Raw genomic sequence first — 56431 nt, 5'->3', positions numbered from 1 at the left:
GTCGTCGTCGACAACGTGACGATGGCGAGCGGCGGCTTCGTGGTCATCCACGACAGCAGCCTGCTGGCCGGCGGTGAAAACGTCTTCACGAGTGTCATCGGGACGTCCGCGTATCTCGAGGCAGGAACGCACGAGAACGTTGAGGTGACACTCGACGAACCGCTCGCGGAAGACGAGACGCTGATCGCGATGCCACATCGCGACACGAACGCGAACGAGACATACGATTTCGTCGAAACCCAGGGTGCAGCCGACATTCCGTACCTGACGGCGACGGATGATCCGGTCACCGATCAGGCCGTCGTCACCGTTGGCGAACCGACAGCCGAGGAGCCGAACGAGACTGAAGAGCCGGTCGAGGTGCCGAACGAGACTGAAGAACCGGTCGAGGAACCGAACGAGACTGAAGAGCCGGTCGAGGTGCCGAACGAGACCGAGGAACCAGTCGAGGTGCCGAACGAGACTGAAGAGCCGGTCGAGGAAGAACCGGTGGAGGTGCCGAACGAAACCGAAGAACAGCCCGAGGAAATCGATGATGGCAGGATCAACGTTGTCATCGAAAACCTGACCGTTTTCGTGTTCACCGGCGACCACGCGGACACTCCTGCAACCGATGCGGGCGACTCCGGGTACGAAGGTAACGGTGTCCCCGTCGAGGACGGCACCGATACTGCTAACGAGACCGACTCCAATGTGTCCGGCGAGACCGACGCTGCCACCGAGACCACGCTCGAGATGGGTGAGCAGCAGATAGACGTCACGGTCGGGCAGGTCACGGTCGTTCCAGTCAGCCAGCACCACGCCGGAATGAGCGACTCGGTCCACGAGCAGGCAAACGAGACCGACTCGTCGGACGAGATGCAGTTCGGAATGACCGATGACGGCAACGCCGAGATCGTCATCGAAGAGGCGACCGTCTTCGTATTCATCGGTGACATCGGTGAACTCCCTCAGCAGCCGGTCGAGGAACCTAACGAGACCGAAGAACCGATCGAAGAACCCGAAGAACCAGTCGTCGAGGAGCCAAACGAGACTGAAGAACCGGTCATCGAAGAGCCGAACGAAACCGAAGAACCGGTCGTCGAAGAGCCGAACGAAACCGAAGAACCGGTCGTCGAAGAGCCGAACGAGACTGAAGAACCGGTCATCGAAGAGCCGAACGAAACCGAAGAACCGGTCGTCGAAGAGCCGAACGAAACCGAAGAACCGGTCGTCGAAGAGCCGAACGAGACCGAGGAGCCGGTCGAAGAGCAACCCGAGGCCGCTGACTCATTCACGGTAGAGAACCTCCAGGCGCCCGACACCGCCGAAGCCGGTGAGCCGCTCACCGTCACGGCAACAGTCACGAACCCGACAGATGCGGAACGAACCGAAGCGGTCCAGTTCCGTCTGGACGGTGACCTGATCGAAGCTCAGGGGGTAACGCTGGCAGCCGGCGAAACCACTGACGTCCAATTCGAGGTCGATACGAGCGACCTCGAGTCCGGGCAGTACGTCCACATGGTCCTCAGCGAATTCTCCGGCGAAGTCAGCGCGATCGAGATCACCGCGCCGACGAGCGGTGACGGCGACCTCGAGAACGATACGACCGTCGACGGAGACACCAACGTCACCGTCAACGAGAGCGCTAACACGACGACGAACACTACCGCCACGAACTGAGTCGAACGACGCGACGCAGGCGGGCGGACTTTTTTCGAGCGGACGGCGGGAGAAGTGACGACGGGTCCCCGCGGAAAGGCGAGACGATCAGCTGAGTAGGCGATACAGACTGCTCGCGGCGACGATCAGGAACACGAGGACGCTCGAGAGCACCGGATCGATGCTCGAGACGAGCGGGATACCGAGACCGGCGAACGCGATGATCGCGAGGCCGACGATACAGAAGGCCAGGTGGAGTTGCAGAACCGAGGCCTGCAGTTCGCCGTGGCCGTCGATGTACTGTAAGACGTCCTCGAAGTTCGGTCCCGGCGTGATCGTCTTCGAGTCGGAGTCGTACTCGATGACGGCGTCCTCCTGCAGCTGCGGGAGATGCGTCTGCTGGAGGGAGACGTAAACGCTCTTGTAGAGGTTGTTCGGAACGGGGGTCGTATCCGTCTCGCTGGCGGCGATCTCCGAGGCGATATCCGAGACGTCGACCTGTCCGGCCTCTTCGGCGAGCAACTGTACGATCGCCCGTCGTCTGTCGTTCCCGAGGATGTGAAAGACTTCACTTTCCTCGAGCGACTCAGTTCGGTTCGTCTGGACAGACATCGATCAGAAAGCGAACGCGTGCTCCACGAACAGTCCACCACCAGCTACCATGCACGCTTGCCTTTCGCAGACCACCGACTTTAACTTTTGCAGGCTAGGACGTCGCTGTTCGCCTTCGAGGACGCGCGGCGACGCGGGCTATCGAGTAAGGCGAGGGTACACTGGGACCGCGACGCCGCACTCGAGGGCACCTGCAGTTGCCTCGTGATACGACCACGTCTCCCTCGGAGACGGGCGGTTCGCACCACCGAGCGACCGGCGGAGGAATCGATCGAGTCCGGAACACGGGGCGTATCGTCCAGCGATGGGACTAGGGATCTCGAGTTACGCGTCGTCGCGAAAAACAGTCAACCGCAGTCAGAACGTCACAGTTGGAGCCCGGCGCGTTACTCACCGGGGAGGTGGCCGCCGGACTGCATTTCGCGGTACGTCGTACAGGCCGGACACCCGTGGACGATATCGCCGTTATCGCCGAAAACGCGTGCGAACTGCTGTGTGACGTGGGTGCCGCAGTTTCGACAGCGAGCGCCTGCCGTCGACGATTCCATGGGCTTCCAGTCTTGTTGGGTGGATTTCATGGTTGGGGGGGTGGTACGCGGACGAGCAGTGACGAACGGCGGCGGATCCGACCGCGAGACTATCGCACTCGTCCGAACGACATCCTACCGAGGGGGGTAGATATGAATAAAGGACGGAGACCGTTCACCTCACAAGCGGTTCCGAGAACCGCGAAATACGTAGTTTCCGACCCCGTAGCGTGCTGTACTGCCGTCGAAGGACTGCCTGGAGAGATTTCGTCCCAGTGATTGGGACAGTGAATTCAGATGGCTTTGCCCGCATTCGGCGTTCAAAGGTCGTATTGAGCGTCTCGAGCCGGCTCGAAATACGGTATTTCGAGCGAGAAACGTCGAGTTTCGGCGTCGAATACTGATGTTTCCAACCGATAAGGTACATCGTTATAAAATACCACTATCGCTTACCGATCGTCGTGCTGGAATGTAACGGTGGTATCCGCGACCGGGGCGGACCACGTCCAGTCGATCCGTATCGAGCCCTCTCCCGCGAGAGCGAACGAAGTCGATCTCCACGAACTCGGTGAATACGACGATGTCAATGCAAGCAAGCGATACACGAACGGAATCCACGCCCGACCCGTCCGCCCAGCTCGACGTGCTCGGTGACGAATGCGCACGAATGATTCTCGTCGCCACGAGCGACGGGCCGAAGACGGCAAAGGAGCTGACGAAGCGAACGGACAGTTCGTCGGCGACGGTGTATCGACGGATCAACAACCTCCTCGAGAGCGGACTCCTCTCCGAGTGCGTTCGTTTCGACGACGACGGCTCGCATACGACGGCCTACGAAGCGACGATCGAAACGCTCGAGGTAGAGATCTGTGCGGACGGGATCGACGTTTCGATGCCGTCCACTGACGAGTGAGCGCGGCCGACGAGATCGGTCTCATTGGGGGCTGCCCGACCGAGCGGATCAACAGGGACGCCGAGAGGCAAGTGAGCGACAGTTGTCGCCCGACGCGACAGGTACGGATCGTCTCTCTGGAGAGAGAATCGCCGGAACGTGCACTTTAGTTCCGCGGATATGTCTTGAAAGGAGTTCTAACATCCCTGTATGATACGGATAACAAATATCTACTCAGGGGAATGGTCACTGTGATTGAGCAATGCACGATCTGACCGGCTTCCAGCGGGACCTCCTGTACGTGATCGCAGGCGCAGATCAGCCGTCAGGACAGACCGTCAAGGACGAAGTCGAGAAGTATTACAGCTCCGAGATCAATCACGGGCGACTGTATCCGAACCTCGATACGCTCGTCAACAAGGAACTCGTCGAGAAGGGAGAGCTCGACAGACGGACGAACTACTACGCGATCACGGAGACGGGCCAGGAACGAATCCAGGAACGTCGTGAGTGGGAAGAACAGTACGTCGATTTCTAGCGGTATTCGGGAGCCGCAGGTGAAGCCGACTGGCGTCTGTCGGCGGTAGCCGGCGAAAACGTATCACGCACGAGACCGGTGTCGACGATCGATCCGACCGACGGCGCGGTAACCCGACCATAACAAAGCGATTCCCGGAAGAGAGACCGAAGCGAGAATGCTCTACGTGTCGTCTTCAGACGGATTACGCCCCCCCGATCAACTCCCGGTGGCTAACCGATGAGTCACGGAACGAGTCGCCTGACGGGAGTCGGTGTCATCCGCCAGTATCCGTTCGATCTCGCCGTCGTCTCGATCGCCGCAATACTGGCGTACGGAATCGCAACGGCTACCCCGGACGGGAACGTGGTGCGGTTGCTCGTCACCTTCCCGCTGGTGCTGTTCCTCCCGGGGTACGCGCTGGTCTCGATTCTGTTCCCGGCGGCCGATCGGAGCGGGCGAGAGGCGACATCGACGGCGATCGATCGACAGTCCCGCGGCATCGACGTCGTCGAGCGACTGGGGCTTGCGGTCGCGCTCTCGCTGGCGGTTGTTCCGATCGCCGGGATCGCCCTGCCGTTTACCCAGTGGGGCTTTACGACCATTTCGACGGCGGCGACGCTCTGTGTCGTCACCGTCGTGCTCGCACAGCTCGGCGTCATCAGGCGGTTCCGAACGCCGGCGTCGGAGCGGTTTACCGTCTCCCCGCTCGCGTCGCTCGCGCGACTCCGGGGCGACGAGAGCGCCGTTGCGACGGCCTCCTCGATACTGGTCGTGCTCGCGATTGGGGCGGCTGCGGGCGCGCTCCTGTTCGGTTTTCTCGTGCCGCCGTCGACCGGCGGCTACACCGAACTGGCGCTGTACAGCGACAACAGCGGCGAGGAGATGGTCGCCGGCAACATCACCGACGAGGTCGCGCCTGGCGAATCCGTCCCGGTGACCGTCTCGATCACGAATCAAGAAGGCGAGGCGACCGACTACACGGTCGTCGTCCAGGAGCAGGTGATCGAAGACGACAGTGTCGTCGAACGGACGCGGCTCGAGGACCTCGAGACCACCCTCGACGACGGGACGACGGGGACCGGCGAGCTGAGCGTCACGCCGACGGCATCGGAGGGCGAAACCGTCCGGATTAGCGTCCTCCTGTACGAGGGAGAGCCGCCGGAAGAGCCGACGAACGAGAACGCCGAGGAAGACACCTACTTCTGGGTAACCGTCGAGGAGTGACGCGTCTCCGACGCCGGAGACGCGACGATCGCGATTCGCCCGCCGGTCTCGAGCGCCGACGGCGACGGCCCCGCTGTGGCGGAGCGCTCGACGACCGCTCCGTTCCTTGGCCGCACCGCTCGGATCCCGTTTTGACCGGAGCGCGGCTGTTTCAGGAACGTCAGGGAAGCCGATCCGGACATCCGGAAAACGGACGGAATCCGCCAGCCGAGGCGAGGGGCGTCGTCGATCGACGGCGCGCGCTCGACGTCCCAGTCGTCGTTCGTCCAGTGAGTGCTGTCATCGTTCGTCCAGAGGGCGTTTCCGCGGGAGTCGAAGTCCACATTGAGAGACTGGCCAATGAGAAAAATGAGATTTTTTACATCGGCAGTTGGTAATACAGGATTAGTAGTCGGTGTCGTCCGTAACGAGAGCAAACAATTTTGGTAGCGGAGCCGGTTGCGCCGACGCAAGGCCGACGGTCCCGCGGGCCGCGCGAACGGCGAACCCGGAGGCCAGCGAACGAACTAGACGGGGAAGGGAGACGCGAGTCTCGGCGGGAACAAATGGCGCGCAGAACCGGTCGGGCGGCGTAGGGAACGGTCGCTAGCTCGTCAAGCCGAGGGGCAACTCGAGGTCGGGTCGCCGCGAGACGTGCTGGACCACTGCGAGGGCGAGAACGAGCAGGCAAAGCGTCAGTGCGACGACCGGGGCGGCGGCCGCCGTCAGGGGACCGATCGAGAGCCACGAGATTACGAGTCCGAGGACACCCAACGCCGTTACCGTCACGTACGGCCGGTGCCACTCCCGTTGATCCTCGAGTCGGTGATCGAGGTAGGGGTCGAAGACGTCCTCGTGGGGGAGGAGATCGATGGTGTGATCGTCGGGATCCCAGTCGACGATCCCGTGTTCTTCGAGCATCGGCAGGTGGGTTTGGTACAGGGAAATGTACACTCGCCGACGCTGCGTGCGCGTTACCTCGTCCGGGTCAACGTCGTTTTCCCAGGCAGCGACCTGTTCGACGAGCGGAGCGAGATCGCAGGCGCCGCCCTGCCGCTTGAGATACTGGACGGTCCGTCGCCGACGAGCGTTGCTGAAGACGTCGAACAGTTCGGCCTGTGTCAGTTCGTGTTCAGACATAGTCCTCGCGTTCCCAGACCGGTTTCTGAATCCGGTCTCCGGGGCTATTCGGATACCTCACGTCACTGAATGCCAGGGATTGGCACTTTACTATCACTCGGCTACCCGTACGAAAGGGATTTATACCAGTTTCCGGCCGTGACTGACGTCTAATCCGACATTTTTCGAGGAATAGTAGTTCGGATCGGCTAAATGCACTCGGAATCGCCTGTATCGCGGTAATTTCACCAGGTCGGCAGTCCTCACGTGTATAGTTCGTGACTACGGCAGCCTCAGGGCAGGGATAACAAAGCCGTGTTACCGGCTGTATCAGCACGATTGCCCACGCGGGTATCGAGTACTCATGTATCAGCCAACACGACAGTTTCGCACACCTGGCACGATCTCGAGGAACAGCTCCGGAGGTGAGATGCCGTGAGCGAGTTCGTCCACGGGGAGGATTGCACGGTCGACGACGATGCGACGGTTGGATACGGCGAGTTCGACGAACCAACGCGAGTCGGCGACGGCGCGACGATTAGGGCCGGCTCGATCGTCTACGGCGACGTGACGATCGGCGACGAGTTCACGACCGGCCACGACGTCCTGGTCCGGGAAGGGACGACGATGGGCGACGACGTCCTCGTCGGCACCAAGACGGTCATCGACGGCCAGACGACGATTGGCTCCCACGTCAGCCTCCAGACGAACGTCTACATTCCGACCGAGACGACGATCGGTGATAACGTCTTCATCGGGCCGAGCGCGGCCCTGACGAACGACGAGTACCCGATCAGGACGGACAACGGCCTCGAAGGGCCGACGATCGAGGACGGCGCATCGATCGGCGCGAACGCGACGCTGTTGCCCGGCGTCACCGTCGGCGAGAACGCCTTCGTCGCCGCCGGGTCGGTCGTCACCGAGGACGTCCCGCCGGACACGCTCGCCGTCGGCACGCCGGCGACGGTTCAGGCGTTGCCCGAACCGCTCGAGGGAGCAAACCAAATCGCATGACTGATCCCGATACCGACACCGACGCCGGACGCGAGCCAGGCACTGAGCCAGTAGCCGAGGCCGACGGCGGCGTCGCCGAGGCCGAGGCCGAAAGCGATGCGCCGGAGCCGAGCGACGAGGGAACCGAGACCAGCGACTCCGTCTCCATCGCGAACCCGACGCTCAGCGACGACGCGGTCGAGCGAGTCGAATCGATCCTCGAGAGCGGCATGCTCGCCGACGGGCCGGAAGTCAGAGCCTTCGAGGACGAGTACGCCGCCTACTGCGGCACCGACCGGGCCGTCGCGACCTCCAACGGGACGACCGCCCTACACGCGGCCCTCGAGGCGCTGGGCCTCGAGGAGGGCGACGCGGTGCTCACGTCGCCGTTTTCCTTCGTCGCGAGCGCGAACGCGATCAGACTCGCCGGCGCCCGGCCCGTCTTCGCCGACATCGATCCGGAAACGTACACGCTCGATCCGGACGCTGTCGAAGCGGTCCTCGAGGAGCGCGACGACGTCGTCGGCCTGCTGCCGGTCCACCTCTACGGGCTTGCGGCCGACATGAAGCGGCTCCGCGAGATCGCCGACGAGCGCGACCTGTTCGTCCTCGAGGACGCCTGCCAGGCCCACGGCGCGGCGATCGATCGCGAGCGAGTCGGTTCGCTCGGCGACGCGGCCTGCTTCTCGTTCTACCCGACGAAGAACATGACGACCGGTGAGGGCGGGATGATCACGACCGATCGCGACGACCTCGCCGACCGAGCCGCGAGCTTCGTCAACCACGGCCGGGACGTCGGCGAGGGCGGCAGCTACGAGCACGTCGACCTCGGCCACAACTACCGCATGACGAGCCTCGCCGCCGCCATCGGCCGCGAGCAACTCGAGCGGCTGCCCGATTTCAACCGGGCGCGCCGGGAAAACGCCGCCTACTACGACGAGCAGTTGGCCGAGCTGCCGGTCGAGACGCCGACGGAGCCAGACGGCTACCGACACGCCTACCACCAGTATACGATCCGGACCGACGAGCGCGACGAGCTGGCGGCGACCCTCGACGAGCGGGGCGTCGACACCGGCGTCTACTACGGGACGCCGATTCACCGCCAGCCGGCCTACGAGACGGTGAGCACGGCCGCTGCGTCGCTTCCCGAGGCCGAGCGGGCAGCCGAGACCGTGCTCTCGCTGCCGGTGCATCCGACCCTCTCGGAGCGCGATCGACGAACCGTCGTCGAAGCAGTGACCGACCACTTCCACTCCCAATGAACGAAACACCTTCACGACCGATTCGGGCCGGCGTCATCGGCGTCGGCTCCATGGGCGAGAACCACGCGCGCGTGTACAGCGAACTACAGGACGTCGAACTCGCCTGCGTGGCCGACCACGACGAGGAGGTCGCGCGGCGAGTCGCCGACGCGTACGCCACCGACGCCGTCGCGTTCGAGACCGTCCTCGAGCGCTGTGACGTCGTCACGGTCGCCGTCCCGACGCGGGCTCACTACGACGTCGTCTCGGACTGTCTGAACGCCGACGTCCACGTCCTGGTCGAAAAGCCGATCGCCGAGACGACCGAACAGGGCCGCGCTCTGGCTGAACTGGCCGAGGAACGTGGTCTCGTCCTGCAGGTCGGCCACATCGAGCGGTTCAACCCGGCCGTCCAGACGGTGACGGACCTGGTCGAGGATCTCGACGTCATCAGCGTCGAGGCCGAGCGACTCGGTCCGCCGCTCGATCGGACCGCACTGGGCAACGTCGTCTTCGACCTGATGGTCCACGATCTCGACATCGTCGCCTCGCTGCTCGAGGATCAGCCCGATTCGGTGACCGCGACGGGAACCGAGAGCGGCCAGTACGCGACGGCGACGCTCGAGTTCGACGACGTCGTCGCCTCCCTGACGGCCAGTCGCGTCACGCAGAAGAAAGTCCGGACGCTGACCGTCACCGCCCGCGAGTGTCTGGTCGAGGTCGACTATCTTGAGCAGTCAGTGCTGATCCACCGCGACTCCTATCCGGAGTATCTCACCGACGACGGAAAGCGTCGGTACCGCCACGAAAGCGTGGTCGAACGACCCCGCGTCGACAACGGCGAGCCGCTGCGCCACGAACTCGAGTCGTTCGTCGAGGCCGCCCGGAACGACTCCGAGCCGGTCGTCACCGCCGAAGACGGCATCCGGGCCCTCGAGATGGTCCAGACGATCGATTCGCTGGTCACCGAGGAGACCGAGAAACGAGAGGTGGAGGTCTGATGGTCGGCGACGAAACCGACGTCGGGCTCTACGACGCAGCCATCGAGCCGGACCGCCAACGCGACCTGCTCACTGACGGCGAGATCCCGGTCGCCGTCTACGGCCTCGGGAAGATGGGGCTGCCGCTGGCGGGCGTCTACGCCGAAACGACGGGCAACGTCACGGGCGTCGACATCGACCCCGACGTCGTCGACCGGATCAACGACGGCGAGAACCACGTCATCGGCGAACCGGGACTGGACGAGCTCGTCGCCGAGCAGGTCGACGCCGGTCGGCTCGAGGCGACGACCGAGGGCCCCGAAGCGGCCGCGAACGCGCGAATCCACGTGATCATCGTCCCGACGCTGCTGGACGACGACGACCAGCCGAACCTGGCGACGGTCGAATCCGTCGTCGACGATATCGCCGCCGGGCTGGCGCCGGGCGATCTGGTCATCGCCGAGTCGACGCTCCCGCCGGGAACCTGCCGGGACGTCATTCGGCCGCACCTCGAACAGGAGAGCGGCCTCGCAGCCGACGAGTTCGGGCTGGCGTTCTGTCCGGAGCGGACGTCAAGCGGCCGCGCGCTGGAGGACATCCGCGGCGCGTATCCGAAGGTCGTCGGCGGGATCGATTCGGAGAGCACCCGCGCCGCCGCGGTCGTCTACGACGAACTCTCGAGCAACGAGGTACACCCGGTCTCGGACGCGACGACCGCGGAGGCCGTCAAGGTGTTCGAGGGCGTCTACCGCGACGTCAACATCGGGCTGGCCAACGAACTGGGACGGCTGGCAGACGAGCTCGGCATCTCGGTCCGCGAGGCGATCGGGACGGCCAACGACCTGCCGATGTGCCAGCTTCACGATCCCGGCCCGGGCGTCGGGGGTCACTGTATCCCCTTCTACCCGCACTTCCTGCTCTCGCAGGCCGAGGAACCGATGGACCTGACGCGGACGGCCCGCCGGCTCAACGACGAGATGCCGGCGGTCACCGTCGGCAGACTCGAGCAGGAACTCGAGGCGACCGGCGACGCCCTCGCGGACACGTCCGTGGTCGTGCTGGGCATCACCTACCGGCCCGGCGTCGAGGAGACGCGCGCGTCGCCGGCGATCGGCGTGATCGACGCGCTACGGGACGCCGGCGCGGACGTCGCCGGGGTCGATCCGCTGGTCGATCCCGCCGACTACGGCGCTCGAGCGGTCGAGATCGACGACCTCGCGGACGAATCGTTCGACGCCGCGATCGTCGTGACGCCCCACGCCGAATTCGAGGCGATTCCGTGGGCCGACCTCGAGCCGATGATCGTCGTTGACGGCCGGGACGCGGTCGACCTCTCGGGAACGCCACACCGGCGGTACACCCTCGGCGGAACGGCGGACGGACGGCCGCCGCGAGGCGACGGCGGAGCGGACGCGATCGCGGCGGCCGAACGCTCGCTGACCACTGACGGCGGCACCGACGAACGACCAACGGAGACCGACGGTACCCTCGAGAACACCGAGGCAGACGATGTATAAAGGCAAACGAATCGGCGTCGTCGTCACGGCCTACGACGAGGAGTCGTTCGTCGGGACCGTCATCGAGACGGTTCCGGACTTCGTCGACCGGATCTACGCCATCGACGACGCCTCGCCGGACGACAGCTGGCGGGAGATCCGGCGCGTCGCCGCGCGGATCAACGAGGACGCCGAGCCCGAGCCGGCGCTCGCGCTGGCCGACGGCGGCGACTCCCGGCGGGTCGTGCCGATCCGCCACGAAGAGAACCGCGGCTACGGAGCGGCGGTCAAGACGGGGTACAAACACGCCGCCAACGACGAGATGGACGTCGTCGCCGTGATGAACGGGGACGGCCAGATGGACCCCGCGATCCTCGATCGGATCATCGATCCGGTCGTCGAGGGCGAGGCCGACTACGCGAAGGGCAACCGGCTGCTCCACCCCGAGGACCGCGAGGGAATGTCGACGTTCCGGTTCTTCGGCAACGCCCTGCTCACCGGCCTCTCGAAGTTCGCCTCGGGGTACTGGACCATCGGAGACCCGCAAAACGGCTACACCGCCATTTCGCGGGAGACGATCGAACGGCTCGACCTCGAGGTGATCACCAATCGGTACGGCTTCCTCAACCACGTGCTGACGCATCTCAATGTCAACGAGTGTCGCGTCGCGGACGTCTCGATGTCGGCCGTCTACGGCGAGGAAAACAGCAGCATCCGCTACGTTCCGTTCGTGCGGTTTGTCTCCTTGCTGTTGCTCCGGAGCTTCATCTGGCGGCTGAAGACCCGCTACGTGGTCGAGAAGTTCCATCCCGCCGTCATCCTCTACGGCGCCGGCGCCACGGGACTCCTCGGCGGCAGCGCCGGACTCGGCAACTCGATCGTCCGAGCCCTTCGCGGAAAGGACGGGTACACCGGTGCGATCGGCTCGTTCGTGGCCGTCCTGGTCGGCCTGATCGCACTCGGGTTCGCGATCTACCTCGACTTCGACGAAAACGAATCGCTCGAGACGACCAGATACGAGTACAGCGGCGCGAGGACCGAGGTCGAGACGCCCGATCAGTCGATCGAATAACGAACGATATCGTCGTCCTCACACGCCGGACACCTGACCGTGTCCGCCGAGACGGTCGTTCCGCAGGTGCGACACTCGTAGATGACCGTCGACGACGGCTCGCTCTCGCCACTGTGCTGTGTCGTCGCTGGTGACTCGGTGTTGGGCTCCGATCCGGTAAAGAGACCGGAGAGCAGGCGAGAGAGTGACATAGAACTCGGTTACCGGTGCTTCTTTCGATTCGGGTATAAGTGTTTCGCGATTGGTCGTCGAGTCAAACGCCAGGACCATCACCGAGAAGTGAAAATATCGATTGAATCTGAAATAGAAGACCATATTCCACCAAATCCGATCGATAGTTAGGTGGGAAAGTTTATGCTTGTATACTCGACATCATCCGGTATATGGAACGGCAGTACGCGACCCACGATGCGCAGACGGACGACGATCGATCGGTCGCCGTCGATCTCGCCGATCGAACGCCCGCGGCGGCGACGGCCGAATCGACGACCGCCACGATCGCCGCGACCACGCGGGACGCCGACTCGTCAGCGAACACGCTGACGATCATCGGACACGGCACCCCCTCGAGTTTCGAGATTACGGTCGACGGGACGATCGAACTGGTCGACGACGAGAGCGAATCGGCGACGATCCTCTCGGGATCGACCCTCGAGGGGACGATCGAGTCCGGGACGCTCCGGTTCCGGTTCACCGGCGACCTCGCGGACGTGACGCTCGTCGACCGCCGGATCACGGGCCTGTCCCCGGCCGCCGTCCCGAACGTCCACGTGGACTACGCCGCCCCCGAATCGCAGACGTAGCTCGGCGGTCTCAGCTCCCGAGCGCGACGGTACGATGCAACAGTGTCTTGTAGCCCGACTGCGTTTTTCCGGCCGACGCGACCGTATTCACGGGGAGAATCAGCATGACCGATCCGCACGCGAACGACGGTGATGAGGTACCGGACGAGAACGCCCCGGACGCGACCGACGGGGCCGAAGAAGCAGAAGGAGAAGCGGAATCGGAACCGGACGTCCCCGCCGAGTGGATGGACCCCGTCGACGACAAGATCCTCGAGTTGATGCGGGAGAGTTACATTTTCGATCCCGACCACATCGAAACGGAGGACGTCTGTCGCGCGCCCCACGCCGCGTACCGCTGTCGAGAGCTCAGCAAGCGCGGCCTGCTGGTGAAACAGGCCATCGGAATGTACGACATCACGGAGTTAGGGGAGCAGTACCTCGAAGGCGAGGTCGATCCGACAGAGCTCGAGCCCGAGGACGAGTAACTCGCGGCTGACGGCCGGCACGACGGCGCGGCGACGCTCGGGCGCCCTCGCAGAAGGCCGGACCTACGCCGCGTCGACGGCCTCGGGAACGTCGGCTTCGAGCATCGCAACGACGTCGTCGGCGCCGACGAACCCCTCGGCGCGACGGTCGATCTCCTCGCCGTCGGAAAACAGGATCAGCGTCGGCACCGAGCGGATCTCGAACCGCTCGACGAGTCCGATATCGTCCCCGGGGTTGATCAGCGCGACCGGGACGCCGGTCGCTCGGGCAACGTTGCCCAGAACCGGTTCCATCGCCTGACACATGGTACAGCCGCTGGTGTAGAACTCGACGAGGGCGACGTCGTGGCCCTCGAGGAAGGCGTCGAGCTCGTCGCCGGTCTCGAGGTGTGTCGGTTTGGTCGGGTCGTCCATACTATCCCTATCGGCTTCGCGCTGAAATCGGTACCGTCGGCGGACGCTGGTGGGGGTCACGTGAGCCGAACCGAAACGAGTCTCCCGTAGAGCAAGCGGAGCGGTCCGCGACGACGACCGGACTCGCCGTCGGCGGAGAGATCCCGTGCGATGAACGGACTCGCCGGCGGTCTACTCGGATGAATTCGTTTGAAGCGTTACCGGGGCGCGGCCTCGAGTCGATCGCCCCGACGACCGTCGGCGGCCCTCGCAACCGCTCCGCAGCCGCCGCCGACGCGGCCGGTTTTCGAACCGGGAGATCGCACCGTTTCGGACGAAATCGTTCGTATACGAACGACGACTCGCGTGGACGATCCGAACCGTAGCCGATGGCTTTACGCGCCGAACCCGTCGGTCCAGTCGATGACTCGGCCCGCAACTACCAACGAGAATCCGTCAGTACCCCGGAAATCGACCCTATTTTGCTGGGAGTGCGACCACGCGAACCCGATCGACGGCGACTGGGTTCGCCGGACGCGGGACCGATACGTCGAATACGACTGCCCCGTCTGCGAGACGACGCTGACGAAGCGACCGCTCCCCGACGACGCGACGACCGATCGATCGACCGCTCGGCCGACCGCGACGTGGCAGCGAACGATTCGAACCACGATCCAGGTCTGGCGAGCGACCATCGACGTCGGACTGGCTGGCGTCGCGGCCATATCGGTTCCCTCGAGCGACCGACTGCGGCGCTGACGGCGCCGGCCGAACCCGATCACTCTCGCCGCGAGTCGCGGTCGTCCCTGCTGGTCGCGTGCGGTCGCGACTGACGTCCCGATGGGTGACTGATGAGCGTCCCGATCAGTGTCAGTCTCTGCTCCGTTCGTAGCGGTCGATCAGTAACCGCTACACGACTATTCAGTTTTCCCCGACGTTTTTCAGTCGTTGTTAGTTGCAACCCCTCATACACCCTTTCCTAAACAACACACGTCCAAATCTGTTCCACTATAGGAGTATTCGCCAACAACAGTAGAGTTTTAGTAGTAGAATCCAATGGGTTACTCAGTCAGAAGATGACAAGCGGAAATCTCACGTCCGCGGAAGAGGAGGTACTGGACGAGATCGAAGAACAGGATATCGACTTCCTTCGACTGCAGTTTACCGACATTCTGGGGACGGTAAAGAACGTCTCCGTGCCGGCTCGCCAGGCCGAGAAGGCCTTCACCGAAGGTATCTACTTCGACGGCTCCTCGATCGAGGGCTTCGTCCGCATTCAGGAATCGGACATGCGTCTGGTTCCTGATCCGGACACGTTCGCCGTCCTCCCCTGGAGACAGCGCGAGGACGGGGCCTCCGCCCGGATGATCTGTGACGTCTACAACACCTCGACAGGCGAGCCCTTCGAGGGCGACCCGCGCAACGTCCTCAAAGGGGCCATCGAGCGCGCCAACGACATGGGGTACGAGGTTAACTTCGCGCCCGAGCCGGAGTTCTTCATGTTCGAGGAGGACGAAGAGGGCCGCGCGACGACCGATACCGCCGACTACGGCGGCTACTTCGACCTCGCGCCGAAAGACCTCGCCTCCGACGTCCGCCGAGACATCATCTACGGTCTCGAGGACATGGGCTTCGAGATCGAGGCCAGCCACCACGAGGTCGCTCGCGGCCAGTACGAGATCAACTTCGAGTACGACGACGCGCTCGCGACCGCGGACAACGTCGCCACGTTCCGCACCGTCGTTCGCGCCATCGCCGCCGAACACGACCTGCACGCGACGTTCATGCCCAAGCCGATCCCGAAGATCAACGGCTCGGGGATGCACACGCACATGTCGCTGATGACCGAGGGCGGCGAGAACGCGTTCCACGACGAGGACGACGAGTTCAACCTCTCCGACACCGCCCACTCCTACCTCGCGGGTATCTTGGAGCACGCGCCGGCGATCACGGCGGTCGCGAACCCGACGGTCAACAGCTACAAGCGCCTGGTTCCGGGCTACGAGGCGCCGGTCTACGTCGCCTGGTCGGATCGTAACCGCTCGGCCCTGGTCCGCAAGCCGGCCGCCCGCGTCCCTGCGGCCTCGCGCGTCGAACTGCGCTCGCCGGACCCCTCGTGTAATCCATACCTCGCCTTCGCCGTCATGATCCACGCGGGTCTCGACGGCATCGAGCAAGACCTCGAGTGTCCCGACCCGGTTCGGGAGAACATCTACGAGTTCGACGAACAGAAACGCGAGGAGTACGGCATCGAGACGCTCCCGTCGAACCTCGGCGAGGCCGTCGAGGCCCTCGAGGAGGACGAAGTCATCTATAACGCGCTCGGCGAGCACGTCGCGCCGAAGTTCATCGAAGCCAAGAGTCAAGAGTTCGAGGAATACCTCGTCGATGTCTCTCAGTGGGAGATCGACCGCTACCTCGAGCAGTACTGACGATATCAGCAGTCGACCTCCGTTTCCGTTCCGCCTGTTCACTCGTTTTTGTCGGTGTTGCTAGAGCAGGATCAACACTGCCCATGCATCGACTGCGATCTTCACAGGACTAGAGATTGCATCGCCTCGAGTATCCCAGACTCACCCCAGTCTGTCCAGTCCAGTGTCTTCTCCTCAACCCCATCATTTTAGTGTCTTTGACAAAGAGGGGATATTCTCGAGATATCTAACCCAGATTAGTGAGAAAACCATCCGAGGGAGAGAGGGGGGGGTGATCGGAGTGAAAAGCTATCGGGGATGGAAGGACCTATAGAGTTAACTACAAATAAAGGACGTTCACAGCATCTCCTCTGTGTACTCACAATTCTAGTTAGCACGCCTTAGAAGGCTGATTAGTATATGCAAGAGCATCAATTATATCCGTAACAGTAAAATTTATCTATGGGAAATAGCAGACCGCTTGTTTTCAAGAAAGACATGATCAGAGACTACAGTACAGACTATAAACGAGCGTACACAGCGGAGAAAACCGCTCTAATTGGAGAATCGTCCTTGAGTGCCTCTCACTCCGTCTTTTGAGGGATTTACACTCCGATCCCCCCTCTCCCTCTCTCCCCACGAGGTTAGCCAGTTCTCCGAATCGATCGGTTTTCACTCCGACCACCCCCCTGGTCACTCCGATCACTCTGTTCACTCTGTTCACTATTTCAGGCCTTATTTATAGGAGGAGTGTCAAGACAATCACATCCATGGAGTCGTTCGGAGAAGGGCAGGCGATCTACGAAAACATCGACGTACTGGATCCAGAACCGGATCTGTATCGACCAAATAAACTTCCCGAACGGGAAACGGAACTCTCGACGATTCATTCGGCGCTCCGACCGATTACCCTCGGTGGCTCACCACGGAATATCTTAGTATACGGGCCAACTGGTCAAGGGAAAACCGTTGCTGTAAATCTCAAGACGCAGCAATTGGTCAACTGGGCCGACGGTACCGCTGATACCGATCTTACCGTATTGAGAATCAGTTGCAAGGGCGCACGAAAGTCGTGGAACGTTCTCTCCAACCTCGTAAAAGCAGCCGAAGAGACGCGACTCGATCGGAGCGTAGATAAACCGAGAGGAAACACCAAAACGGAGTTATTCGATCGTCTGAAGGAAATTCTGGAGGAGATTGGTGGAATTGTAGTGATCGTGCTCGACGAAATTGACGGGATCGAAGAAGACAATTACGTTCTCTACGAGTTACCTCGGGCGACAGTCGAAGGTGTTTCGCTTGGCGTAATCGGTATTACCAATGATTATCAATTTCACGAAAATCTCGATTCTGATGTCCGATCCTCGCTTGGTAGTCGCGAAGTAGTTTTCAGTCCGTACGATGCAAATCAGTTGCGAGATATTCTCGCTCGACGCTCAGTTCGAGGGCTTCAGAACACATATTTCGAAGATGGGAAAGAAGAGTACGCTTACTTGGAGAGCGACGTTCTCGCATCGGACGTAATTCCGCTCTGCGCTGCAATTTCAGGGCGAGATACGGGCGACGCGAGGCAGGCAATTAGGCTTTTGTCGACAGCCTGTGACCTCGCGCTTGACGAAGGGGTAACGACCGTCGAGGAGAAGCACGTCCGAAAAGCACAGAAGGAGATCCAAGAAGAAACCGTAGGGAAGGCGATCAGTGGAGAAACGACACAGCGGAAGGTTGCACTCTTAACTGTTCTAGAAGCCGAGTTAGCAGACGCATCGCCAGAATCGACGACAGACCTGTACAAACGATACAAGCGACTCGGAAGACACGCTGGTATCGAGGTGTATCAGCGGGGAACGTTCCGAGAGAAACTCAATGATTTAGCTCATGGGAACATCATCGATGGATCTCGAACAGGGCGCGGTCGTGGTCGCGGAATGACAAATAAATATCAACTAGCTGTTGATATCGATATCGTGATCGAGAAACTGAGTGGAGACTCGAGACTAGACTCGACGGTCGAAGCCGTCATAGAAAATCGCCAGTAGTCACGGTGTGGTGATTGTAACGACAGATCCCAACGTCCTGCTCATCCCGCTCAGTTCGGGACGACGTACTCCTCGCCGCGCCGTTCGATCAGGTTCTCGCTCGAGAGTTCGTTCAGAAGACTCAGAATCGAGAGTTTCTTCATCGCCAGCAGGTCTCCCAGATCGTCGACCGTGGCACCGCCCGTCGCCTCGAGACAGAGGAAGACGAGTTTCGCCTGCGCGGAGTCGAGTTCCTCGGGAATCGGTTCGATCTGGGGCTCCGGTCGCTGCTTCTGTGAACTCATTGTCACCAGTGGAGTCCCCGTTCGTGTATATAAATCCACACGTGGATTGTGTATATATCGGATAAAGGAGTACAGTACAGGGTTCGATACACTTTCGTCGGGCGGAAAATATGGTTGGTGATAGCAGCCATGACGGCTGACGACCGCGGCGCTCCCGGAGTAGTGCAGCGGCGTCCGATCGACCGGGCAACGGGTCGGAACCGACGGGAGTTTTACGGGCGTCGACCCACCTTCGAGACGACCCGATGACGAACGATCGCGACCGCCCGACGCCGCCATCAGATCTCGACCGCGACGCCGGGGAGGCGCTGGCCCGACTCGAGGATCGAGACGCCGACGACCTCCGCGCTATCGCCGCCTACCTCGAGGACCTCGCAGCGTGGACGGAATCGGCCACGGATGAGTCGGACGAACGAGCGGCGACGGGTTCGACTCCGAGCAACCCCGACGGCGACGTCGGTGAGGATATCGACGACGGCCACGAGTACCCCGAGGGCGTCCCGGACCGAGCGACGGTCACGGTCAAGGAGATCGCCGGCACGGCCTACTACTACTACCAGTGGCGCGACGGGGACCGCATCGAGTCGAAGACGGTCCAACGAGAGAACAGCAGTTGGTGAGAGGACGATACTCCGCCCCGCGAAACGGCGTCCGGTTTCGTCGTCTGAACGTGTTAGTCGGGAAACAATTATGTGCGCCCGGAGAGAACGTCCGAATATGCTCACCGCGTTCTTCGGCTTCCTCGCGCTCGTCCTCACGGTCGGCGGCGTCTTCTGCGTCGCCGAGGCGCGCTCGTACACCGACGAGCAGCGGGCTCGAGCGCCGCGGCTCTGGCGAGCGTACGCCGCCAGCGGCGCGGTCTGCTGTCTCGTTGGCGTCGGAAGCGTCGCGTGGCTCGCAAGCGGTGGAACGCTCTGGCCAGTAAGCGGGGTCGCGAGTCTCGCCGCCGCGCTCCCGTGTTTCGTTCAGGCGTGGTTCCACCGGACGGCGACAATCGACCGCAGTCCGCTGGCCGAGCGACTGGCCGAGGTCGTCGCCCAAAATCTCAATTTCCCCGAGGCCACTCGGCAGGCCTGAGACGACGGTCGATCGCGGCCGCGACCCCCTCAGTTCAGGTCCCACTCCTCGTCGTCGACCCTGACTCGTGTCAGTTCGTCGCGATCGCCAAGCAGGCGGAACTCGAAGCCACCGTCGTCGCGCTCGTACTGCAGGTCGAGCGTCGTCACGTCGGCCGTGACCTCCTCCGTGTAGGACGGCTCTTCGTCCCGTGAGGCCGGCGGCTCGAGGTTGTGGTCCGCGTAGACGACTCGAGTCGACTCCTCGATCACGTCGTCAGCGCCGTAGACGTCGGCGTCGATTCCGTTGGTCTCGACCTCCCGCACCTCGAGCCGGTAGGTTTCCATGGTCATACGTCCCGTTCACTCGGTCCCGTGTTGGCGGTTCGGCTTACATGCGCTGGCGCTCGGGTCGGTACCGGTGAACGATGGACGGGCGCTGCGAGCGGTCAAACCGCGTCGTACGGCCCGAGCCGCGTCCCGTCTAACAGATAGGCCTCGCCGTCGGCCAGCCCCGCGGGCAGGAACGGTGAGAGAAACGACTGGTTCGCCAGGTTCACCCACGTGCCGCCGACGAGGTCGTTGAACGCCGGCACGACCACGATCCGTGGCGGCCGGGGCGGCGTCTCGCCGTCCCGCTCGAGCCACGAGACGTGCTCGTACTCGGAACGCTCGCGGAACGGCGCCGGATCGAGACGGCCGCGGAGCCACGCCCGTTCGACGCGGCTGCCGCCGACCTCGTCCTCGAGGCGGACGCAGGGGTGTTCGTGGCCCAGACAGACGACGTCGCACTCGAGCACCTCGGGGGCAGGCCACGTGTGGCCGTGGCAGACGCCGACGGCACCACCACCGAGCGCGACGCCGGCGCCGGGCGTAACCGTCACGGCTTCGGGATCGAACTCGAGGGCGGCGACCTCGCGCTCGCTTTCGGGGGTGAGCCAGTCCTCGATTCCGCCGTCGTGGTTGCCCTTCACGACCGTCACCGAGAGCGAGGTCGGGAACGCCTCGAAGAGCACCTCGAGTTCGCCGCGCTCGGCGCCGCCCGGGTCGCCGATCGAGTGCATCAGATCGCCGAGCACGACGAGGCGGTCGGGGTTGGTGCGCTCGATCAAACGCAGCAGTCGCTCCCGTCGGTCGGGGGCGCGACTCGGGACGTCGACGCCGCGTTCGTAGCGCAGTCCGGCCTCGTAGCCGGCGTGATAGTCGGCGACGAGCAGGACGCGCTCGGTCCCGACGGTCGCGGTCGCGGCCGGTTCGCCGGGGACGGGCTCGACGCGGGGTGGTGCCGAACCGCGAGGCGCGTCGGACATCAGTCGTCGATCAGATCGCCTTCAGCGTCTCGTCGTCGGGCTCGTAACACTGGCCGCCCATCAGGGCATCCTGGATCGCGTCCTCGACCTCGCCCTCGGCGGCGCCGGTCTCGTCGGCGACTCGCTCGACGAGTTCGGTCCGGTCGGCGCCATCGCCGTCGTCGAGGTCCTCCATCGTTTCGACGACGTAGTCCTCAAGGTCGACGTCCGCCGCAGACTCCTCCTCGGAGTCGTCGGTCGCGCCCTCGTCGGGCTCCGTCGCGGCGGATTCAGCGGTCGCGTCGTCTTCGTCGGGTTCCGCTTCCGCGTCGGCCTCGAGTCCCGACGACGGCGGCGCGCCGAGGTCGTCGGCCGACTCGGTTTCGGCTTCGTCGGACGCGTCGAGTTCGTCGCTCGTCGTGGCGTCAGCAGCCGCCTCACTTTCGGTCTCGAACTCGTCGACGGGTTCGTCGTCGGGTTCGGGCACGTCGATGTCGGCCTCGCCGGGTTCCTTGACCTCCGCGCCGGTCGTGAACTCGGCGCCGAACTCCTCTTCGAGCTGTTCGCGCTCCTCTTCGTCCATCTCGTACATCCCGCCGTCACCGACGTCGTCGGCGTCGAAGTCGCCAAGATCCTCGTCGGTCTCGGCACCAGTCTCGAGGTCGGCACCCGTCTCAGTGTCGCTCTCGAGGTTGACGTCAGCCTCGGTGGCTTCGTCCGTCGTCTCGGACTCGTCGAGGTCCGTCTCGTCGAGTCCGGTGTCTGCTTTGGCCGGCTCAGAGTCGGTGGCGCTCGGATCGTCGGTGGCGGCGACGTCGGCCGTCGCGTCGGCCTCGGCGTCGGTCACGCCCGTTCCGGTGGGCGTCGCCTCGGTCGTCTCGGCGGCCGGGTCGGCGCTTTCGGGGGTCGATTCCGTCGGCGGCTCCGTCTCGGATTCCGACTCGACGGCGTCCGCCTCTTCGGATTCGACCTCGACGTCGGTCGTCGAAGCCTCGCGGTCGGTGCTCGTCGCCGTCCCCGCGGCGGAACCGGTACCGGCCGTCGCCGCGGCCGGCTCCGGTTCGGGCTCAGGCTCGGAGTCGGAGTCGGACCCAGTTTCGACCGCCGGTGCCGTCTCGAGACCCTCGAGATCGAGGTCGACGAGGTCGGCCAGCGACGCGAACGAGGCGTCGGCGTCGGGACTCGAGTCCTCGGGCGAAAGCGAAAACGCCTCGACCTGGTCGCGCTCGCCCGCGACGACCTCGACGGCCTCGAGGGCGCAGTCGCGCAGGGCCGCGAGGTAGTCCGGCGTCGTCCCGTAGTGGTCCTGTGCGAGCGGGATTCCCGCCGCGAGGCCTTTGTCGACGCCGGCCTCGAGGAGCGCGTCGGTCAGCGCCTCGCCGCTGGTGCCGCTTTCCACGGCCGCGGCATAGGTGCCGACGCGCTCGACGGTCTGCTCAGCCGCGCTGACGACCCAGCGATCGCGGGTGTCGGCGTCGACCGTCGCAATGCTCTCCGGGCGGAGCGAGGTGTAGACCTGATCCGAGTCGTCGGGCTGGAAGGTGCGGGCCTTCCCGGTCACCGCGACGAATTCGGGCGGCTCGAGTTGCTCGAGCGTCGCGAGTTCGTCGGGCTGGTACTGGCCGGCATAGACGACGAAGGCGCCGGTCGGATCGACGACGCGGGCCCGGACCATCTCGTCGTTGACCGCGGTGATCTCGGTGAGGGTCCCGACGGTGAAGACGCGGTTGAGCCGTGCGCCGGTCGGCGAGATGACGTAGTTTGGTGCCCGTTCCTCGTCGCTTTCGGCGTAGGAGAACGACGCGTCGTCGTACTCCGCGGCGAACAGTCGGTAGGCGACTTCGCGTCCCGGAATCTCCTCGTCGTCCTCGCCGTTGCCGTTCGCGCTCATGCTCTCACCTCCTCGAGGAAGGCGGCGGCACGCGCCTCAGGATCGTCGGCGCTCTCCTCGAAGCTCTCGGCGTCTACGTTCGCGCCGTACTCGTCGACCGAGAGGTGGCCGCGAACGCGGTACTCCTTCCCGACGATATGCTCGCGGATCGTGTCGGCGACGACCTCCTGGTCCATCGCCTCGCGGGCCTGTTCTAAGGCATCCTCGAGCGTACCGCCGTAGACGTCCTCGGTAAGTTCGTCGTCCAGGACGACGGTGACGGCGCCGGTGCCGTCGTCGAGGATCGCCTTCACCCGGAGGTCGTCGATCCCGTCGACGTCGCCGTGGGTGCGACACTGGCCCTTCTGAATGACGCGGTAACACTCGGGGCAGCGCTGGATCAGTCCGGATCCGTCGCGAACCGCGATGGCGTTGCCGACGAGTTCGACGTCGTAGATGCCGCCGGTTCGGACGGCCTCGCCGACGTCCATCGTCGTCGAATCAGCCCCAACCTCGATCTCGCGGTCGAGGGCGGTGACCGTCGAGAACTCCGAGACGTTCACTTCCGGAACGCCCCGGAACTCCTGTACGTAGGCGTTCTCGATCCGGACGGCACCGCCGTCCTCGATTTCGGGGGCGGGATCCCAGTTCGTGAAGGGCAGGCGGCCGCTCTCGTCGCCGAAGACGCCGCTCAAGATTTCGGTCTCGCCGTCGCGGCCGTCGATCGTCCGTCGTTCGCACTCGACGACGGCCACCTCGATGTTCACCGCGCGGTCGCCGGTCTGGAGATCGGCTAACTGGGCGTCGCCGCCGATCTCGTCGGCGTAGGCCGCGGGAATGTCGAGCGAGTCGTCCTCGAAGGACAGCGAGGTGCTCTCGCCCAAGTTGAGCTCGGGTTCGCCGTCCCACTCGCGGACGCCCGCGTTGCCCGCGGTGATCGTGTCGCCGGCCGAGAGCCCGAAGTCCTCCCAGGCGGTGTAATCGATCGCGCCGGTCTCGTCGGCCAGTCGGCCTTCGACGATAACGTGGTCCGAGCCCTGGTAGCGGATCGAGCGCTTGCCGGACGTCAGGACCACACCAGTCACGGTGACGTTGCCGTCCTCGGGCGTAATCTCGGCGATGTCCTTGCTCGAGGGGACGCCGCCGCCGCTCGAGCCGCCGCCGTACTTCCGTCGTAGGCTCTGTTTGGCCTCGTCGACGGGAACGCTGTACTCCACCAAGTTCTGCAGGTCGGATTTGACCTCCTCTTTGTCGACACCGAGGTCGGAGGCGAGATCCTCGGCATGATCGTCGAGTTCCATCACTTGCCCTTCGTGCGGGGGCTTCAAAAGCGTTCCCGCAACAGGGTGAAAGTAAAAAGTTCGAATGGATTTTGGCAGGCGGTCACAGTTGCTCAACCGGACCGCGAGTACGGCCGAGTAAGCAGTGGAGGTGGGTGTGCAGTGGAGTCGATAGACTCCCGGACAGCAGTCACTCCGAAGTCGGTCCGTCCGGCAGTATTAGTCCACGTAGCCAAGCGCCGAGAGGCGGTCTTCGACAGCGCTCTCGTCGGATTCGGCCGATTCGTCGGCTGCAGCAGGCTCCTCGATCGTCTCCGCGGGAGCGGCGCCCGATCGCACGATCCGTTTTCGCTCCGAATAGGGCGGAACGAACCACGGGACGGTGTTCAGTTCCGGCATACGGATGTTCGTCGGGTGGAAGTAAACCGGGACCGGGAACGGCGTCGCCCACTCGCCGAGCGCGTTTCCGTGATCGGCCGTGATCACCGTCTTCCCCGGGAGATCCTCGGCGAGCGGAACGGCCTCCTCGAGCACCCGAATCAGGTTATCGCGATAGGCTTCCCAGAAGACGCCCTCTTCGATCGCGCCGTTTTGCAACTCCTCCCAGACGAATCCGGGCGCGTCGTCCATCGAACCTTCGAGCATCATATCCCGAAGTCCGTTCGTGATTTCGCTGTCGACATCGAGTTGCGTTTCGCCGATGAACGGGACGTGAGGCTGCATGAAGTGGACGATCAGCCGCTTGTTCGGATAAGCGTCGTGAGCGGCCCGAGCGTGTTCGGAAAGAACCCCCGGGAGGACGGTCCCGTCTTCGTCGTCCCAGTCGTCGATCCAGGCGCGGTCCGTATCGTAAAACACGTCGTCAAGAACGCGTTTCTCGTGAGGGTTTGCGGTAACGTAGACGGTGTCGTTGTAGGACCGCCCCTCGAAGTTCTCGGAGAGGAACTCCGGCGACGAACTACCTCGGGACTGAAACCGGGAGAGTTCTCCGTCTAACGAATGCTTGGCATAGATCTGCGTGAACAGGTCGTATCGACAGCCGTCGAGGATAATCAGGTTATCCCAGTCCGCATCCATGACGTACTCGCCGTCGTTTCCCCGGATCCGCTTCTGGATCGGACCGAGAACAGAGGACAGCAGGAGTTGACGTCGCATAAAGGGGGTGGTAAGTGTCCCCTTCGCCATATTCAGTTTTTCCTGTAGGGCCATGAATGACTATTCATTCATAATGACCATAATATTATCGGATGATAACTCGGGAAATAATAAACGCGATGGCGATTGTTACCACGATGTCCAACGTGAATCGAGGTTCAAGTTCACCGCGCCCGCGATCGGTTCGCCGCTCGTCGCGGCCAAATCGTCCGGTCGTGGCCGTCACCGACGGCGGCGAAACACCGGATCTTCTTGGGGATCCCCTCCGAAGAGACGGTATACACGTCGTCGTCAACGCCGCCGCGAGCGCGGACGATAAACTCTCCTCGGCGCCGCGAGCAGATCGCGATCAGCGGCGAAGCGGACTTCGAGCGCGTCGACCTCCTGGGGGCATCCGCAGCGCTCGAGTCGGCAGACTCGTCGTCATCCGAATCCTGACGCGAGCCCTGTACGCCGCCGGCCTGTTCGGCGAAACCGTCGCCACGTTCGCCTTCGCCCTGCTGATCGGTTACCTCGTCTACCGGATCCTGCCCGATTCGAGCGACGATCCCCGTCGTCCCGAGTGATCGAGCGCCGATAGTCGAGCGAACGACGTCGAATTTCATCGATCGTGAACGTTTTCCCAGAGTACCTGCGATAGTGAGACACTCGTGAGCACGCTCGGAGAAGTCGTGATGATCGCAGCGTTGGCCGGCGCAGCGACCGGGCTCGGCGCACTGCCGGTGTACGTGACCGAGCGGATCAGCCACCGCTTCTACGACGCCGCGCTCGGCCTCGCGGCCGGGATCATGTTCGGCGCGGCCGTCTTCGCGCTGGTCGTCCCCGGCCTCGAGTTCGGCTCGCTGTGGGAGGTCGTCGCCGGCGTTCTTCTCGGCAGCGTCTTCCTGTTGGCCGCGAACCGGCTCATCCCACACATTCACCTGCTCATCACGGGCGAGACGGACGGGACCTATCCGCCGATTTCGGGATCGGAGGTGGAACTCGAGGCCGCGCCGCCATCGTCGTCGCCGTCCGGCGAAGGGACCGACGCCGACGCGCGCGGCGAGGACGTCGTTCCCGCGCCGGACGACGACCTCCGGCAGGCGATTCTCGTTGGCAGCGCGATCACCATCCACAACGTCCCGGAGGGGCTGGCGATCGGCATCGCCTTCGCCGGCGGCCTCGAGAGCGTCGGGATCGCACTGGCGGTCGCGATCGCCGTCCAGAACGTTCCTGACGGCTTCGCGATGGCGATCCCGGCGAGTCAAACCGGCCTCTCGAAGCCGAAGACGATCCTCTACACGACGCTCTCCGGCGCGGTCCCCGAACCGATCGCGGCCGCGATCGGCTTCGCCCTCGTCGCGGTCGTCACCGGGCTCTTCCCGGTGGCGGCCGGCTTCGCCGCCGGAACGATGCTCGCGGTCATTTTCCGGGAGATGATCCCCGCGAGCCACGGCCACGGCTACGCCGACGAGGCCACGCTGACGTTCGTCGTCGGCTTCGTCGTGATGGTCGTCGTCGACGTCGGACTCGCCGTCTGAGCGCGGCAGGTACCGGCCGGCAACGGATCGCGAGTTCGAAGGGCCGATAGCGAAATCAGTCGCCATTAAGGTTCTTGCCACCGATTTATGCGATTTGACCACCCATGGTAAGAGGTATCATGACAAGAGGGAGCCAGACGTCTCGGCGGACGGTGCTTCGACTCGGCGGTGGCGCGGCCATCGCGGCCGCGCTCGCCGGGTGCGGCGGTGGTGGGGGACCGGACGGTAACGGAAACGGGAACGAGACCGGGAACGAGACTGGCAACGAGACTGCTAACGAAACCGGCAACGAAACCAGCAACGAGACTGCTAACGAAACCGGCAACGAAACCGGCAATGAGACTGCTAACGAGACGGAAGGAGGCAGTGGCGGTGGCAGCGCGATCGAACCCGGCACAGAGATCATGCTCGGCGGCGAGACTCAGGGCTGGCAGGGCCAAGAACCCCAACAGATCGCCGACCAAACGAACCCGACGCTGGTCCTGCAAGAGGGCGAATCCTACGATATCACGTGGGAGAACCTGGACGGCGCCGGCCACAACATCCAGATTCTCGACGACAACGACGAGGTCGTCGACGACTACGAGACCGAAATCATGACGGAGCAAGGGGAGACCCAGACCCTCTCGATCGATGAGGTCACCGGCGAGATGTCCCAGTACATCTGCGAGCCCCATCAGGCGACGATGAACGGCGACATCGAAGTCCAGTAACCGATCGCCGGCGACGGTCGCGAGCAGCGGCGAGAATCGTGACCGATAGCATCGACGGTCGAGCCGAGCGGTTACGGCGGTCAGTTCACGGTGTTTCTTTACGGACGGCCACGGAGGAGACCCATGCACGTCGTCGTCAACGCCGCCGCGAGCGCAGACGGTAAACTCTCCTCGCGGCGTCGCGAGCAGATCGCGATCAGCGGCGAAGCAGACTTCGAGCGCGTCGACCGACTCCGAGCCAACAGCGACGCCGTCGTCGTCGGCGTCGGAACCGTCCTCGCCGACGATCCGCACCTGACAGTGAAGGACGAATCGCTGTGCAACGAGCGCCTCGAGCGGGGCGAACCGAAACAGCCGGCTCGCGTCGTCGTCGATTCGAAGGGGCGCACCCCGACCGACGCCGCGGTGCTGGACGACGCGGCGGCGACCTACGTCTGTCTCAGCGAGGCCGCCCCAGTCGATACGCGGCTGGAGCTGGCCGACCGCGCGGAGCTCGTGACCGCCGGCGACGAGCGCGTCGACCTCCTGCGGGCGTTCGCGGCGCTCGAGTCGGCGGGCCTCAAGCAGATCATGGTCGAGGGCGGCGGCGAACTCATCTTCTCGCTGTTCGAGGCCGGGTTGGTCGACGAGTTACGGACGTTCGTCGGCCCGAAAGTCATCGGCGGCCGCGACGCCCCGACGCTGGCCGACGGCGAGGGGTTCGTCGAGGCGTTTCCGCAGTTGCGCCTTGAGCGCCTCGAGCGACTGGACGAGGGAGCATTGCTGTGCTGGACGGTGGAGCACTGAGAGACACCGCTTGGTAGGGGAGGGCGAGTAAATGCTACAAATGGACGCTCCTATTCGAACTCGGGCTCTCGATCCTCCACGAACGCCGCCATCCCCTCGCGCTGATCCGGCGTCCCGAACAGGCTGGCGAACGCCCGCTTCTCGTACTCAAGGCCGCTGGTCTGCGACCCCTCGTGGCGCTGGTTGAGTGCCTGTTTCGCGGCGCGCATCGCGACGGCTGGCTTCGCGGCAATCCGCGAGGCCAACTCGTCGACGGTCTCCTCGAGAGCGTCGTCGGCCACCACTTCGCCGAACAGGCCTGCCTCCGCCGCGGATTCAGCGTCCAGTCGCTCGCCGAGGAAGATCATGCGGCGGGCAGTCTCGTCGCCGACGAGTTCCGGCAGGCGCTGGGTCGCGCCCCAGCCCGGGATGATTCCGAGGTCGATCTCCGTGTTGCCGATGACAGCCGACTCGCCGGCGACGCGGAGGTCGCAGGCGATGGCCATCTCGCAGCCGCCGCCGAACGCGTAGCCGTTGACCGCGGCGATCGTCGGTGCGGGGAACGCCGCGAGCGTGTCGGCGACGTCGTGCCCGAGGGCGCCCCACTCCTGGGCTTCAGCGGTCGAGAGATCCTGCATGTAGCCGATGTCCGCGCCGGCGATGAACGCGTCGTCGCCGGCGCCGGTCAGGACGAGGGCGCGGGCGTCCTCGTCGGCCGCCTCAGAGATGGCCTCGCCCATCGCCTCGAGAGTCTCGACGTTCAAGGCGTTGAGCGCCTCGGGTCGATCGACCGTTATCGTTGCCACGTCTCCGTCCCACTCGAGTTCGACGGTCTCCCAGGACATACGCCGGGGTTCAATGGCCGCCGTGAAATCCCTTGGCACCGCGGTAGTCTTGGTCCATGAGCGCGGACGAAAGCGACCGTCGAGTCTGGACCCGTCACATCTTTCCTCGAGCGCGCCCTACTCGAGTCCATGGAACGAGCCACGTTCGGCGGCGGATGTTTCTGGTGTGTCGAAGCGGCGTTCAAGGAACTCGAGGGGGTCCAGTCGGTCACCTCCGGCTACGCCGGCGGCCATACCGAAGACCCGACGTACAAGGCGGTCTGTTCCGGAAAGACGGGCCACGCGGAAGTGGTTCAGATCGAGTACGATCCCGACGCGATCGCCTACGCGGACCTGCTCGAGGTCTTCTTCACGATCCACGACCCGACCACGAAGGACCGCGAGGGTCCGGACGTCGGCAGCCAGTACCGGTCGGCGATCTACGCCCACGACGACGACCAGCTCGAGACCGCCGCGGCGTTCGCCGCGGAACTCGAGAACGAGGGCCTCTACGACAGGATCGTCACCGAGATCGAGCCGTTCGAGACGTTCTACGAGGCCGAGGAGCACCACCAGGACTACTTCGAGAAGAACCCCAACGACGCCTACTGTTCGATGCACGCGGCCCCGAAAGTCGAGAAAGTTCGGGAGAAGTTCGTCGAAGAGACTCCCGCCGACGCCTGACGTTTCGGCACCGCTTTCATTGCATTCGTTCCGGTTCGTATTCAGTCCTGATCCATTTCATGCCCGTTACCGAGACACCGGTTACTGGGTTTTGCGTGCTGTCGCGGCGGCTCCGAGACAGATCGCGACGAGCGCACCGTACGCGCCGAATCCGGGCGTCCCACTGGCGGAACCAGACTGATCAGACTCGGAACCGGGGTCGGTCACGGTCACCGTGATCGGTTCAATCGACTGTTTCCGGTCGTTCGACGAGTTGTCGTAGTAGTAGATCGACTCCGCGCCGATCGAGTAGTCGCCGGGTTCGTTGAACCGCATTCGGACCCGGAGCGACTGCTGTTCGCCACCGGAGACGGTAACAAAATTCGTCGAACTCCGGCTCTCGACGCTCCCGCCTTCGACGCCGGCGATCGAGACACCGGTCGAGGGTAGATCTAGCTGGAGGCGGGCATCGACCGATCGGTCCGGGACATTGTTCGTAATACTGAACGTGACGATCGACGTCTCGCCCGCTTCGATCGTTCCGAGATTCGACGTGAGCTCGACCGACGCGTCGGGGTCGACCGAGACCACGCGTGATGTTTGATTTGCAACACCGTCTTGGCTAGTCGCGGTTACCGTTACCGTATGATCGCCGGCGTCGTCGAACGTGTGTGTGACGGACGCACCCGTGTAGTCCATGTTCCCGTCGCCGTCGACGTCCCACTCATACTCATCAGTATCGTCATTGGAACGCGCCTCGAGTCTGACGGACGATCCCGCGATGGGATCCTCTGGATCGACCGTGATAGCTGCCGACGGCTTCGGAAGAACAGTAACCACGCTCGACCGTTCGACCCGGTGTCCCGAATCGTCGGCGACGATCAGCGTTACCTCGTGGCGGCCGAGTTCCGAGAACGACCGATTGATCGACTCGCCGCGTTCGGTTTCGCCGTCGTCGAACTGCCAGATGTACTCCGAAATAGTTCCGTCCGGATCGGTCGATCGGCTCGCATCGAAGGTGATAGGACGATTCCGACCGACAACATTGGACGACGTATCCAGCGAAGGCACTGGTGGCATACTGACCGCTATCGTTGTGCTGTTCGTCGTGCTCGTGCCCCCGTTGTCAGTCACTTTCAGACGGACTGTGTAACTCCCATCGGAATTATAGGTGACGGTCGTCGTTTGGCCGTCGTTGGCGTCGTAACCGTCGCCGTAGTCACCGTCACCGTCGGTATCCCACTCATAGGATATGATTGTGCCATCGGGATCACTGGAATTGCTAGCATCGAGCGTAATTTCGTCGGTAGGTGTCGGCTTCGCTGGTGAGACAGTGAATCTAGCCGAGGGGGCAGGATTCTCGACGGTGACTTGCTGGGTCTGAGTGGCTGTTTTGCCACCATTATCTGTTACTCTGAGTCCGACCGTATAGGTGCCTCCAGTATCGAATTCGATAGTCGTTGTTTGACCGTCATTGACGTCGTAACCGTCGCCGTAGTCGCCGTCACCGTCGGTATCCCATTCATAGGACATGATCGTGCCATCGGGATCACTCGAGTTACTGGCGTCGAGGGTGATCGTGTCGTCGGGATTCGGCGTCTCAGGTGAATACTCGAACGAGGCCGAGGGGGCAGGGTTCTCGACGGTGACTTGCTGGGTCTGAGTAGCTGTTTTGCCACCATTATCTGTTACTCTGAGTCCGACCGTATAGGTGCCTCCAGTATCGAACTCGATAGTCGTTGTTTGACCGTCGCTGGCGTCGTAACCGTCGCCGTAGTCGCCGTCACCGTCGGTATCCCATTCATAGGACATGATCGTGCCATCGGGATCACTCGAGTTACTGGCGTCGAGGGTGATCGTGTCGTCGGGGTTCGGCGGTGACGGAGAGTAGGTAAATGATGCCTCGGGTGCTGGATTTTCGACGGTAATCTGTTTTCTGATCGTATCCGTATTTCCTTGATCATCGATGACTCTGAGTCCGACCGTGTAGGTGCCCCCAGTGTCGAACTCGATAGTCGTTGTTTGACCGTCGCTGGCGTCGTAACCGTCGCCGTAGTCGCCATCACCGTCGGTATCCCACTCGTAGGATGTAATCGAACCATTGTCGCTCGAGTTACTGGCGTCGAGGGTGATCGTGTCGTCAGGATTCGGCGTTTCGGGCGTATAGTCGAACGACGCGGTCGGCGACGAAGAGGTAATCGATTTGATATCGGCGTTTGATGCTCCCAGCGTCGCGCTTCCGCTGATCCCCGCGACGACCGGTATGAATAACAGAATATAAGCGATGAAAATAAACGTAGTCCGTATCATGGCAGCCGATATTCGTGATGATCCGTGCTAAAGAGCGTAGTCATTGTGTTCTCGAACGATCTGATGACATGTTGATAAATAATCATGAGTGGACCGTTATCGGTCGAATGAACGAGCGATCAGTACCGCCGCTGTTGACAACAGAACGCCAAGAATCGCCGGCGTCGTGAACCCGCCGGAGAGTGCGTTCGCGTCGTCGCTCTCGGCGTTAGACTCGTCGTTCGGCGTCGTCGGCTCTTCAACATCGAAGGTAAAGCTCAGGCCGTCAATCTCCCGCGAACGGTCCTCGTGGCCCTCGGGCCAGTACTGGATGTCCGCGGTGACGGTTCGTTCGCCGGTCTCGTCGCTGTACACTTCGGCAGCGATATCCTTGATATTCGCTCCGGGTGAAACGGTAAAGCGACTGGTGACCATTCCGGCCCCGCTGGAGGTGAAATCAGACCCTCCGGAAATCGTCACGCCGCTGGGAACGCTCATCGTGATGTGGACAACGACGGGGCAGTTCGCAGTCGGACTGACCTGAAATCCGCCCGAGATTCGTCCCGGACTACCCGTCTCAACGGTCGTATCGCTGGCGTGTAACCGCGCCTGTTCCATCTCCGGTTCGTTTGCACCGGGTTCGCAGACCGCGTCCGCTGGTTCAGACGACTCGTTGGCGGTCGTTTCGTTCCCTTGAACGGCGAGAGCGGGGGCAGTTGCCGAGACGAGAACCATTCCGACGATTGCCACAACGAGAAGTAACCGATAATTTATATCATTTAATTTGAATTTCTCCTGGTCCATTATGTTTTGTTAGAGGGACACTCAATTCTTAAACATTCCTATGTGAGAGATCCAACACTTCATATATGGCGTCTTTATAGATTACTTATCGTGAATGTAGATCTAATAGATGGCAAGAAAAGTTTGTACTCAGATAGGTCAAAATAACACACATTATGCAGAAGAGATGGAAGGCAGGGCAACTAGTTAGTTCGAAAGACACTTCCGTCACCGACGATCGTGATCAATCTTCACCGGGAGACCTACTCCTGAAAACGTCGTTGCGACCATCCCAGCCACGACCTCGAGTCCGATTTTGTGTCCGTGACGTGGCTCTCACACTCACTAACGACTGGGTTCTCCTGTCAGATCGGCTGAAACAGAATCGTCCCGAGAGCAGCCGCCCGGAGTCCAATTTGGAAAACAGCCACTGAAGAAGTCTTCTCGGACCCTGAATTCAATGTACCCCATTATATTCGAGTTTTCCAGATATTCGTGCCCTAATACCCACTATATCACAATTATTTCTCGGTCAAAAGGCTTTATTATTGTATGTATCATAACTTCTGTCAGAGTGGCGATAACATATACCGAGACGAACGATAACCGCGACGTATCCATCGTGGTCCTGTGACACTGTACCTCTGTGGATCCCACGACACGCCGGTACCCGACCCTGACACCATGCTACAATCCTCGGCTGTCACCATTTCTTCGGACGGGCGCTGTTCGCCAGTAGCTGCCGTACAACGGCTGTAGTCGCCGTATGGTGGTGTCTCCCTCGAGACCCGCCGCCACCACAGCGCGGCTGACTCGGTCTGTATTCACTCGAAGGGTCCAGATTGAATACCCTTCTCGGCGTCCGTTCCGACGGATCATGTCAATCGGAAAACTCGGCCCCGAAAACGTCGTCACGACCAGCCCCGACAGCGACCTCGAGGAGGCCACGCAGACGCTCGAGAACGAAAACGTCGGCGCGATCGTCGTCACCAAGGACGACGAACCGATCGGAATGCTCACCGACCGCGACGCCGCGCTCGCGATCCACGACCACGACGACGTCGGCTCGCTCTCGGTCGAGGAGATCATGACGGAGGATCCGACGACGATTCACGCGGACGACGATCCGCTCGCGATTTCGGAAGCGATCAAAGAGCACAACGTGCGCCGGTTCCCGATCGTCGATGACGACGGCGAACTGGCCGGGATCGCGACGCTGGACGACCTGATCGCGACAATTGGCGAGGAACTCGACAACGTCGCCGACACGATCGAAGCCCAGTCACCCGACTACAGTCCGTAGCGACCGTCGATTTTTCAGCCTCCGGACGTCTCGCGTCGCTCGTCCGCCGTCCGATTGTGAAAGGTACCTCCCGCTCGAGCACGTGGTCCGACTATGAACAGTCGATCGACCCATCCGGACGTCCTCGTCATCGGCGGCGGCGCGACCGGCACGGGACTCGCCAGGGACCTCGCGCTGCGGGGCGTAGACGTGACGCTGGCCGAACGCGACGGACTCTCGGCGGGCGCCTCCGGACGCTCGCACGGCCTGTTGCACAGCGGCGCCCGCTACGCTGAGAGCGATCCCGAGGGCGCCCGCGAGTGCCTCGAGGAGAACCGCATCCTCCGCGATATCGGCGGCGCGTGCGTCCGCGAGACCCGCGGGCTGTTCGTCCAGTTGGCCGAGGACGACCCGGACTACTTCGAGGCAAAGCGCGCGGCCTGCGAGGACGTCGGAATTCCGGTCGACGTGATCGACGGTGAGACGGCTCGAGACGCGGTTCCGGGACTCAGCGACGAGGTCGAACGCGCGATGTGGGTTCCCGACGGGGTCGTCGTCCCGTCGCGGTTGGTCGCGGCCAACGCGGCGGCCGCTCGGGACTGCGGCGCCGACATCCTGCCGCACGCGCCCGTCACCGAGATAACCGTCGACGACGGCCGCATCGCGTCGGTCTCGCTTGGCGGCGACGCCGGGAGGACCCTCGAGCCGACGTACGTCGTGAACGCGACGGGCGCCCACGCCGGCCGAATCGCGGCGATGGCCGGCGTCACCGTCCCGATGCGCCCGGCGCGGGGCGTCATGGTCTCGGTCGAGTACGACGGCCTCGAGCCCGTCCTCAACCGCTGTCGCGACCCGGCCGACGGCGACATCGTCGTCCCCCACGAGGACGAGGCCGTGCTGGGAACGACGAGCGTTCCGGTCGACGATCCGGACGACTACGAGCGGGCCGACTGGGAAATCGAGCGAACGATCGAGGAGTGCGCGACGATCCTCCCGGCCGTTACCGAGGCGGAACGGGTTCGAACGTGGTGGGGCGTGCGGCCGCTGTACGAACCCGAGGAGGCCGCTCGGGGCGGACGCGGAATTTCGCGGGGCTTTCACCTGCTCGATCACGCCGCCGACGGGAACGAGCGGACGTCCTCATCGGCGCTGGGTTCCGACGGCGTCGAGAACTTCGCCAGCATCGTCGGCGGGAAACTGACGACCTACCGCCGGATGGCCGAGGCGACCGCGGATCTCGTCTGCGATCGACTGGGCGTCGACGCCGAGTCGGCCACCGCGACGACCGAACTCCCGGGCGCGTCGGATCCGTCGACACTCGACGAGTACGTCCGCGAGTTCGACGGGCAGGGGCCGACTGACGCGGATCTCGTCGGTGCCGGTCGCTGACACGTCGGTATCGGCCGCGACCTATAGAATCGCGTCAGCGACCGCCGACGAGCCCGCGCGTGACCGTCCGCAACGACTGGGTCACTTCTGCTGGATGCGGGAGTCCGAGCCGGTAGCGAACCCGATCCTCCCGTTTGAGCGGGTCGAAGACGACGGGTTCCTCGAGATCCCAGATTCGCGCCGGCGACGCGCGGACGCCGCGGCGCTCGAGGACGGCGTTGGCCGCGCGGCGACCGGCCTCGTTGGCCGATTCCATGGAGGCCAGATCGGCGTTCGTTCGGATGTAGTCGCCGGCCAGCGCGAGGTTCGAAACGCCGACGTCGGCGGGCGGCCGATTCCGCAGCGAGCCGACAGTATTGATCAACAGCGGCGAGCGGTTCTCGACACCGGTGGCGACGGCGTCGCCGTCTTCCCGTTGCGTCTCCGACGCACCGCCGGTCTCGACGATCGCCGGGTCGAGGAACCAGTCGACGAGCATGTCGTCTCGCAGCCGCTCGTCGGGTCCGTTCAGGTGGGTTTTCAGCTGTTCCCAGACTTCCGCGGCGATCTCCTCGCGGCTGCACCGTCTGGCTGGCTTCTCGTACAGGATTCCCGGCGTCTCCCAGTCGGAGGCAATCACCGAGAGGACGCCCGCGACCTCGTCGTCGCGGTCCTCGAGGTCGTAGTCCGATCCCGACCAGAACTGGCGCTGGGAGATCGACGTCAGCGCCCACGGAGCGTCGGCGTAGACCTGGTGGCCCCGCGACAGCGCGACGTCTTCGGTCAGGTAGAACTGGATCCCGTTCATCCAGGCGGTGTCGAGGCGCTCGATCCGGCCGAGTGCGGGCGCGGTTCGGGTCAGTTCGGGAGTGAGCAGCCGGGGCGCGACGTCGACGGGGACGGCGAGGACGTAGTCGTCGGCCTCGATCCGCTCGGGAGACGGCCCGTCGGCGTCGCGCTCGGAGCCGACGAGGGCGCCGGTGACGCGGCGACCATTGAACTCGAGTCGCCGAATCGGCATGTTCGGCCAAAATTCGACGCCGAGGGACTCGAGGTGGCACACCCACGGATCGATCCAGGCCGCGCTGGTCGGCGCGTTCAGGATCCGTTCCGTGGGGCGGGTCGGATCGAGTTGGCCGAACAGCAACTGCAGGTAGATTGCGCCGATCGTCCTGGCGCTGCCGACCTGCGGGCGCAACGCGACCAGCGACTGCGTCGCGAAGGCGAGGCGGTCGCGAAGCGCCTGCGAGCGGTTCTCAGCGTCGATGAACTCCCACCACGAGATGTCGTCGAACTCCTCGATTCGACGCCGCTCGCAGGCGGACAGGAAGTACAGGAGCCGCTCGAGCAGGAACCGAACGTCGTCGGCGGGCAGGTCCTCGGCGAACGCCGGGCGCAGCGCCTCGAGCCAGCCCCTCACGGTGTCCGGCGTTCGGGTATCGGCGATCCGCCCCGGGCCGGTCTCGCTCGCGACGAGGGTCGCTTCGGTCTCGACGAGGTTGTCCGCGACGGTGCCGTCGCCGTCCGGGATGCGATCCATCGTGTCGATGACGTGGCGGTAGAACGCCGGAAAGAACCGGAAGCCGTGTTCGCCGTGTAACGGCGCCGGTCCGTCGTCGATCGGAATCGATCGCGCCTTGCCCCCGAAGCGATCGGTGGCCTCGAAGACCGTCACCTCGAGCCCCCGCTCGGCGAGTTCCTGGGCCGCGGTGAGACCGCCGATTCCGCCGCCGAGTACGGCAACGTCTGGCATCGGTCGAGACTGGGGTCGCCAGCGGAGTAAACGGCGTCCCTAACGACGGTGGGTCGACGACAGGCGCGGGTCTCGCGTCGTTTGTCGAGCCGTCGACGGCCCGTCAGACAGGATCGGATCGAGACTGGAGACCGGCGCGCTTACGCTCAAAACTCCTCGTGCACGTTCGACCAGATGCCGAGCGACTGGTCGTTCGAGCAGTCGATATCGACGCGGAACTCGTGGTTGTCGTCGAGGCCGATACCGATGTGATCGAACGTCGCTACGTACCGCGACGCGTGGTGGCGACCCCGTCGAACGCCGACGGTCTCGCTGGCGAGTCCGGCGTCGGTCAGCCGATCGAGTTTTCGATAGGTCGTCGAGAGGGGGAGATCGACCGCTTCGGCGATCTCGGGAACGGTCTTGGGCGCCTCGAGAATCGCGATGATCTCCCGGCAGTCAGCATCGTCCAGCGCGGCAACGACGCCCGCGAGATCGGCGGCGTCCTCGGACGATGAGAACTCGAGTGGCATGGACTGCGACCACGTTAGAAGCGAAGCCTAAAGACACGTTTGGTCCCGAAAGCACCGGATGTGTCGGCCGCGAGCCGCGACGGGTGGGTCAACTACATGTAGGATCGGCCCGACGGGCCGCGTATGAGCGACGAGACGCCCGACTCGACGGTCGAGAACACACCGGGACAGGGACGGACGCCCGAACCGGAACGGATCGAACCCGCGGCGCCCGAGGAGTTCGGCCTCGTACAGGTCTGGTGGGGCGACGGGAAGGGGAAGACGACGGCCACGCTCGGCATGGGAATGCGCGCCGCGGGTCACGGCTACCGCGTGCACATGCTCCAGTTCATGAAGGGCGGCGCCTCGAGCGTCGACGCCGTCCGCGGCGAGTACAACGCCATCGCAGCGCTGCCGGGGATCAGCTACGAGAACCTCGGCCACTACGGCTGGCACGGGATGGAAGACGGCAGCGACGAGGAAGATCACGCGGCCCAGGCCCAGGCGGGCCTCGAGCGCGCCCACGAGTTGCTCGAGGCGGCCGGGGAGACCGACCTCGGCGCGCCGATCAGTCTCGACGCGGAGCCGGAAGCGGGAATGCACATGCTGATTCTCGACGAGGTGCTCTACGCCGCGGATCGCGGCCTGCTCTCGGAGGACGACGTCCACGGCCTCATCGACGCGAAACCCGACGGCCTCGAGTTGGTGCTCTCTGGGAGCCACGCGGAGCCGACGTACCTCGAGGACCGCGCCGATCTTATCACGAACGTTCGAAAAGTGAAACACCCGATCGACGACGGCCAGCGGGCGCGGCGCGGAACTGAGTTCTGAGCGGCAACAGCGGCCGCTCGAGCGAAACCGTCGGTTTGGCGACCGTGTTACTATTCTCCTACCAACACAATTAATATCAATTCCTGAGAACGGATCGACGTTCAATGGGTGCAATTCGGGTAGACGGGCTGGGGAAGTCCTACGGAGCCGTCGAGGCGGTGGCCGACATGAGTTTCACCGTCGAGCGCGGGGAGTTGTACGGGTTTCTCGGCCCCAACGGCGCGGGCAAGACGACCACGATCAGAACGCTGACGGGCCAGATTCAGCCGGACGCGGGGACGGTTCGTGTTCTCGAGACCGATCCGGCGACCGAACCGATCGAAACCAGGGAGCGAGTCGGGATCCTGCCGGAGCAACAGTCGCCGCCGAGCTTCCTCACGCCGCGGGAGTACCTCGAGTTCGTCGGGGACGTTCGCGGCCTCGATTCCGACCGAGTCGCCGAGCGGACGGCCGACTGGGCCCGGCGGCTCGGCTTCGAGAACAAACTCGACACGCTTCACACGGACCTCTCGCGGGGCCAACAGCAGAAGGTGATGATCACGCAGGCGTTCCTCCACGAGCCCGACGTGGTCTTCATCGACGAGCCGCTGGCGAACCTCGATCCACTGGTCCAGGAGCAGGTCAAGCGCTTCCTCGTCTCCTACGCCGCCGGCGACAACGCCGTCTTCGTCTCGACGCACAACATCGACGTCGCCGAGGAGATCTGTACGCGGGTCGGCATCGTCGCCGACGGTCAAATCGTGACCGAGCGGTCGCTCACCGGAGACGGCGACGGTGTGGGTGGCGAGACCGGCAACGACGAATCGCTCCTCGAGGTGTTCCTCGAGCGCGTCGAGAGCGAGGACGCTCGAGACCTGCCCTCGCTCGAGCAGATCGACGCATGAGCGGGGCGACGACCGACCGATCGGGACCCTCGACGCGGCGGCTGCTGGGCGTGCTCTTCCGCGAGGAGTGGCGGCTGCACACCCAGCTGTTCGGCGGCTGGCGGTTCGCGCTCTTCCCGGGGGTCATCGCCGCCCTCGCGGTGGGGGCGACGGTCGCCCTACGGGAGACGGGGACCGCGGACGGGACGATTCTGACGGGGCTTCACGTCCTCGCGCTCGGCTTCGGTCTCTACAGCGGGACCGCCGGGTTTGCGGGTTCCGACATGCTCGAGAACGTGTTCGGCGAACTCTCGCTGATCCTCTCGTCGTCAACGACGCTTCCGCTGTCCCGGCGGCGCCTGCTGGGCGTTTTCCTGTTGAAGGACGCGCTGTTCTATGCGGTCGCGTTCGTCCTGCCGATGGCGCTTTCGAACGCCGTACTGGTCGACCGTCTCGCAGCGGCGCCGGCCGCGGTGGGGGCGCTGTGGCTCTCGCTGTCGCTGGCGTTCGCCGCCGGGATGGCTCTGACTGTCGCGCTGATCGCGGTCCGGACCCGCGACGTGCCGACGTGGGCTATCGCCGGCGCGATCGTCGTCGTCGCCGGCGCGGCGTGGCTGACGGGAACCGGCGGGGCCGTCTGGAACGCGTTCGTGCCGATCGAGGGGGGACCAGCCAGTGTGCTCAGACTGGCGGTCGGAACCGGAGTCGTCGGCGCGGCGTCGCTCGCCCTGTACGATCCGACCTACGGCCGGCCGTCGCGGACCGCCAGCGATCGGTTCGCCCGCCTCAGCGACGCGCTTCCCGTGGAGGCGATCGGCGCCGACAGCGCGCTCGTCTCGAAAACACTGCTCGATCTGGCCCGGTCGTCCGGCGGCGTCATGAAACCGTTCGTCTCCGCGGCCATCCTGCTGGCGCTGGTGGCCGCGCTCGTCGGCGTCGTCGACTCGATCACCGGGATCGCGCCGGCGCCGGGCATCTTCTTCGGCGGCGTGCTGGGACTGACCGCGTTTACGACGTACAACTGGCTGACCCAGTTCGACTCGCTCGAGGCCTACCTCGCCTACCCCGTCTCGATCGACGACGTCTTCCGGGCGAAACGGGTCGCGTTCGTCCTCGTCGGCGCACCGACGGTCGCGGTGCCGTACCTCGCGGCCGTGATCTGGTTCGAAGCGACGCTCGTCGACGCGGTCGTCGGCGCGATCCTGCTGGCGGGCTACGCGCTGTACTACTACGGGCTGACCGTCTACATCGCCGGCTTCGATCCCAACGAGTTCCTCTTCGACGCCGTGCGGTTCTCGCTGTTCACGCTCGGGGTGGGGGTCGCGCTCGTTCCAACGCTGGTGACCGGGTTCGTCGTGGTGCCGCCCACTGGGAGCGTTGCGGTGGCACTGGGGGTGGCCGGAATCGGGTTCGGTGTTGTTGGGATGGTGCTCTCGAGTCGTGCCGGACCGCGGTGGGAGCAGCGGTCTCGAAACGAATAGCGGAATTATTGGTTCGAACTCGTCGATAAGACACTCCACCGTTGCACGTGAAGACCGGCAGTTTAGACCATTAGAGCCGCCAAAATAGATATCAAACGCGAGGTGGGAAACGTTTGAATGGGTGGTGTGTGGTGAATCCTACTCCGACTATTTCGACGGTTACACGAGCCCCTGCTCCTCCGCGGTTTCCCAGAGTGAGTCGAGGTTCAGACTACCGCTCAAATGCAAATTGTCCAGTGTCGAAAGCGCACCATCGATCGAAACATCGACCTGATATTCGTAGTATATCCCACCACTCCTGCCTTCGTTACGCTTCGTTCGATCGAGAATCCCGAGCATCGAGAGTTCGGCTAAGTGATTGTGAAACGCCCTGCCGCCGAGAGGATCACGGTCGGTCGCGACCGCGAGATCGGTATACTGTTCGTAAAGTCGTTGCTTTTGAAATGGCACTTCAGACGGTTCCGCAATCGTCGATGCGACTACAGCCAAGAGTGTGAGATGTCCGTGAGAGGTCAACTCTTTCATGCTCTCTTCGATCCGCTGCTTTTCCAGCAACTGTTTCGCCTCGCGAACGTGATCTTCTGTAACGATAGAATCGTTTCGTCGACGGGCTAGATCACCCGCCTCGAGAAGGAGGTCAAGTCCTTGACGGGCACTTCCCTTATCTTGCGCGGCAAACGCTGCACACAACGGAACAACATCTTCCTCGAGAATGCCGTCTTTGAACGCTAACGTTGCACGTCGTTCGAGAATGTTCTGGAGTTCGTTCGCGTCATATGGCGGGAAGTGTAGTTCGCGTTCACACAGCGTGTCTTCGACGCGCGGATCGAGTTTCTCTCGATATTTGAAATCGTTGCTGATCCCGATAATCCCGATTCGAGCGCGTTCTATTTTCTCGTTACTGCGAGCACGCGGAAGTTGATAGAGGATCGAATCGTCGTCGCCAATGTAATCGACTTCGTCTAAAACGATCAAAATCGTCCCACCGATTCGGTCGAGTTCCGTCCACAGCTTTTCGTAGACCGCGTTCAACGGATACCCAGTTCGACTGATTTGATCAGACGGATCCCGTAAGGTATTGACGAGTGCAACGGCCACGCGATAGCTACTAGTCAGATCCTCGCAGTTGAGATAGACAGTGGTGACTGAGAGGTCATCGTACTGTTTTGCGTCCTCCTCGAGATGGTGAAGAAGATATTTCGTCGCCGCTGTCTTGCCGACACCAGTCTTCCCGTAGAGGAAAATATTTCGAGGCTGTGAACCGTTGATGACAGGCTGTAGGTACGCGGTGTATTGCTCGATTTCGTCGTCGCGTTCCTCGAGCGATTCGGGCTGATAATCGTCGTGCAAGACGTTTTCATCCTCGAAAATAGCTTCGGACCGCTCGAAGAGCGTCATTATATGTTAGCTATTTTACTGCCCAATAAAACAATTGGTTCGAACGTTGCAAACGGTTCATTCGTTACTGTCGATTGAGGACAGAGACACACCACCCATTCAATCGTTAGAGTGCGATAGAGCAGCCCCTCAAATAATATAGCATATAGTATAGAAAATATTTATGTAGTCTGGGGAAAATAGAATCCGTAGTGCTAGTTCTTTGAGAACGTTTGAATTGGTGGTATGTTATTCGACTAGGCTATCCATCGAGGAGAAAAGAGGGCAAAATGGCAGATAGTCACTCTGCTCTTCCGTATTACGTTTGAATTGGTGGTGGGTGGGGTTCGATGATTATGCCGGTTTTCGAGTGATAACGAATGAATGGGTGGTGTGTCTCCGTCCCCAATCAAAACCGAGAGCTCTCGGGACATCCGAGGATATGACTTCCGCACTCCTCACTCGGCTACCGAAAGAATCTGCCTGTGGGATCGAGCGTCACGCGGTCGGTCGCGGAACCGGGATACGTCGAATCGATAGGACGATAGGCCATCGAGCGTGAGTAGGGATCAACGCGAATGACCAGAACGCTGCTCGTCGCCGGGACCGCGAGCCACGTCGGCAAGTCGACGGTCGCCGCCGGACTCTGTCGACTGCTCGCCGATCGGGGCGTTTCGGTCGCCCCGTTCAAGGGACAGAACATGAGCAACAACGCTCGAGTGGTCGTTCGACCCGAAGCAGCGGCCGGCGACGACCGAAGCGACACCGACGAGAGCGACGAACCAGACGTCGACAAGTGGGGCGAGATCGGCGTCTCCCAGTTCGTCCAGGCTCGAGCGGCTCGAGTCACGCCCACGACCGACTGTAATCCCGTCCTGCTCAAACCCCGCGGCGACGGGGAGAGCCAACTGGTCCTGCAGGGACGGGCCCACGAACACGTCCCGGCCGGCCGGTACTACGAGGAGTTCTGGGACGAGGCCCGCGAGGCCGCCGAGGAGTCCTACCGGCGACTCGCGGCCGACCACGACGTGATCGTGGCGGAGGGCGCCGGCAGCATCGGCGAGATCAACCTCCACGATCGGGACCTCGCGAACGTCGAAACTGCGCAGTTCGCCGACGCCGACATCCTCCTGCTGGTCGACATCGAGCGCGGCGGGGCCTTCGCCAGCCTCTACGGCACCATCGAGCTCCTGCCGGACTCGCTACGCGAGCGGGTCGTCGGCGCGGTCATCACCAAGTTCCGCGGCGACCGGTCGCTGCTCGAGCCCGGTATCGAGGAGATCGAGTCAAAGACGGGCGTGCCGATCCTGGGCGTCCTCCCGTACGACGATCCCGGCCTGCCCGAGGAGGACAGCGTCGGCCTCCCGTCGAAAAGCGAGCGCGGCGTGCTGGGCGACGACGACGGTGTTCCCGACGAACGCCGACTCACGGTCGCCGTCCCCCGTCTCCCCCGAATTTCGAACGCGACGGACCTCGAGGCGCTGGCCGCGGCGCCGGGCGTCTCGGTCGCGTTCGTGCCGGTCGACGCGGAATTGGCGACTGAAGAGCGGGCGACAGCCAGTACTGATCCCCTCGCAGCCGTCGACGCCGACGCGATCGTCCTCCCGGGAACCAAGAACACGGTCGACGACCTGCTGGCGCTCCACGAGGCCGGCTTCGCCGACGCGCTCGCGGCGTTCGACGGGCCGATCGTCGGCGTCTGCGGCGGCTACCAGCTACTCGGGGAACGGATTACGAACGCGGATCTCGAGGGGACCGGCGACGACGCCGTCGTCGAGGGACTCGGGCTGTTGCCGGTCGAGACGCGGTTCGAGGGGACCAAGCGCGTCGAGCAGACGACGGTCCCCGTCGACGGGTCAGCGTCGCCGCTGCTTTCCGGCGCCGACGGCACCGCGTCGGGCTACGAGATCCACGCCGGACGGACGCGTGTGCTCGAGGAGAAAGCCCAAGAAATCGTCCGACCGCTCGGCGACTCGAGCGCGGCCCACGGACGGGTGCTCGGGACGTACCTCCACGGCCTGTTCGACAACGAGGCGGTCCGAACGGCGTTTCTCGAGGCTGTCGCGTCGGAGGCGGGAGTGGATCGCCCGCGTCGCAACGGTGAGACGGCCGGATCGACACCGTACGACCGCGCCGCGGAACTGGTCGGCGAACACGTCGATCTCGAGGCGCTCGGTCCGCCGTTCGATTCGTGAGTTCGAGTCGCGGGCGATCGAGCGAATCGCTACGGGCGACAGGACGGAGTCGGCACAACGACGGCTTCGCGTCGGGTTACGTCGGCTCCGAACGGTAGGTTCCGAGCAGTTCTTCGAGGATGATACACTCCTGATCGGTCGACTCGTAGTGGGTGTCGATGAACCGCTCGGCGGCCTCGTAGTCGCCTCGAAGCCCGTGTTTACGAACGGTGATCACGGCGTCGAGGAAGAAGGTTCCACCGTCGGCACCCAGCGCCTTCGCGTGATCCTCCTCGGAGATGTCGAGTTCGGTCTTGATCTCGTCGAAGTTGAACGTCTTCACCTCGTGATCGTTGTTGAGCAGCGTGAGGACGTACTCCGCGGAGAAGCGGTAGAACTCGGATTTGCTCTCGAACATACCGTCGTCGACCAGTTCGTCGATCGTCTCGACGACCTCGTCTGGGTACCTGACGGTATCTTTGGCCATACCGTTACGGTGTTCGCTGCGGGCTAATGATTGTTTCGAAGAATTGTACGTCCCGTTACAAGAATCGGCGACAGACTCGGCGTTCGTATCGAATCTCGAAACGGGACGAACGTTAAAGGACGCGGGACGGATCCCTCCACACGAACAGCTGTGATCGACGTGTCCCTCGGGTTCCTCCTCAGTTCCCTCCCTTGGTGGTTAGCGGCGCCGTTGATCCAGATCGCGGTGCTCGTCGTCGGCATGGCGTTAGACGAGACGTACGTCAACCGGACGACGATCCTGATGGGGGCGCTGGCGACGCACATCCACATCTTCGTCGCCGGCGAAGCCGGCCTGCTGGTCTCCATCTACGCCGACGCGGGACTGGCCGTCGGCGCCTACGGGCTGTATGCCTACGTCATCGACGGCTACGTCGCCACCTGGTTTCGACTGCTCGCCTACTACGTCTACTCGCCGCTATCGGTCTTTCTCGTCATCCTGACCGCCGGCCCCACCCTGATCGGCGTCGAACCGCTGGTCGTCCTCGCGCTGGCCGGGGCGGGGTACGCCAACTTCCAGTTCCGCGAGTACCTCCGGCCCGATCAGCCCTTCTACTTCGGTCCGCGAACCCAGGAGGAGTTCGACGCCATCCTCGAGACCGAAATCGGTGCGGGATCGCCGGCTGACGACAACGCTCCCGGTGCTGAAACCGCTGGTGGCGGCGTCGCCGATCCCGAGGCAGCCGCCGGCGGAGCGGAAACGGGAGCGGCCGCGGAAACCGCCTCGAGTCCCGCCGGACCGAACACCGCCGGGCAGTCGGCGTCCGGACAGAACGCAACCGGGCAGCAGACGGCCGGCCAAGGGGGAACGAGCGCCAACGTGTTCGACGATTCCGAGTCCGCCGAAGACGGGGCGGAGTTCGACCACCCGGGTGCCGAACCGGCCGCCGCGTCCGACTCGAGCGAGCGCGGGATCCTGCCGAAGTTCATGCGCCGACTCTAATCGGGTCGAGGGGGTTTTTGCTGAGTCGGGAAGACAGCGGATCTACGCAGCAGACGCGTTCTAAACGTGTAGTTCCGGGTTTACACCGTTTAGAATGTGTGCACTGTTTAGAATGTGTAGACGGTGTTCATGCCAGCGGTACTTCATTACGGGAGGACGGGTGAACGGTCCGAGGCGGCCCGTCGGCAGCGAACTATCGTCGAGCGACGGAGAGGAGAACAACTCCGTCTAGACACCAATCGCGGCGGCCATCGAACGCGGCGGTTGCTGTGCGGACGTCGTAACCGATCAGGATATCCAGTACCAGTACGCTTTTATTCCGCGCAAATCTTTTCCTGAAGTGACGCTTTCAGGCGGTCACGAAATCCGCGTTCCAACATCAAATGTCCCCCGAGATCCGTTCCGGTCCGATCGTACACATCTCGGCGTCTCACTCGGAGTCGCTCCAGGGACGGCTTTGCGAAGCATCTCCGGCCGGCGTTCGATCGATCACGCCAGCGGCCCTCGAGGACAATCTTGAGTCAGTCTTCGACGGGGAAAGCGAGTCCGACGCGGAGCCGTCGGTTCCCGCCGGGATCGTCCTCGAACTCGAGCGTCCCAAACGGGTGCGGACCGCCCTCGAACGGCTGTTCGAGGCGTGGCCGAACCCGCCGACGATCGTCGCCCCGCCGACCGGCGGTGAGACGCTCGCGGCGGCGGCGCTTCGGGGCGGCGCCGACGAGTACGCGCCCCTCGACGGCGACGGGGACCCGGTCCAGCGGATCGTCGATGCGATCCGTACGTTCGGCAGGGCAGTCAACGCCGGCGAGACCGCCGGCGAACCGACGTCCGCCACGGCGGCGAACGGTGCAGGCCCGGCGGTCGGCGTCTCCGCAGCCCCGGTCGAGAGTCAGCCGTCGACGGAATCGACCGGCGAGTACCACCGCATCCTGGCGAACGAGTTGCCCGACGAGGCCTTCGTCATCGCCGCCGACGGCACCTACCTCGAGGCGAAGATCCGGCCCGACGCCGCCGATCTCTACACGACGACGGCCGACGAACTGCCTGGGAAGAACCTCACGGAAGTGTTTCCCGACGACAGGGCCGCGGAGTTGCAGGCGTGTGTCGATCGAACGCTCCGGACCGGCGACGTCCAGTCGATCGAGTACGAGGCGAGAACGACCGACGGCTGCCGACGGTACGAGGGGCGGGTCGTCCCGATCGACGAACCGATCGACGGCCGGAACGCCGTCGTCTGGCTCGCCAGGGACATTACCGAGCGGATGCAGCGGGAGCGGGAGCTGCGATCGCGACGGGACGAACTCGAGACGCTCAACAGGATCAGCGCGGTCGTCGGGCGGGTGATCGATACGCTGGTCGAGGCACCCTCCCGGGAGGCCATCGAACGGGAGGTCTGCGACCAGCTCGTCGAGTCGGAGCTGTACTGCGGGGCCTGGATCACCGAGCGGACGGGCGAGGGGACCCTCGCCTTCCGAACCGGCGCCGGCGACGTGGACGCGTACCTCGACCGCGCGACGGAACTCGAGGAGGGCCACGCGTGTCTGGTCCAGCAGGCCGTCGAGACCGGCAGGATCCAAACGGAGACGAACATTCCGACGAGCGATTCGATACCCGAACCGCTTCGGGCTGCCGCCCGGGCGGACGGCGTCCGGTCCGCGATCGTCGCTCCGATCAGTCACAACGACTCGGTCTACGGCGTGCTGACAGTCCTCGCGGGCCGCGAAGACGCCTTCGGAGAGAGCGAGCGATCCGGATTCGGCCTGCTCGGCGAGACGATCGGCTTTACGATCATGGCCGTCAAGAACCGCCAGCTGCTGTTTTCCGACACGGTCGTCGAACTCGAGTTCCGAATCGACGGCGGCGATACCTTCTCGTTCGACCTCACCGAGCGGTACGACTGTACCGTCTCGCTCGAGTGGGCCGGGACGACGACGGACGGCCGTACCGTCCAGTACGTCACGATCGACGGCCTCGACGGCGAGACCGTCCTCGAGGAGGCCGAGGCACATCCGTCGATCGAGAACTGTCGGCTCATTCACGACGGCGGCGAGAACTGCTCGATCGAGATTCGCCTCACGAAGTCGGGGGTCCAGACGCTCGCGAACCACGGCGCGACGTTCCGCGAGGTCACCGTCGAAGACGGCGTCGGAACCTGTCTGATCGAGGTCTCGCAGGACGCGAACGTCCGCGAGATCGCGAAGGCGTTGACGGTGATCTACGAGAACACCGAACTCGCCGCGCGCCGCGAGATCGACCGCCCGGTTCGAACCGCCGCCCAGCGGCGGGATCGCATCTTCGACCAACTGACCGATCGACAGCTGACGACGCTGCGACTCGCCTACTACAGCGGCTTCTTCGAGTGGCCCCGCGAGAGCACCGGCGAGGAAATCGCCGAGGCGATGGACGTCTCGCCGCCGACGATGCACCAGCATCTCCGGAAGGGGATGAAGGCGGTCCTCGAGGAGTTCTTCGAAGCCAGCGGCGGCCCGCAGCCGTCCTGAGCGGCGGCGGTTGACCGGCGGCACCGCTGAGCAAGCACGCGACGGTTCCGATCCCGAGCGCTCAGCGGTGCCGATCGTCGATCGATCGCCGCCATTCGTTCACCGGAAACCCGGTGTGTCGAACCGAAAGCCGATCTTGCTATCAAGCCCGTCGGGACGGAGCGGAGAGACGGCATAGCGGGTCGTCACTCGACTGCGGACACTGCCCGGCCGTCGACGCGCTCGTTGCTCCCGACTCCCGCCGAACGTCGATGCGAATACGTCACGAACGCCGATACTCACGAGATGTTAAAAGAGGGCTATATGAACCCGAGCGACAATGCGAACGCGTCGATCCCCTCCGACTACGATGGGAACGACGAGTATTCCGGCGGCGAGCGGCCGCCGCTCGGGGGAGGGTACACGGACATGATGCCGGACGTACCGGTCAAGGGCCTCTACGAGGGATCGAACGGTCGCTACTACACCCACTGGCAGCTCAGGTGGCGGCTTCGAACCGACCGCTGGACGCCGTGCATGCGACAGCGCGATCCGGACCGACGGCTGGTGGAAACGAGCGACGGCTCGTTGCTGTTGCTGACGCCGACCGACAACCTTCCCGCGTGGATCGAGCTCCGAATCGACGACCGCGGCGCTCGCGTCGTCGACACGCGGCGGCCGGTCCCGAACGGTTCGCTGCCGAAGTAGTCGCCGCTGATTGTGACAGCTGCGGCGGGCCGCCGATAAGCGGCGAATATGTGAACCGATAGGAACTGGCCGTCGGCCGCGAGAGCCGTCGGTGTGAAGCGACGCGCGTTTCTCGGGGCCGTCGGCTCGCTCACCTCGGTCGGCACGCTCGCGTATACGACGCGAGAGCCGGTCGAAGCCCTCGATATCCGCGTCTGGCTCTCGAGCGGCGCCGCGGAGTACGACGGCGTCGCCGAGCGGCTTCGGGAGTACCTCGAGCGGATCTTCAATCTCGAATACTGGACGCTCGACCTCTCGATCGGCGGCACCGTCGACGTCTCGACCGAAAACGGGGCGCGCGTCACGAGCCACGGGGAGTGGCCGCTGACGCTCGCGGCGGGCGCGGTGGGAGCGCCCGCGGTCACCCCCGTCGCCGACGTCAACCTGCTCGTCACGGACGGCCAGATGCGACGGACGCCGACCGGGTACGGGCTCCCGCACGTCGCGTCGGTCGGCGGCGCCCGGCACCTCGCCTCGCTCGCGTCGTTCGACGATCTGCTCTCGACGCCGGCGGCGGACGCCGAGCGAGTTATCGTGCCGAACGAGCCGGCGACGCGCTCAATACAGGTGCTCGTCCACGAGATCGGCCATGCGCTCGGACTGGATCACGAACACGGTGTCTCCTTCCGGCACGGCGGCGCGATCGTCGCGACGCCGATGGTGAGCAGTTACGCCTGGAACGGCGACGCCGACGTCGAACGCTCGGCGTGCGGGCGTCCATATCCGGAGCCGGCGGATCGACCGCGAAAACTCAGTCTGGAATTATCCGCGTGCGCGCGACGCGAACTCGCCGCGTACAGCGGCAGCGGACTCGGATAAGCGAGGAGAGCAGCGGAACGCGGGAGCCGAAAAGACAGCTCCGACCGGCCTCGAGATCGGCCCATCGGCGCTATCGGTGGCCGGCCGGCGACACAACGTCACGCTACTCGCAGCTTTGCGGCGGATCGTCCGAACGGACCGAGGCAGAAACGGATTACTCGTCGTCGTCGCTCTCGTCCTCGCCGCGGACGAAACTCGCCTGTAGGTCGCCGTTGTCGTCGACTCCGCCGGCGCTGGGCCCTTCGATGAGCGACTCGAAGTCGTCAACCTCGTCGTACTGGTCGCGATAGACGAGCGCCGCCTTGCCCGCCGACGTAACCTCGTACAGTCCAGACCGCTCGGCCGGGCCGATCTTGCGAACCAGCCCGTAATCTTCGAGTACCGGTAGCCGAGTATTGATGTTTTTGCGGCTCTTCCCCGTGTGTTCGGCGAGATTCGTTGCGACGTTCCGGCCTTTCTCCTCGAGCGCCTCAAGGATCAGGAAATCAGTAGGTTGACGCAGTTTCACTATCGTTCACTCTCGGTAGGAACTATATTTCCAGTGGTAACTAATACTTTCGGCTTGATCGATTGGGTTATACGTCAGGAAAGGTATTGAAAACGAGAGATAGCCTCGAATAATCGATCGGAGTCACTCAGTAGTGACCGGCTAAACGGTTTTCGTATCGGCGTCGCGACCGCCGGCGATCTCGAGATCGGCCGGCGGTAATCGGCCGGTGTAACCGGAGGACGCTGGCCGGTGTCGCCGTGGCAGCCAACGCGGACGGATGTGTTCTCGATATCACTTAAGACCCGGAGTAATCATTCGTCGACCCGTCGGCCGCAATCGCGGCTCCGGCCGACGCACTCGCTTGCGACCCGGTCCGTTCGAGCGTTTCGGTCGCGATCGATTCGAGCCACTCTAGGAACCGAGCGACGGCGTCGGGCGAGTCGAGCCGATAGGAGGCGGCCGACGGTTCGTCGCCGCCGACGCGAATCCCGATTCCGTCGGATTCGACGGTCCGGAACGCCGATTCGTCGGTCACGTCGTCGCCGATATAGATCGGAACGGCTCCCGGCGGCATATCAGCCGCGATCAACGCAACCGCGTTCCCCTTTCCCCACGGGATCGACGGTCCGATCTCGAGGATGCGCTTCCCGGAGGACACCTCGAGGGCGTCGCCGCCGAACCGGTCGACGACCGCGTGCGTCCGCCGCTGGACGATCGGCCGCATCGCCGGCGGCACGGATCGGTAGTGGACCGTCCCGGTCAATCGCTTGTTTTCGATTCGGGCGTTCGGGATCGGCTCGAGCACCGACCCGAGGATCCCGCACACCTCGTCGATGCGCGCGGCGCGTTTGCGCGCGACCGGGTGGACGGCGAGCGAGTCGTTTCGCTCGAGTTCGAGCCCGTGGTTTCCGGCGTAGATCGACGGGCCGTCGATTCGCTCGCGAACGTCGGCCAGCGCACGGCCGCTGACGATCGCCGTCGAGACCGCCGGATCGGCCGACAGCGACGCGACCGCCGCTTCGTTTTCTGCCGTCGGCGCCGCCGCGTCGGGGTCCTCGACGATCGGTGCGAGCGTGCCGTCGAAGTCCAGACAGCAACACAGCCTCGAGCCGGCGGCGAGCCGCGACCGGATCCGTTCCCGTGCCTCGTCAACCGGACGGGGAGGGGTTTCGTCCGACATCGATCACACTGTCGAAGGCGGTTCGTTCGTGTCCCCGTCCGAGCTCGACCGGGACTCCGATCGAGAGTCGCCGGCGCGGTCGGTGCTCCGGCCCGCGTCGGTATCCGAACCGGCGTCGGAACCGGGACCGCGATCGAGATCAGAATCGGAGCCGCGATCTCCGCCCTCGCGTCGCTTGTCGGCGTGGACCCGGCGAATCCAGTCGAACTGGGTCTCCATCCACCACTCGAGGTCGCCGTCGAAGACGCGGTTTCGGAGCGTGTTCATCCGGCGCTGTCGCTCGCGGGGCGCCATCGTGACCGCCGCCTCGAGTTGCGACGCGAAGCCGTCGACGTCGGTCGGATCGATCGTCAGCGCGTGGGACCCGAGCCGCTCGTGGGCCCCGGTTCCCTCGCTCAGGACGAGACTCCCGTCGCCGTCGACGCTCGCGGCGACGTACTCCTGGGCGACCAGGTTCATCCCGTCGACCAAGGGGCTCACGACCATCAAGTCAGCGCGGCGGTAGAGCCCGGACAGTTCCTCGTTCGAGAGGTAGTCTTCGGTGTAGACGATCGGCTCCCAGTCGTCGGTTCCGAACCGCCGGTTGATCCGCATCACTTCGCTCCTGACGAGGTCGCCGTGGCGCTGGTAGGCGTCGATGTCGGTCCGGGACGGCGTCGCCGTCTGGAGGAACGTAAACTCGCCGTGCCACCCCGGATTGCGCTCGAGGAGCCGTTCGATCGCGGCCAGCCGTTCGGGGATCCCCTTCGAGTAATCGAGGCGGTCGACGCCGAGCCCGATGACGTTCTCGCGGGAGATGTCGTAGCGGTCGAACAGCGACGAGAGCTGGTCTGAGTCGACCGCCCGCGCGTTCCCGTCGTGAGTCGGCGCGTCGACGCCCATGGGCGTCGCGACGATCCGCGTCGTCCCCCCGCCGTAGGCGACGGTTCGCTGGGTCCGATCGACGTCGGCCCCGGGTAGGTATCGCTCGACGCAGTCGAGGAACCGTTCGACATAGCGGTCGATGTGAAAGCCGAGCAGGTCGTTGCCGAGCAGGCCCTGGAGGATCGCCCGCCCGCCCGGGCAGTGCTGGAACGAGGCCGGCGTCGGCCACGGAATGTGCCAGAACTGGGCGACGGTCGTCGATCGGGGAACCGACTCCCGGATCATCCGCGGCGCGAGGCCAAAGTGATAGTCCTGGACCCAGACGATGGAGTCGGCCTCGGCGTGTTCGGCCACCGCATCGGCGAAGCGCTCGTTGACCGTCCGATACCACTCGAAATCGTTCGATCGGTTCTCGACGAGATCGACGAAGCCGTGACAGAGCGGCCAGAGCACGCGATTGCTGAACCCGTAGTAATATGAGTCGACGGCCTCCTCCGAGAGATCGATCCGCTGGAGGGTGTACGACTCGTCGCCCGGCGGCACCCCGATACAGCCGTCGTCGTCGGCGACGTCGAAGTCGGCCTCGCCGTCCCCCCAGGCGATCCAGGTCCCCTCGGAGGCCTGGACAACGGGATCGAGACCGGCCGTCAGGCCGCCCGTCGGCTCGTCGACCGTAATCGACGATGTACCGGTCGATCGGTCGCCGCCGCCACCGGAGTCTTCGGCCTCCGAATCGTACTCGTGGCGGTACGGCTGGCGGTTCGAAACGACGATTAGAGAACCGGGACAGACGGACCCGTCAGACCGCGAATCCGCAGTCGAACGGCCGTATCCGTCGGCCCGTAACTGACGATTGCTCGGATGCGTCGACGGCAACCGCGCATCGGTAAATCGCATTCGCTGCTATTGACAACCTCGTCGCGGGTCGGTCCGCGGCCTGCAACCGCATGGAAGCCATATACGAGCTACTACCTATCGATATCCGTTGACGGGCGCCGCACGGCGATTTCGGGCCGGTCGCGGCCGGTATCGATTTGCGTCGCTCCCCCATCTCGAGAGCGCCGATTCGAGACCGGGGTCGCCGTTCCGACCGAACGTTCTTTCCCCGGCCGACCGAATCCTCGCGTATGCGATCCCCGTTCGAACGCCGTCTCGAGGCGTGTCAACGCCGACTCGAGCGCACCGACGCCGCGCTGGCCGTCCTCGTTCCGGGTCCGAATCTCACCTACCTGACCGACTTCGAGGAATCGCCGTCGGAGCGACACCTGCTGCTGTTCGTCCCGCGGGTCGGCGATCCGGTCGTCGTCGCGCCGGCGATGTACGACGCCCAGCTCCGGACGCTGCCGATCGAAACGCTCGCGGTACGGCTGTGGGACGACGATGACGACCCTCTCGAGGAGATCGAGGCAGTGCTGGCGGAACTGCTGCCGGCTGCCGACGTAGACCCCGGCTCGTCGCGGGGCAACGACGCGCCGACGATCCTCGTCGACGACCGCATGTGGGCGACGTTCACGCAGGATCTGCGGGAATGTGCGCCGGCGGCGACGTTCGACCTCGCCAGTCGCGTGCTCGAGGACCTCCGGATCCGGAAGGGCGACGTCGAACTCGAGGCGCTCCGGCGGGCCGGAGAAATCGCGGATCGCGTCTCGCGGGAGATCCGTTCGCGCGGGACCGACCTGGTCGGGCGGACGGAGGCGGCGCTGGCGAGCGAGATCGAGCGGCTGCTCGCCGAGTACGGCGGCGGCGATCCGGCGTTCGAGACGATCGTCGCATCGGGATCGAACGGCGCACGACCCCACCACCACAGCGGCGACCGGGAGATCGAACGCGGCGATCCGATCGTGCTGGACTTCGGCGCGTTCGTCGACGCCGACCTCGAGGACGGAACCGGCCGCTACCCCGGCGACCAGACGCGAACGATCGTCGTCGGCGATGAGCCCGCGAACAAGTACGATCGGTACGAGCGGGTGCACGAAGTCGTCCGCGAGGCACAACGAGCCGCCGTCGAGGTCGTCGAGCCCGGCGTGACCGCCGGCGCGGTCGATCGGGCGGCGCGATCGGTCATCGAGGACGCGGGCTACGGCGACGAATTCGTCCATCGAACCGGTCACGGCGTCGGCCTCGAGGTCCACGAATCGCCCTACATCGTCGCGGACAACGACCGGGAACTCGAGCCCGGAATGGTCTTCTCCGTCGAACCGGGGATCTACCTCGAGGGCGAGTTCGGCGTCCGGATCGAGGACCTGGTCGTCGTCACCGAAGACGGCGCCGAGCGACTGAACGAGTCGCCGCGCGGCTGGGAGACCAGGGACAACGTTCAGTGAGCGCGGAGACACCGGGTTTCCGTTGAAAACACACCGCGTTTCCACTGAATCCGACGCAGTTGGCCATCGGGACCGACACCGGGTTTCCACTGAAACGGCCAGGAAGCCGGTCTGACTGCCGGCGGACGTCGGAGCGGCGCGAGGGGACGATTACGCGTCGTCGGTCTCGACGAGTACCTTCCGGACGACGTCCGGATCCTCGAGCAGTTGGTGTTCGGTGTAGCTTCCCTCGGCGCTGCCGCCGCTCTGGCGAGACTGCTCGATGATGTCGAGGAACGCGTGTTCCTTCAGGAGGTCGCGGACGCGACGCAGGGAGAGCGTGTCCGACCCCTCCTGACGACAGATCTCCTCGTAGACGTCGAAGATCCTGGTCGTCCGAAAGCCGTCCTCGTCGGGCGTGTTGAGCGCGAGAACTGCGAGGGCTTGCAGGACGTACCGGGAGTGGGGGGTCGACCCTCGGATGAGTTCCCGGAATCGGTCGGTCTCGGCCCGTTCGCGGGCCTGAACGACGTACTCCTCGCGAACCGTTTCGCTGCCGTTCGATTGGGCGATCTCGCCGGCGTAGCGGAGGATGTCGATCGCCTTCCGCGCGTCGCCGTGTTCCCGGGCCGCCAGCGCCGCAGCCCGGGGGATAACCGAGGGCTCGAGGACGCCGTCCTTGAACGCGTCGCTGCGAGCCTGCATGATGTCCCGGAGTTGGTTGGCGTCGTAGGGCGGGAAGACGAACTCCCGCTCGCAGAGGCTGGACTTGACCCGCTCGTCCATCCGGTCCTTGTACTTGATCTTGTTGCTGATCCCGATAACGCCGATCTTGCAGTTATCGAGTTTGCCGGCTTCGCCCGCGCGCGAGAGTTGCATGAGGATGTCGTCGTCGTCGAGCTTGTCGACCTCGTCTAAGATGATGAGGACGACCTCGTACTGGGAGTCCAGCACCGTCCAGAGGCGCTTGTAGTAGGTCGACGTGCTGAGTCCCTTGTCGGGGATCTTGATGTCGGTCCGTTCGGAATCGTTCAGCGAGTAGGCGATCGTCTGGACCGCCTGCGTCTCCGTGCTGTCCTGGGCGCAGTCGACGTAGGCGAACTCCGCGGTGACGCCTTCCTCCGTCGCGACGCGGACCAGCCGTTCGGAGATGTGTTTCGCACAGAGGGATTTGCCGGTACCCGTCTTCCCGTAGATGAGCAGGTTGCTCGGACTCTGTCCGAAGATCGCCGGGTTAACGGCGTTGGCGAGATCGGCGATCTCATCGTCCCGACCGACGATCCGCCCCTCCTCCGGGAGGTGGTTGATCTCGAGTAGCTCCTTGTTCTCGAAGATAGGGTCGTCACGGGTAAACAGGTCGTCGCCGGAACTCGACATGATCGTAGACACCACGTTTCCGGTGAAACGTCTTTATTGTTTGGACTCGAGGTGGGTTCATCGCTCAGGACGGTGAATTATGGGGGGAAGAGAGTGTTTCAAGCGATTATATAATAGTTGGGGTAGCGGAATCGTCGGGCGAAGACACACACACCACGTTTCCGGTGAACGGCGAAAATCGGGGGAT

Annotated in this window: 54 protein-coding genes and 1 pseudogene (1 of these 55 running past the window's edge); 32 read left to right on the top strand and 23 right to left on the bottom strand. The window is 63.8% G+C overall.

Translation table 11 applies throughout. The annotated features are described in order from the left end of the window. Positions 1-1662, top strand: the 3' portion of a protein-coding gene (locus tag EH209_RS22695; RefSeq protein WP_126665077.1) for a DUF7282 domain-containing protein. Its footprint begins 324 nt before the window's first position; only the last 1662 of its 1986 coding nucleotides appear in the window; the start codon falls outside the window, past its left edge; it ends in the stop codon at positions 1660-1662. A gap of 87 nt (positions 1663-1749) precedes the next feature. On the opposite strand, the gene EH209_RS22690 is transcribed toward EH209_RS22695, so the two are convergent. Together EH209_RS22690 and EH209_RS22685 are read right to left on the bottom strand one after the other, a co-directional pair. Further along, a complete protein-coding gene (locus EH209_RS22690; RefSeq protein ID WP_008895654.1) occupies positions 1750-2253 on the bottom strand; it encodes a DUF7344 domain-containing protein in 504 nt (167 codons plus the stop codon). A 386-nt stretch (positions 2254-2639) separates the two neighbouring features. Beyond that, positions 2640-2801, bottom strand: coding sequence for a DUF7563 family protein (locus EH209_RS22685; protein ID WP_008895653.1), 162 nt, complete (start codon positions 2799-2801; stop codon positions 2640-2642). Between the two features lie 559 nt (positions 2802-3360). On the opposite strand from EH209_RS22685, the gene EH209_RS22680 reads away from it, so the two are divergent. The 3 genes from EH209_RS22680 (at position 3361) to EH209_RS22670 (ending at position 5416) form a co-directional block, all read left to right on the top strand. Then, the gene (locus EH209_RS22680) at positions 3361-3693 is read left to right on the top strand and encodes a winged helix-turn-helix domain-containing protein (protein WP_126665076.1); all 333 of its coding nucleotides are present in this window, start codon (positions 3361-3363) and stop codon (positions 3691-3693) included. A gap of 241 nt (positions 3694-3934) precedes the next feature. Next, complete coding sequence (locus EH209_RS22675) at positions 3935-4210, top strand: PadR family transcriptional regulator (protein WP_008895651.1); 276 nt, start codon at positions 3935-3937, stop codon at positions 4208-4210. A gap of 219 nt (positions 4211-4429) precedes the next feature. Beyond that, a complete protein-coding gene (locus EH209_RS22670) occupies positions 4430-5416 on the top strand; it encodes a DUF1616 domain-containing protein (RefSeq protein WP_126665075.1) in 987 nt (328 codons plus the stop codon). On the opposite strand, the gene EH209_RS22665 is transcribed toward EH209_RS22670, so the two are convergent. Beyond that, positions 5389-5739 carry a hypothetical protein gene (locus EH209_RS22665; RefSeq protein WP_126665074.1) on the bottom strand — a complete coding sequence of 117 codons (351 nt, stop codon included), beginning with the start codon at positions 5737-5739 and terminating at the stop codon, positions 5389-5391. The genes EH209_RS22670 and EH209_RS22665 overlap by 28 nt on opposite strands. A gap of 262 nt (positions 5740-6001) precedes the next feature. Beyond that, positions 6002-6535 (bottom strand): DUF7344 domain-containing protein, encoded by a 534-nt coding sequence (locus EH209_RS22660; protein ID WP_012946048.1) that lies wholly within the window; start codon positions 6533-6535, stop codon positions 6002-6004. A 414-nt stretch (positions 6536-6949) separates the two neighbouring features. Between EH209_RS22660 and EH209_RS22655 the strand changes: the two genes are divergently transcribed. The 5 genes from EH209_RS22655 to EH209_RS22635 are packed head-to-tail and all read left to right on the top strand — an operon-like array spanning position 6950 to position 12296. Next, on the top strand, positions 6950-7528 hold the full coding sequence (locus EH209_RS22655) for an acyltransferase (RefSeq protein WP_126665073.1): 579 nt from the start codon (positions 6950-6952) through the stop codon (positions 7526-7528). Further along, complete coding sequence (locus EH209_RS22650; RefSeq protein WP_126665072.1) at positions 7525-8769, top strand: DegT/DnrJ/EryC1/StrS family aminotransferase; 1245 nt, start codon at positions 7525-7527, stop codon at positions 8767-8769. Before EH209_RS22655 ends, EH209_RS22650 begins: the two co-directional genes overlap by 4 nt. Beyond that, positions 8766-9749, top strand: coding sequence for a Gfo/Idh/MocA family protein (locus EH209_RS22645; RefSeq protein WP_126665071.1), 984 nt, complete (start codon positions 8766-8768; stop codon positions 9747-9749). Before EH209_RS22650 ends, EH209_RS22645 begins: the two co-directional genes overlap by 4 nt. Then, the gene (locus EH209_RS22640; protein WP_126665070.1) at positions 9749-11245 is read left to right on the top strand and encodes a nucleotide sugar dehydrogenase; all 1497 of its coding nucleotides are present in this window, start codon (positions 9749-9751) and stop codon (positions 11243-11245) included. The genes EH209_RS22645 and EH209_RS22640 overlap by 1 nt, the downstream gene beginning before the upstream one ends. Continuing rightward, positions 11238-12296 (top strand): glycosyltransferase family 2 protein, encoded by a 1059-nt coding sequence (locus tag EH209_RS22635; protein WP_126665069.1) that lies wholly within the window; start codon positions 11238-11240, stop codon positions 12294-12296. The genes EH209_RS22640 and EH209_RS22635 overlap by 8 nt, the downstream gene beginning before the upstream one ends. Here the strand turns inward: EH209_RS22635 and EH209_RS22630 are convergent. Further along, a complete protein-coding gene (locus tag EH209_RS22630; RefSeq protein WP_126665068.1) occupies positions 12281-12487 on the bottom strand; it encodes a hypothetical protein in 207 nt (68 codons plus the stop codon). The genes EH209_RS22635 and EH209_RS22630 overlap by 16 nt on opposite strands. A 192-nt stretch (positions 12488-12679) precedes the next feature. Between EH209_RS22630 and EH209_RS22625 the strand changes: the two genes are divergently transcribed. Both EH209_RS22625 and EH209_RS22620 read left to right on the top strand, forming a co-directional pair. Next, positions 12680-13099, top strand: coding sequence for a hypothetical protein (locus EH209_RS22625; RefSeq protein ID WP_126665067.1), 420 nt, complete (start codon positions 12680-12682; stop codon positions 13097-13099). A gap of 104 nt (positions 13100-13203) precedes the next feature. Continuing rightward, positions 13204-13566, top strand: coding sequence for a hypothetical protein (locus EH209_RS22620; RefSeq protein WP_211338417.1), 363 nt, complete (start codon positions 13204-13206; stop codon positions 13564-13566). 63 nt (positions 13567-13629) lie between these two features. Here EH209_RS22620 and EH209_RS22615 read toward each other — a convergent pair whose 3' ends face one another. Next, positions 13630-13980, bottom strand: coding sequence for a thioredoxin family protein (locus EH209_RS22615; protein WP_126665066.1), 351 nt, complete (start codon positions 13978-13980; stop codon positions 13630-13632). A 402-nt stretch (positions 13981-14382) separates the two neighbouring features. On the opposite strand from EH209_RS22615, the gene EH209_RS22610 reads away from it, so the two are divergent. The 3 genes from EH209_RS22610 (at position 14383) to EH209_RS22600 (ending at position 18406) form a co-directional block, all read left to right on the top strand. After that, the gene (locus EH209_RS22610) at positions 14383-14718 is read left to right on the top strand and encodes a hypothetical protein (protein ID WP_126665065.1); all 336 of its coding nucleotides are present in this window, start codon (positions 14383-14385) and stop codon (positions 14716-14718) included. Between the two features lie 317 nt (positions 14719-15035). Then, positions 15036-16391, top strand: a complete 1356-nt coding sequence (gene glnA, locus EH209_RS22605) for a type I glutamate--ammonia ligase (RefSeq protein WP_126665064.1) — start codon at positions 15036-15038, stop codon at positions 16389-16391. A gap of 749 nt (positions 16392-17140) precedes the next feature. Next, positions 17141-18406 carry a Cdc6/Cdc18 family protein gene (locus tag EH209_RS22600; RefSeq protein ID WP_126665063.1) on the top strand — a complete coding sequence of 422 codons (1266 nt, stop codon included), beginning with the start codon at positions 17141-17143 and terminating at the stop codon, positions 18404-18406. Positions 18407-18456: 50 nt separating this feature from the next. Here the strand turns inward: EH209_RS22600 and EH209_RS22595 are convergent, their stop codons facing one another. Further along, positions 18457-18690 (bottom strand): MarR family transcriptional regulator, encoded by a 234-nt coding sequence (locus EH209_RS22595; RefSeq protein WP_126665062.1) that lies wholly within the window; start codon positions 18688-18690, stop codon positions 18457-18459. Between the two features lie 245 nt (positions 18691-18935). On the opposite strand from EH209_RS22595, the gene EH209_RS22590 reads away from it, so the two are divergent. Together EH209_RS22590 and EH209_RS22585 are read left to right on the top strand one after the other, a co-directional pair. Continuing rightward, positions 18936-19310 carry a hypothetical protein gene (locus tag EH209_RS22590; protein ID WP_126665061.1) on the top strand — a complete coding sequence of 125 codons (375 nt, stop codon included), beginning with the start codon at positions 18936-18938 and terminating at the stop codon, positions 19308-19310. A gap of 97 nt (positions 19311-19407) precedes the next feature. After that, positions 19408-19767, top strand: coding sequence for a hypothetical protein (locus tag EH209_RS22585; RefSeq protein WP_126665060.1), 360 nt, complete (start codon positions 19408-19410; stop codon positions 19765-19767). Between the two features lie 29 nt (positions 19768-19796). Here the strand turns inward: EH209_RS22585 and EH209_RS22580 are convergent, their stop codons facing one another. The 5 genes from EH209_RS22580 to EH209_RS22560 form a co-directional block, all read right to left on the bottom strand. After that, positions 19797-20099 carry a hypothetical protein gene (locus tag EH209_RS22580; protein WP_126665059.1) on the bottom strand — a complete coding sequence of 101 codons (303 nt, stop codon included), beginning with the start codon at positions 20097-20099 and terminating at the stop codon, positions 19797-19799. A gap of 95 nt (positions 20100-20194) precedes the next feature. Further along, positions 20195-21055 (bottom strand): metallophosphoesterase, encoded by an 861-nt coding sequence (locus EH209_RS22575; protein WP_126665058.1) that lies wholly within the window; start codon positions 21053-21055, stop codon positions 20195-20197. A gap of 10 nt (positions 21056-21065) precedes the next feature. Continuing rightward, positions 21066-22925, bottom strand: coding sequence for a hypothetical protein (locus EH209_RS22570; RefSeq protein ID WP_126665057.1), 1860 nt, complete (start codon positions 22923-22925; stop codon positions 21066-21068). Then, on the bottom strand, positions 22922-24205 hold the full coding sequence (locus EH209_RS22565; RefSeq protein ID WP_126665056.1) for a Single-stranded DNA binding protein: 1284 nt from the start codon (positions 24203-24205) through the stop codon (positions 22922-22924). Before EH209_RS22565 ends, EH209_RS22570 begins: the two co-directional genes overlap by 4 nt. A gap of 198 nt (positions 24206-24403) precedes the next feature. Next, the gene (locus tag EH209_RS22560) at positions 24404-25339 is read right to left on the bottom strand and encodes a hypothetical protein (RefSeq protein ID WP_126665138.1); all 936 of its coding nucleotides are present in this window, start codon (positions 25337-25339) and stop codon (positions 24404-24406) included. 278 nt (positions 25340-25617) lie between these two features. On the opposite strand from EH209_RS22560, the pseudogene EH209_RS24865 reads away from it, so the two are divergent. The 4 genes and pseudogenes from EH209_RS24865 to EH209_RS22540 all read left to right on the top strand — a co-directional run. Next, positions 25618-25738: pseudogene (locus EH209_RS24865) on the top strand (2,5-diamino-6-(ribosylamino)-4(3H)-pyrimidinone 5'-phosphate reductase); the annotation flags it as partial. Positions 25739-25989: 251 nt separating this feature from the next. Then, a complete protein-coding gene (locus tag EH209_RS22550; protein ID WP_126665055.1) occupies positions 25990-26859 on the top strand; it encodes a ZIP family metal transporter in 870 nt (289 codons plus the stop codon). A 119-nt stretch (positions 26860-26978) separates the two neighbouring features. Beyond that, the gene (locus tag EH209_RS22545) at positions 26979-27572 is read left to right on the top strand and encodes a cupredoxin domain-containing protein (RefSeq protein WP_126665054.1); all 594 of its coding nucleotides are present in this window, start codon (positions 26979-26981) and stop codon (positions 27570-27572) included. A gap of 123 nt (positions 27573-27695) precedes the next feature. Further along, entirely contained in the window at positions 27696-28358 is a 663-nt protein-coding gene (locus tag EH209_RS22540; protein ID WP_126665053.1) for a 2,5-diamino-6-(ribosylamino)-4(3H)-pyrimidinone 5'-phosphate reductase, read from the top strand. 50 nt (positions 28359-28408) lie between these two features. Here the strand turns inward: EH209_RS22540 and EH209_RS22535 are convergent, their stop codons facing one another. Then, positions 28409-29182, bottom strand: a complete 774-nt coding sequence (locus EH209_RS22535) for an enoyl-CoA hydratase/isomerase family protein (protein WP_126665052.1) — start codon at positions 29180-29182, stop codon at positions 28409-28411. A gap of 129 nt (positions 29183-29311) precedes the next feature. Between EH209_RS22535 and msrA the strand changes: the two genes are divergently transcribed. Further along, positions 29312-29845 (top strand): peptide-methionine (S)-S-oxide reductase MsrA, encoded by a 534-nt coding sequence (msrA, locus tag EH209_RS22530; protein ID WP_126665051.1) that lies wholly within the window; start codon positions 29312-29314, stop codon positions 29843-29845. Positions 29846-29926: 81 nt separating this feature from the next. Here msrA and EH209_RS22525 read toward each other — a convergent pair whose 3' ends face one another. Together EH209_RS22525 and EH209_RS24450 are read right to left on the bottom strand one after the other, a co-directional pair. Next, positions 29927-32134 (bottom strand): PKD domain-containing protein, encoded by a 2208-nt coding sequence (locus EH209_RS22525; RefSeq protein ID WP_126665050.1) that lies wholly within the window; start codon positions 32132-32134, stop codon positions 29927-29929. 96 nt (positions 32135-32230) lie between these two features. Next, on the bottom strand, positions 32231-32611 hold the full coding sequence (locus EH209_RS24450; RefSeq protein ID WP_211338416.1) for a hypothetical protein: 381 nt from the start codon (positions 32609-32611) through the stop codon (positions 32231-32233). Between the two features lie 1162 nt (positions 32612-33773). Here EH209_RS24450 and EH209_RS22515 point away from each other — a divergent pair. Together EH209_RS22515 and EH209_RS22510 are read left to right on the top strand one after the other, a co-directional pair. After that, a complete protein-coding gene (locus EH209_RS22515; protein WP_126665048.1) occupies positions 33774-34199 on the top strand; it encodes a CBS domain-containing protein in 426 nt (141 codons plus the stop codon). Positions 34200-34292: 93 nt separating this feature from the next. Then, entirely contained in the window at positions 34293-35567 is a 1275-nt protein-coding gene (locus EH209_RS22510) for an FAD-dependent oxidoreductase (RefSeq protein WP_126665047.1), read from the top strand. 34 nt (positions 35568-35601) lie between these two features. Here the strand turns inward: EH209_RS22510 and EH209_RS22505 are convergent, their stop codons facing one another. Together EH209_RS22505 and EH209_RS22500 are read right to left on the bottom strand one after the other, a co-directional pair. Next, positions 35602-37299 (bottom strand): hydroxysqualene dehydroxylase, encoded by a 1698-nt coding sequence (locus tag EH209_RS22505; protein ID WP_126665046.1) that lies wholly within the window; start codon positions 37297-37299, stop codon positions 35602-35604. A 146-nt stretch (positions 37300-37445) separates the two neighbouring features. After that, positions 37446-37811 (bottom strand): helix-turn-helix domain-containing protein, encoded by a 366-nt coding sequence (locus EH209_RS22500; protein WP_126665045.1) that lies wholly within the window; start codon positions 37809-37811, stop codon positions 37446-37448. Between the two features lie 123 nt (positions 37812-37934). Between EH209_RS22500 and EH209_RS22495 the strand changes: the two genes are divergently transcribed. The 3 genes from EH209_RS22495 (at position 37935) to EH209_RS22485 (ending at position 40965) form a co-directional block, all read left to right on the top strand. Further along, positions 37935-38621, top strand: coding sequence for a cob(I)yrinic acid a,c-diamide adenosyltransferase (locus EH209_RS22495; protein ID WP_126665044.1), 687 nt, complete (start codon positions 37935-37937; stop codon positions 38619-38621). A 104-nt stretch (positions 38622-38725) separates the two neighbouring features. After that, positions 38726-39505, top strand: coding sequence for an ABC transporter ATP-binding protein (locus tag EH209_RS22490; protein WP_126665043.1), 780 nt, complete (start codon positions 38726-38728; stop codon positions 39503-39505). After that, positions 39502-40965, top strand: coding sequence for a hypothetical protein (locus tag EH209_RS22485; RefSeq protein WP_126665042.1), 1464 nt, complete (start codon positions 39502-39504; stop codon positions 40963-40965). The genes EH209_RS22490 and EH209_RS22485 overlap by 4 nt, the downstream gene beginning before the upstream one ends. 159 nt (positions 40966-41124) lie before the next feature. Here the strand turns inward: EH209_RS22485 and EH209_RS22480 are convergent, their stop codons facing one another. Then, positions 41125-42363, bottom strand: coding sequence for an orc1/cdc6 family replication initiation protein (locus tag EH209_RS22480; protein WP_126665041.1), 1239 nt, complete (start codon positions 42361-42363; stop codon positions 41125-41127). 557 nt (positions 42364-42920) lie between these two features. On the opposite strand from EH209_RS22480, the gene EH209_RS22475 reads away from it, so the two are divergent. Next, a complete protein-coding gene (locus tag EH209_RS22475; RefSeq protein ID WP_126665040.1) occupies positions 42921-44537 on the top strand; it encodes a cobyric acid synthase in 1617 nt (538 codons plus the stop codon). A 76-nt stretch (positions 44538-44613) separates the two neighbouring features. Here EH209_RS22475 and EH209_RS22470 read toward each other — a convergent pair whose 3' ends face one another. Beyond that, positions 44614-45003, bottom strand: a complete 390-nt coding sequence (locus tag EH209_RS22470) for a CopG family transcriptional regulator (RefSeq protein WP_008895610.1) — start codon at positions 45001-45003, stop codon at positions 44614-44616. Between the two features lie 150 nt (positions 45004-45153). Between EH209_RS22470 and EH209_RS22465 the strand changes: the two genes are divergently transcribed. The 4 genes from EH209_RS22465 to EH209_RS22450 all read left to right on the top strand — a co-directional run bounded on the left by EH209_RS22465 (position 45154) and on the right by EH209_RS22450 (position 50030). Then, positions 45154-45984 (top strand): hypothetical protein, encoded by an 831-nt coding sequence (locus EH209_RS22465; protein WP_126665039.1) that lies wholly within the window; start codon positions 45154-45156, stop codon positions 45982-45984. Between the two features lie 383 nt (positions 45985-46367). Beyond that, positions 46368-48485, top strand: coding sequence for a bacterio-opsin activator domain-containing protein (locus EH209_RS22460; RefSeq protein WP_126665038.1), 2118 nt, complete (start codon positions 46368-46370; stop codon positions 48483-48485). A 303-nt stretch (positions 48486-48788) separates the two neighbouring features. Next, positions 48789-49172, top strand: a complete 384-nt coding sequence (locus tag EH209_RS22455) for a hypothetical protein (RefSeq protein WP_126665037.1) — start codon at positions 48789-48791, stop codon at positions 49170-49172. A 93-nt stretch (positions 49173-49265) separates the two neighbouring features. Next, positions 49266-50030, top strand: a complete 765-nt coding sequence (locus tag EH209_RS22450) for a peptidase M10A and M12B matrixin and adamalysin (protein ID WP_126665036.1) — start codon at positions 49266-49268, stop codon at positions 50028-50030. A gap of 154 nt (positions 50031-50184) precedes the next feature. Here the strand turns inward: EH209_RS22450 and EH209_RS22445 are convergent, their stop codons facing one another. The 3 genes from EH209_RS22445 to EH209_RS22435 all read right to left on the bottom strand — a co-directional run bounded on the left by EH209_RS22445 (position 50185) and on the right by EH209_RS22435 (position 53461). Then, positions 50185-50538, bottom strand: coding sequence for a winged helix-turn-helix domain-containing protein (locus tag EH209_RS22445; protein WP_126665035.1), 354 nt, complete (start codon positions 50536-50538; stop codon positions 50185-50187). Positions 50539-50815: 277 nt separating this feature from the next. Continuing rightward, entirely contained in the window at positions 50816-51700 is an 885-nt protein-coding gene (gene otsB, locus EH209_RS22440) for a trehalose-phosphatase (RefSeq protein ID WP_126665034.1), read from the bottom strand. 3 nt (positions 51701-51703) lie between these two features. Beyond that, entirely contained in the window at positions 51704-53461 is a 1758-nt protein-coding gene (locus EH209_RS22435) for an alpha,alpha-trehalose-phosphate synthase (UDP-forming) (RefSeq protein WP_126665033.1), read from the bottom strand. 230 nt (positions 53462-53691) lie between these two features. Here EH209_RS22435 and EH209_RS22430 point away from each other — a divergent pair, with 230 nt between their 5' ends. Next, entirely contained in the window at positions 53692-54888 is a 1197-nt protein-coding gene (locus tag EH209_RS22430) for an aminopeptidase P family protein (protein ID WP_126665032.1), read from the top strand. Positions 54889-55038: 150 nt separating this feature from the next. Here the strand turns inward: EH209_RS22430 and EH209_RS22425 are convergent, their stop codons facing one another. Next, positions 55039-56244: a Cdc6/Cdc18 family protein gene (locus EH209_RS22425; RefSeq protein ID WP_126665031.1), complete on the bottom strand. Its 1206-nt coding sequence runs from the start codon at positions 56242-56244 to the stop codon at positions 55039-55041. Positions 56245-56431: the final 187 nt, after the last annotated feature.

The sequence above is a fragment of the Haloterrigena salifodinae genome, from assembly GCF_003977755.1.
GTDB classification, from domain to species: Archaea; Halobacteriota; Halobacteria; order Halobacteriales; family Natrialbaceae; genus Haloterrigena; species Haloterrigena salifodinae.
This window is presented reverse-complemented; position numbering and strand designations above follow the sequence as displayed.

Excerpts from the sequence above, each read along its gene's own strand:
- EH209_RS22690 (WP_008895654.1), bottom strand. The coding sequence starts at position 2,253 with ATGTCTGTCCAGACGAACCGAACTGAGTCGCTCGAGGAAAGTGAAGTC.
- EH209_RS22685 (WP_008895653.1), bottom strand. The coding sequence starts at position 2,801 with ATGGAATCGTCGACGGCAGGCGCTCGCTGTCGAAACTGCGGCACCCAC.
- EH209_RS22680 (WP_126665076.1), top strand. The coding sequence starts at position 3,361 with ATGTCAATGCAAGCAAGCGATACACGAACGGAATCCACGCCCGACCCG.
- EH209_RS22675 (WP_008895651.1), top strand. The coding sequence starts at position 3,935 with ATGCACGATCTGACCGGCTTCCAGCGGGACCTCCTGTACGTGATCGCA.
- EH209_RS22670 (WP_126665075.1), top strand. The coding sequence starts at position 4,430 with ATGAGTCACGGAACGAGTCGCCTGACGGGAGTCGGTGTCATCCGCCAG.
- EH209_RS22660 (WP_012946048.1), bottom strand. The coding sequence starts at position 6,535 with ATGTCTGAACACGAACTGACACAGGCCGAACTGTTCGACGTCTTCAGC.
- EH209_RS22650 (WP_126665072.1), top strand. The coding sequence starts at position 7,525 with ATGACTGATCCCGATACCGACACCGACGCCGGACGCGAGCCAGGCACT.
- EH209_RS22645 (WP_126665071.1), top strand. The coding sequence starts at position 8,766 with ATGAACGAAACACCTTCACGACCGATTCGGGCCGGCGTCATCGGCGTC.
- EH209_RS22640 (WP_126665070.1), top strand. The coding sequence starts at position 9,749 with ATGGTCGGCGACGAAACCGACGTCGGGCTCTACGACGCAGCCATCGAG.
- EH209_RS22635 (WP_126665069.1), top strand. The coding sequence starts at position 11,238 with ATGTATAAAGGCAAACGAATCGGCGTCGTCGTCACGGCCTACGACGAG.
- EH209_RS22630 (WP_126665068.1), bottom strand. The coding sequence starts at position 12,487 with ATGTCACTCTCTCGCCTGCTCTCCGGTCTCTTTACCGGATCGGAGCCC.
- EH209_RS22625 (WP_126665067.1), top strand. The coding sequence starts at position 12,680 with ATGGAACGGCAGTACGCGACCCACGATGCGCAGACGGACGACGATCGA.
- EH209_RS22620 (WP_211338417.1), top strand. The coding sequence starts at position 13,204 with ATGACCGATCCGCACGCGAACGACGGTGATGAGGTACCGGACGAGAAC.
- EH209_RS22615 (WP_126665066.1), bottom strand. The coding sequence starts at position 13,980 with ATGGACGACCCGACCAAACCGACACACCTCGAGACCGGCGACGAGCTC.
- EH209_RS22610 (WP_126665065.1), top strand. The coding sequence starts at position 14,383 with ATGACTCGGCCCGCAACTACCAACGAGAATCCGTCAGTACCCCGGAAA.
- glnA (WP_126665064.1), top strand. The coding sequence starts at position 15,036 with ATGACAAGCGGAAATCTCACGTCCGCGGAAGAGGAGGTACTGGACGAG.
- EH209_RS22600 (WP_126665063.1), top strand. The coding sequence starts at position 17,141 with ATGGAGTCGTTCGGAGAAGGGCAGGCGATCTACGAAAACATCGACGTA.
- EH209_RS22595 (WP_126665062.1), bottom strand. The coding sequence starts at position 18,690 with ATGAGTTCACAGAAGCAGCGACCGGAGCCCCAGATCGAACCGATTCCC.
- EH209_RS22590 (WP_126665061.1), top strand. The coding sequence starts at position 18,936 with ATGACGAACGATCGCGACCGCCCGACGCCGCCATCAGATCTCGACCGC.
- EH209_RS22585 (WP_126665060.1), top strand. The coding sequence starts at position 19,408 with ATGCTCACCGCGTTCTTCGGCTTCCTCGCGCTCGTCCTCACGGTCGGC.
- EH209_RS22580 (WP_126665059.1), bottom strand. The coding sequence starts at position 20,099 with ATGACCATGGAAACCTACCGGCTCGAGGTGCGGGAGGTCGAGACCAAC.
- EH209_RS22575 (WP_126665058.1), bottom strand. The coding sequence starts at position 21,055 with ATGTCCGACGCGCCTCGCGGTTCGGCACCACCCCGCGTCGAGCCCGTC.
- EH209_RS22570 (WP_126665057.1), bottom strand. The coding sequence starts at position 22,925 with ATGAGCGCGAACGGCAACGGCGAGGACGACGAGGAGATTCCGGGACGC.
- EH209_RS22565 (WP_126665056.1), bottom strand. The coding sequence starts at position 24,205 with ATGGAACTCGACGATCATGCCGAGGATCTCGCCTCCGACCTCGGTGTC.
- EH209_RS22560 (WP_126665138.1), bottom strand. The coding sequence starts at position 25,339 with ATGCGACGTCAACTCCTGCTGTCCTCTGTTCTCGGTCCGATCCAGAAG.
- EH209_RS22545 (WP_126665054.1), top strand. The coding sequence starts at position 26,979 with ATGACAAGAGGGAGCCAGACGTCTCGGCGGACGGTGCTTCGACTCGGC.
- EH209_RS22540 (WP_126665053.1), top strand. The coding sequence starts at position 27,696 with ATGCACGTCGTCGTCAACGCCGCCGCGAGCGCAGACGGTAAACTCTCC.
- EH209_RS22535 (WP_126665052.1), bottom strand. The coding sequence starts at position 29,182 with ATGTCCTGGGAGACCGTCGAACTCGAGTGGGACGGAGACGTGGCAACG.
- msrA (WP_126665051.1), top strand. The coding sequence starts at position 29,312 with ATGGAACGAGCCACGTTCGGCGGCGGATGTTTCTGGTGTGTCGAAGCG.
- EH209_RS22525 (WP_126665050.1), bottom strand. The coding sequence starts at position 32,134 with ATGATACGGACTACGTTTATTTTCATCGCTTATATTCTGTTATTCATA.
- EH209_RS24450 (WP_211338416.1), bottom strand. The coding sequence starts at position 32,611 with ATGAGCGTTCCCAGCGGCGTGACGATTTCCGGAGGGTCTGATTTCACC.
- EH209_RS22515 (WP_126665048.1), top strand. The coding sequence starts at position 33,774 with ATGTCAATCGGAAAACTCGGCCCCGAAAACGTCGTCACGACCAGCCCC.
- EH209_RS22510 (WP_126665047.1), top strand. The coding sequence starts at position 34,293 with ATGAACAGTCGATCGACCCATCCGGACGTCCTCGTCATCGGCGGCGGC.
- EH209_RS22505 (WP_126665046.1), bottom strand. The coding sequence starts at position 37,299 with ATGCCAGACGTTGCCGTACTCGGCGGCGGAATCGGCGGTCTCACCGCG.
- EH209_RS22500 (WP_126665045.1), bottom strand. The coding sequence starts at position 37,811 with ATGCCACTCGAGTTCTCATCGTCCGAGGACGCCGCCGATCTCGCGGGC.
- EH209_RS22495 (WP_126665044.1), top strand. The coding sequence starts at position 37,935 with ATGAGCGACGAGACGCCCGACTCGACGGTCGAGAACACACCGGGACAG.
- EH209_RS22490 (WP_126665043.1), top strand. The coding sequence starts at position 38,726 with ATGGGTGCAATTCGGGTAGACGGGCTGGGGAAGTCCTACGGAGCCGTC.
- EH209_RS22485 (WP_126665042.1), top strand. The coding sequence starts at position 39,502 with ATGAGCGGGGCGACGACCGACCGATCGGGACCCTCGACGCGGCGGCTG.
- EH209_RS22480 (WP_126665041.1), bottom strand. The coding sequence starts at position 42,363 with ATGACGCTCTTCGAGCGGTCCGAAGCTATTTTCGAGGATGAAAACGTC.
- EH209_RS22475 (WP_126665040.1), top strand. The coding sequence starts at position 42,921 with ATGACCAGAACGCTGCTCGTCGCCGGGACCGCGAGCCACGTCGGCAAG.
- EH209_RS22470 (WP_008895610.1), bottom strand. The coding sequence starts at position 45,003 with ATGGCCAAAGATACCGTCAGGTACCCAGACGAGGTCGTCGAGACGATC.
- EH209_RS22460 (WP_126665038.1), top strand. The coding sequence starts at position 46,368 with ATGTCCCCCGAGATCCGTTCCGGTCCGATCGTACACATCTCGGCGTCT.
- EH209_RS22455 (WP_126665037.1), top strand. The coding sequence starts at position 48,789 with ATGAACCCGAGCGACAATGCGAACGCGTCGATCCCCTCCGACTACGAT.
- otsB (WP_126665034.1), bottom strand. The coding sequence starts at position 51,700 with ATGTCGGACGAAACCCCTCCCCGTCCGGTTGACGAGGCACGGGAACGG.
- EH209_RS22435 (WP_126665033.1), bottom strand. The coding sequence starts at position 53,461 with ATGCGATTTACCGATGCGCGGTTGCCGTCGACGCATCCGAGCAATCGT.
- EH209_RS22430 (WP_126665032.1), top strand. The coding sequence starts at position 53,692 with ATGCGATCCCCGTTCGAACGCCGTCTCGAGGCGTGTCAACGCCGACTC.
- EH209_RS22425 (WP_126665031.1), bottom strand. The coding sequence starts at position 56,244 with ATGTCGAGTTCCGGCGACGACCTGTTTACCCGTGACGACCCTATCTTC.